Annotated in this window: 47 protein-coding genes and 3 pseudogenes (1 of these 50 running past the window's edge); 23 read left to right on the forward strand and 27 right to left on the reverse strand. The window is 57.8% G+C overall.

What is annotated here, in order from left to right:
- Window positions 1-210 precede the first annotated feature (210 nt).
- The 4 genes from O2S87_RS05135 (at window position 211) to O2S87_RS05150 (ending at window position 6,362) form a co-directional block, all read left to right on the forward strand.
- Window positions 211-1,935, forward strand: a complete 1,725-nt coding sequence (locus O2S87_RS05135) for an L-lactate permease (RefSeq protein WP_475407729.1) — start codon at window positions 211-213, stop codon at window positions 1,933-1,935.
- Window positions 1,936-2,230: 295 nt separating this feature from the next.
- Window positions 2,231-3,562 carry a methyl-accepting chemotaxis protein gene (locus O2S87_RS05140; RefSeq protein ID WP_475407730.1) on the forward strand — a complete coding sequence of 444 codons (1,332 nt, stop codon included), beginning with the start codon at window positions 2,231-2,233 and terminating at the stop codon, window positions 3,560-3,562.
- A gap of 65 nt (window positions 3,563-3,627) precedes the next feature.
- Window positions 3,628-4,143, forward strand: coding sequence for an LUD domain-containing protein (locus tag O2S87_RS05145; RefSeq protein ID WP_475407731.1), 516 nt, complete (start codon window positions 3,628-3,630; stop codon window positions 4,141-4,143).
- Window positions 4,140-6,362 carry an LUD domain-containing protein gene (locus O2S87_RS05150; RefSeq protein WP_475407732.1) on the forward strand — a complete coding sequence of 741 codons (2,223 nt, stop codon included), beginning with the start codon at window positions 4,140-4,142 and terminating at the stop codon, window positions 6,360-6,362. The genes O2S87_RS05145 and O2S87_RS05150 overlap by 4 nt, the downstream gene beginning before the upstream one ends.
- Window positions 6,363-6,386: 24 nt before the next feature.
- Here the strand turns inward: O2S87_RS05150 and O2S87_RS05155 are convergent, their stop codons facing one another.
- From O2S87_RS05155 to O2S87_RS05165, 3 genes are all read right to left on the reverse strand, one after another.
- On the reverse strand, window positions 6,387-6,860 hold the full coding sequence (locus O2S87_RS05155) for a hypothetical protein (protein WP_475407733.1): 474 nt from the start codon (window positions 6,858-6,860) through the stop codon (window positions 6,387-6,389).
- Entirely contained in the window at window positions 6,857-8,596 is a 1,740-nt protein-coding gene (locus tag O2S87_RS05160; protein WP_475407734.1) for an Nramp family divalent metal transporter, read from the reverse strand. Before O2S87_RS05160 ends, O2S87_RS05155 begins: the two co-directional genes overlap by 4 nt.
- Window positions 8,597-8,718: 122 nt before the next feature.
- Entirely contained in the window at window positions 8,719-9,294 is a 576-nt protein-coding gene (locus O2S87_RS05165) for an ArsR family transcriptional regulator (RefSeq protein ID WP_475407735.1), read from the reverse strand.
- A 113-nt stretch (window positions 9,295-9,407) separates the two neighbouring features.
- Here O2S87_RS05165 and O2S87_RS05170 point away from each other — a divergent pair, with 113 nt between their 5' ends.
- A complete protein-coding gene (locus O2S87_RS05170) occupies window positions 9,408-10,355 on the forward strand; it encodes a D-2-hydroxyacid dehydrogenase (protein WP_475407736.1) in 948 nt (315 codons plus the stop codon).
- A gap of 21 nt (window positions 10,356-10,376) precedes the next feature.
- Here the strand turns inward: O2S87_RS05170 and O2S87_RS05175 are convergent, their stop codons facing one another.
- Window positions 10,377-11,405 (reverse strand): type II glyceraldehyde-3-phosphate dehydrogenase, encoded by a 1,029-nt coding sequence (locus tag O2S87_RS05175; RefSeq protein WP_475407737.1) that lies wholly within the window; start codon window positions 11,403-11,405, stop codon window positions 10,377-10,379.
- The gene (locus O2S87_RS05180) at window positions 11,402-11,524 is read right to left on the reverse strand and encodes a hypothetical protein (RefSeq protein WP_475407738.1); all 123 of its coding nucleotides are present in this window, start codon (window positions 11,522-11,524) and stop codon (window positions 11,402-11,404) included. Before O2S87_RS05180 ends, O2S87_RS05175 begins: the two co-directional genes overlap by 4 nt.
- 135 nt (window positions 11,525-11,659) lie before the next feature.
- Here O2S87_RS05180 and ppsA point away from each other — a divergent pair, with 135 nt between their 5' ends.
- A complete protein-coding gene (ppsA, locus tag O2S87_RS05185; protein WP_475407739.1) occupies window positions 11,660-13,945 on the forward strand; it encodes a phosphoenolpyruvate synthase in 2,286 nt (761 codons plus the stop codon).
- Between the two features lie 681 nt (window positions 13,946-14,626).
- Here ppsA and O2S87_RS05190 read toward each other — a convergent pair.
- Window positions 14,627-15,718 carry a M24 family metallopeptidase gene (locus O2S87_RS05190; RefSeq protein WP_475407740.1) on the reverse strand — a complete coding sequence of 364 codons (1,092 nt, stop codon included), beginning with the start codon at window positions 15,716-15,718 and terminating at the stop codon, window positions 14,627-14,629.
- A 254-nt stretch (window positions 15,719-15,972) separates the two neighbouring features.
- Between O2S87_RS05190 and O2S87_RS05195 the strand changes: the two genes are divergently transcribed.
- Together O2S87_RS05195 and kdgK1 are read left to right on the forward strand one after the other, a co-directional pair.
- Complete coding sequence (locus O2S87_RS05195; RefSeq protein WP_475407741.1) at window positions 15,973-16,611, forward strand: bifunctional 4-hydroxy-2-oxoglutarate aldolase/2-dehydro-3-deoxy-phosphogluconate aldolase; 639 nt, start codon at window positions 15,973-15,975, stop codon at window positions 16,609-16,611.
- Window positions 16,608-17,564 carry a bifunctional 2-dehydro-3-deoxygluconokinase/2-dehydro-3-deoxygalactonokinase gene (gene kdgK1, locus O2S87_RS05200; protein WP_475407742.1) on the forward strand — a complete coding sequence of 319 codons (957 nt, stop codon included), beginning with the start codon at window positions 16,608-16,610 and terminating at the stop codon, window positions 17,562-17,564. Before O2S87_RS05195 ends, kdgK1 begins: the two co-directional genes overlap by 4 nt.
- Window positions 17,565-17,584: 20 nt before the next feature.
- Here the strand turns inward: kdgK1 and O2S87_RS05205 are convergent, their stop codons facing one another.
- The 8 genes from O2S87_RS05205 to O2S87_RS05240 form a co-directional block, all read right to left on the reverse strand.
- Window positions 17,585-18,382, reverse strand: coding sequence for an SDR family NAD(P)-dependent oxidoreductase (locus O2S87_RS05205; RefSeq protein WP_475407743.1), 798 nt, complete (start codon window positions 18,380-18,382; stop codon window positions 17,585-17,587).
- Complete coding sequence (locus O2S87_RS05210; protein ID WP_475407744.1) at window positions 18,375-19,433, reverse strand: cellulase family glycosylhydrolase; 1,059 nt, start codon at window positions 19,431-19,433, stop codon at window positions 18,375-18,377. Before O2S87_RS05210 ends, O2S87_RS05205 begins: the two co-directional genes overlap by 8 nt.
- A 117-nt stretch (window positions 19,434-19,550) precedes the next feature.
- Window positions 19,551-20,705: a galactonate dehydratase gene (dgoD, locus tag O2S87_RS05215; protein ID WP_475407745.1), complete on the reverse strand. Its 1,155-nt coding sequence runs from the start codon at window positions 20,703-20,705 to the stop codon at window positions 19,551-19,553.
- Between the two features lie 16 nt (window positions 20,706-20,721).
- Window positions 20,722-23,538, reverse strand: coding sequence for a glycoside hydrolase family 2 protein (locus O2S87_RS05220; protein ID WP_475407746.1), 2,817 nt, complete (start codon window positions 23,536-23,538; stop codon window positions 20,722-20,724).
- Between the two features lie 80 nt (window positions 23,539-23,618).
- Window positions 23,619-24,275 (reverse strand): hypothetical protein, encoded by a 657-nt coding sequence (locus O2S87_RS05225; RefSeq protein ID WP_475407747.1) that lies wholly within the window; start codon window positions 24,273-24,275, stop codon window positions 23,619-23,621.
- Window positions 24,275-25,123, reverse strand: coding sequence for a carbohydrate ABC transporter permease (locus O2S87_RS05230; RefSeq protein ID WP_475407748.1), 849 nt, complete (start codon window positions 25,121-25,123; stop codon window positions 24,275-24,277). The genes O2S87_RS05225 and O2S87_RS05230 overlap by 1 nt, the downstream gene beginning before the upstream one ends.
- Entirely contained in the window at window positions 25,123-26,040 is a 918-nt protein-coding gene (locus tag O2S87_RS05235; RefSeq protein ID WP_475407749.1) for a carbohydrate ABC transporter permease, read from the reverse strand. The genes O2S87_RS05230 and O2S87_RS05235 overlap by 1 nt, the downstream gene beginning before the upstream one ends.
- Window positions 26,041-26,059: 19 nt before the next feature.
- A complete protein-coding gene (locus O2S87_RS05240) occupies window positions 26,060-27,352 on the reverse strand; it encodes an ABC transporter substrate-binding protein (RefSeq protein ID WP_475407750.1) in 1,293 nt (430 codons plus the stop codon).
- 212 nt (window positions 27,353-27,564) lie between these two features.
- On the opposite strand from O2S87_RS05240, the gene O2S87_RS05245 reads away from it, so the two are divergent.
- Window positions 27,565-28,692, forward strand: a complete 1,128-nt coding sequence (locus O2S87_RS05245) for an ABC transporter ATP-binding protein (protein WP_475407751.1) — start codon at window positions 27,565-27,567, stop codon at window positions 28,690-28,692.
- A 21-nt stretch (window positions 28,693-28,713) separates the two neighbouring features.
- On the opposite strand, the gene O2S87_RS05250 is transcribed toward O2S87_RS05245, so the two are convergent.
- Both O2S87_RS05250 and O2S87_RS05255 read right to left on the reverse strand, forming a co-directional pair.
- Window positions 28,714-29,682, reverse strand: coding sequence for an IclR family transcriptional regulator domain-containing protein (locus O2S87_RS05250; RefSeq protein WP_475407752.1), 969 nt, complete (start codon window positions 29,680-29,682; stop codon window positions 28,714-28,716).
- Between the two features lie 182 nt (window positions 29,683-29,864).
- Window positions 29,865-30,941 carry a glycerol dehydrogenase gene (locus O2S87_RS05255; RefSeq protein WP_475407753.1) on the reverse strand — a complete coding sequence of 359 codons (1,077 nt, stop codon included), beginning with the start codon at window positions 30,939-30,941 and terminating at the stop codon, window positions 29,865-29,867.
- A gap of 212 nt (window positions 30,942-31,153) precedes the next feature.
- On the opposite strand from O2S87_RS05255, the gene rdfA reads away from it, so the two are divergent.
- From rdfA to O2S87_RS05270, 3 genes are all read left to right on the forward strand, one after another.
- Window positions 31,154-31,789 carry a rod-determining factor RdfA gene (rdfA, locus tag O2S87_RS05260; RefSeq protein WP_475407754.1) on the forward strand — a complete coding sequence of 212 codons (636 nt, stop codon included), beginning with the start codon at window positions 31,154-31,156 and terminating at the stop codon, window positions 31,787-31,789.
- Window positions 31,790-31,862: 73 nt separating this feature from the next.
- Window positions 31,863-33,689: an archaea-specific SMC-related protein gene (locus O2S87_RS05265; RefSeq protein WP_475407755.1), complete on the forward strand. Its 1,827-nt coding sequence runs from the start codon at window positions 31,863-31,865 to the stop codon at window positions 33,687-33,689.
- 504 nt (window positions 33,690-34,193) lie between these two features.
- On the forward strand, window positions 34,194-35,453 hold the full coding sequence (locus tag O2S87_RS05270; RefSeq protein ID WP_475407756.1) for an RNA-guided endonuclease InsQ/TnpB family protein: 1,260 nt from the start codon (window positions 34,194-34,196) through the stop codon (window positions 35,451-35,453).
- A 76-nt stretch (window positions 35,454-35,529) separates the two neighbouring features.
- Here O2S87_RS05270 and O2S87_RS05275 read toward each other — a convergent pair whose 3' ends face one another.
- From O2S87_RS05275 to O2S87_RS05285, 3 genes are all read right to left on the reverse strand, one after another.
- Window positions 35,530-36,294 (reverse strand): IclR family transcriptional regulator, encoded by a 765-nt coding sequence (locus tag O2S87_RS05275; protein WP_475407757.1) that lies wholly within the window; start codon window positions 36,292-36,294, stop codon window positions 35,530-35,532.
- 95 nt (window positions 36,295-36,389) lie between these two features.
- On the reverse strand, window positions 36,390-37,541 hold the full coding sequence (dgoD, locus tag O2S87_RS05280) for a galactonate dehydratase (protein WP_475407758.1): 1,152 nt from the start codon (window positions 37,539-37,541) through the stop codon (window positions 36,390-36,392).
- Between the two features lie 257 nt (window positions 37,542-37,798).
- Window positions 37,799-39,334 carry an FGGY family carbohydrate kinase gene (locus O2S87_RS05285; protein WP_475407759.1) on the reverse strand — a complete coding sequence of 512 codons (1,536 nt, stop codon included), beginning with the start codon at window positions 39,332-39,334 and terminating at the stop codon, window positions 37,799-37,801.
- A 132-nt stretch (window positions 39,335-39,466) separates the two neighbouring features.
- Between O2S87_RS05285 and O2S87_RS05290 the strand changes: the two genes are divergently transcribed.
- From O2S87_RS05290 to O2S87_RS05305, 4 genes are all read left to right on the forward strand, one after another.
- Window positions 39,467-40,810, forward strand: coding sequence for a class II aldolase/adducin family protein (locus tag O2S87_RS05290; protein ID WP_475407760.1), 1,344 nt, complete (start codon window positions 39,467-39,469; stop codon window positions 40,808-40,810).
- Window positions 40,811-40,903: 93 nt separating this feature from the next.
- Window positions 40,904-42,598: an anaerobic glycerol-3-phosphate dehydrogenase subunit GlpA gene (gene glpA, locus O2S87_RS05295; RefSeq protein ID WP_475407761.1), complete on the forward strand. Its 1,695-nt coding sequence runs from the start codon at window positions 40,904-40,906 to the stop codon at window positions 42,596-42,598.
- Window positions 42,588-43,943: a glycerol-3-phosphate dehydrogenase subunit GlpB gene (gene glpB / locus O2S87_RS05300; protein ID WP_475407762.1), complete on the forward strand. Its 1,356-nt coding sequence runs from the start codon at window positions 42,588-42,590 to the stop codon at window positions 43,941-43,943. Before glpA ends, glpB begins: the two co-directional genes overlap by 11 nt.
- Before the next feature lie 119 nt (window positions 43,944-44,062).
- Entirely contained in the window at window positions 44,063-44,509 is a 447-nt protein-coding gene (locus O2S87_RS05305) for a GlcG/HbpS family heme-binding protein (RefSeq protein WP_475407763.1), read from the forward strand.
- A gap of 111 nt (window positions 44,510-44,620) precedes the next feature.
- On the opposite strand, the gene O2S87_RS05310 is transcribed toward O2S87_RS05305, so the two are convergent.
- Window positions 44,621-44,839: a hypothetical protein gene (locus O2S87_RS05310; protein WP_475407764.1), complete on the reverse strand. Its 219-nt coding sequence runs from the start codon at window positions 44,837-44,839 to the stop codon at window positions 44,621-44,623.
- 173 nt (window positions 44,840-45,012) lie between these two features.
- Between O2S87_RS05310 and O2S87_RS05315 the strand changes: the two genes are divergently transcribed.
- A complete protein-coding gene (locus O2S87_RS05315) occupies window positions 45,013-45,726 on the forward strand; it encodes a ThuA domain-containing protein (protein WP_475407765.1) in 714 nt (237 codons plus the stop codon).
- A gap of 683 nt (window positions 45,727-46,409) precedes the next feature.
- Entirely contained in the window at window positions 46,410-47,540 is a 1,131-nt protein-coding gene (locus O2S87_RS05320) for a tyrosine-type recombinase/integrase (protein ID WP_475407766.1), read from the forward strand.
- Window positions 47,541-47,769: 229 nt separating this feature from the next.
- Here the strand turns inward: O2S87_RS05320 and O2S87_RS05325 are convergent, their stop codons facing one another.
- On the reverse strand, window positions 47,770-49,413 hold the full coding sequence (locus tag O2S87_RS05325) for a sensor histidine kinase (protein ID WP_475407767.1): 1,644 nt from the start codon (window positions 49,411-49,413) through the stop codon (window positions 47,770-47,772).
- Between the two features lie 301 nt (window positions 49,414-49,714).
- Here O2S87_RS05325 and O2S87_RS05330 point away from each other — a divergent pair, with 301 nt between their 5' ends.
- The 3 genes and pseudogenes from O2S87_RS05330 to O2S87_RS05340 form a co-directional block, all read left to right on the forward strand.
- Window positions 49,715-49,861, forward strand: a complete 147-nt coding sequence (locus tag O2S87_RS05330) for a DUF2080 family transposase-associated protein (protein WP_475407768.1) — start codon at window positions 49,715-49,717, stop codon at window positions 49,859-49,861.
- Between the two features lie 3 nt (window positions 49,862-49,864).
- A pseudogene (locus O2S87_RS05335) lies at window positions 49,865-50,536 on the forward strand (RNA-guided endonuclease InsQ/TnpB family protein); the annotation flags it as partial.
- A 225-nt stretch (window positions 50,537-50,761) separates the two neighbouring features.
- A pseudogene (locus O2S87_RS05340) lies at window positions 50,762-51,361 on the forward strand (RNA-guided endonuclease InsQ/TnpB family protein); the annotation flags it as partial.
- Window positions 51,362-51,376: 15 nt separating this feature from the next.
- On the opposite strand, the gene O2S87_RS05345 reads toward O2S87_RS05340, so the two are convergent.
- Window positions 51,377-51,652: a DUF8161 domain-containing protein gene (locus tag O2S87_RS05345; protein WP_475407786.1), complete on the reverse strand. Its 276-nt coding sequence runs from the start codon at window positions 51,650-51,652 to the stop codon at window positions 51,377-51,379.
- Between the two features lie 732 nt (window positions 51,653-52,384).
- Between O2S87_RS05345 and O2S87_RS05350 the strand changes: the two genes are divergently transcribed.
- Complete coding sequence (locus O2S87_RS05350) at window positions 52,385-53,260, forward strand: ParA family protein (protein WP_475407769.1); 876 nt, start codon at window positions 52,385-52,387, stop codon at window positions 53,258-53,260.
- Window positions 53,257-53,697, forward strand: coding sequence for a DUF7970 domain-containing protein (locus tag O2S87_RS05355; protein WP_475407770.1), 441 nt, complete (start codon window positions 53,257-53,259; stop codon window positions 53,695-53,697). The genes O2S87_RS05350 and O2S87_RS05355 overlap by 4 nt, the downstream gene beginning before the upstream one ends.
- 384 nt (window positions 53,698-54,081) lie before the next feature.
- On the opposite strand, the pseudogene O2S87_RS05360 reads toward O2S87_RS05355, so the two are convergent.
- The 5 genes and pseudogenes from O2S87_RS05360 to arsA all read right to left on the reverse strand — a co-directional run.
- A pseudogene (locus O2S87_RS05360) lies at window positions 54,082-55,396 on the reverse strand (transposase); the annotation flags it as partial.
- Between the two features lie 10 nt (window positions 55,397-55,406).
- Complete coding sequence (locus O2S87_RS05365; RefSeq protein WP_475407771.1) at window positions 55,407-56,651, reverse strand: RNA-guided endonuclease InsQ/TnpB family protein; 1,245 nt, start codon at window positions 56,649-56,651, stop codon at window positions 55,407-55,409.
- Between the two features lie 286 nt (window positions 56,652-56,937).
- A complete protein-coding gene (hcsS, locus tag O2S87_RS05370; RefSeq protein WP_475407772.1) occupies window positions 56,938-57,120 on the reverse strand; it encodes a halo-CC-star protein HcsS in 183 nt (60 codons plus the stop codon).
- Complete coding sequence (gene hcsL, locus O2S87_RS05375) at window positions 57,117-57,491, reverse strand: halo-CC-star protein HcsL (protein ID WP_475407773.1); 375 nt, start codon at window positions 57,489-57,491, stop codon at window positions 57,117-57,119. Before hcsL ends, hcsS begins: the two co-directional genes overlap by 4 nt.
- Window positions 57,488-57,671, reverse strand: partial view of an arsenical pump-driving ATPase gene (gene arsA / locus O2S87_RS05380; RefSeq protein WP_475407774.1) — the final stretch only. The gene runs 1,754 nt beyond the window's last position; the window shows 184 of its 1,938 coding nt (coding positions 1,755-1,938); its start codon lies off the right edge, out of view; it ends in the stop codon at window positions 57,488-57,490. Before arsA ends, hcsL begins: the two co-directional genes overlap by 4 nt.

Here is a 57,671-nt window from a genome sequence, read left to right on the forward strand (position 1 = left end):
AGCACACGTTACTCGTGAGTGAGTGTTGGAGCGTCGAATCTCAGCTGAAGTTTCGTCAAACCTGAGCAGATCCCGACAAGTTGCACCGACCTCGTCGATGTTTCTCCCCAGATCTCCTTGGCTCCAGTCTAAACCCCAGAAGTAGTGCTAGAGGACTTTGCGACGCGACCAATTGATTAACTCCATATCGAACGCAACGGGGGTTCCCTGATGGCGACAGCTACGCAGATCGTGCTGGGCGTAACGCCGCTGGCTGTCATCGCGTTTTTGATGATCGGCCGCTACTGGTCGGCGACACGCACGATGCCGATCGCATGGGCGGTCGCTGCTGTCGTTGGGTTCTTCGGTTGGCAGATGAGCCCGACCTGGATCGCTGCGGCGTCAATCAATGGAGCGATCACAGCAACAAACATCCTCTGGATCGTCTTCGGCGCGATACTGTTGTTGTACACGCTCAAACAGACGGGTGCGTTCGACGTTATCAATGCTGGATTTACATCGATCAGCGATGACCGGCGCGTACAGGTTGTCCTGCTCGTGTTCCTGATGGGGTCTTTCATCGAGGCCGCAGCTGGATTCGGGACGCCAGCGGCTATTGTCGGCCCACTGCTCGTCGGGCTAGGATTCCCACCACTCGCAGCCGTCGTGGTCGCACTAACAGGGAACCTGATGGCGATCACGTTCGGTGCAGTCGGGACACCACTCATCATTGGCCTACAAGACGTCTTCGAGTCGTCGGATTCGATCACATCGGTCGTTTCCGAACAGGGGATAACCGTTGAACAATGGATCGCCGAAATCGGCGTCTGGGCGGCCACACACCATGTCATCGTCGGCGTGTTGCTCCCCTTTATCGGCGTCGCGATGATGACGCGCTTTTTCGGCGAAGAACGTTCGATCAAACCGGCACTGGAGGTGCTGCCACTGACGGTGTTCGCGTGGCTATCCTTCTCTGTTCCCTACTGGTTGACGGCGTACTTCCTCGGACCGACCTTCCCCGGCCTGTTCGGCTCGATGGTCGGTATGGCAGCGACCGTCACCGTACTTCGTGCAGGCTACCTCGAACCTGACGAGACGTGGGACTTCGGTCCACAAGTCGAGTGGCCGGACCATTGGATCGGTGACATCCAGCCCGGACAATCGTCCAGCCGCGGGACGGCCGTGGCAACCGATGGTGGTGCAGTGACAACCGGTGCGAAGCGGATGTCGCTTCCACGTGCGTGGATGCCGTACGTCATCCTCGCTGGGCTACTTGTGCTGACACGCGTGGTCGACCCATTGACGACCTTCCTAACCACGACGCTCGTGTTCGAATGGGCAGACATCCTCGGCACCGGCTTGAGCAACGACTTCCAACTCTTGTATCTTCCCGGTGCGGTCTTCGTTTTCGTCCACCTACTGACGATCCCGCTCCACGGGATGAGTTCGACGGATATCAAAGACGCATGGATGGAGTCAGTTGAGAAAGTGATGCCAGCAGTGATCGCGCTTCTGTTCGCCGTTGCAACGGTTCAAATCATGATCCAATCCGGCGAGACCGCGAGCATCGACAGCATGCTCGTCGTGCTCTCGGATACGACTGCAACCACCGCTGGTAGCGTCTATCCGTTCTTCGCGGGGCTCGTCGGCGCGTTCGGCGCGTTCCTCGCCGGATCGAACACGGTCAGTGACATCCTCTTTGGCACGTTCCAATACAATCTTGCAAGCGACTTAGGCGTCTCGCGGACGATCGTCGTCGCCGCTCAGGCTGTTGGCGGGGCAATCGGGAACCTCATCGCGGTCCACAACGTCGTCGCGGCGCTGGCCGTCGTCGGCCTCGTCGGTGAGGAGGGTCGTGTTATCCGATTGGAACTGATCCCGCTTGCGTACTACGCCACAGTGACCGGCATCCTCACGCTGCTGTTCGTGTACGTGATTTCACCAGGGGTGTTCTGAGCAGTCGAGAGCAGAGATGTAGGCTCGCAGTTTCAGCTGCGACCGAACACTGCCTGATGAGCCACCTTCGATGGGCTCTGCTTCCAGGGACTCGTCGCCCTAGGTGCGTCTTCCGACCTAACTCGGGGACGGGACCGGCGGCGACACCCCACCACACTCCACTCACACTCCATTCACCGCACACCACAGAGGCACTCCGTACCGCACTGGTGGACCGAGAGGAGCCAGGATCGGATCGACATATCGGTGTTCGAAAACGTAGATGCGCGATTTAACTCCACACGAACGAGACACAATGACGTTTCGAAGCAAACTAGAGGCTGACGTACCGCCAGAAGACAAAAGCCGAGAACAGCTCCGAGCAGAACGCGACGGATGGCGAGAGCTGTTCATACAGTTGATCGAACAGTTCCCCGAACCGACGTTCGCCGTCGACGACGAGCGACGACTCGTCCATTTCAACCCCGCAGCCGAGGAAGCCTACGGGCGGTCACGAGGGGATGCACTCGGGACGCCCGGCTACGAGTTCTTCGAAACGGAGGGGAACTCCGAGATCCTCGCCGAAACGGTCGCCCGTATCGGCGAGACGATCCGTGAGTCGGATTTCCGAAAGGTGCCAACGCCGGACGGCCACCTGTGGAACCGGTCGATGGCGGTGCCGCTGTCCGATCTCGACGGCGAGACCATCGGAGCCGTCGAGACGACACCAATCGTCACCGACCTTGTCAGACAGCGAAACCGGATGTCTGAGGCCCAAGAGACGGTCTCGGACGACGTCGCGACCGCCGTCGAAACGCTCCGGAACAACGCCGCACGGATCACCGACAGTGCATCGGAGATCGCCGATCTCACAGCGGCCGAGCGCGACGAGATGAACCAGGTTACCGACGCGATAACGGATCTCTCGGCGGCGGTCGAGGAGATTGCAGCGACAGCCGACGAGACCGAAACGACGAGCCAGCGAGCCGCCGACCTGGTCGGCGAGGGCCAGGAGGCCGTCGGCGAGACGCGCGAGACGATGACGGTCGTCGACGAGACGGCGACCGCCGTCGAGGACGACGTGACGGATCTCCAGCGCCGGATCGACGAGATCGACGAGATCGTCGATGTGATCGATGACGTCGCCGAGCAGACGAACATCTTGGCGTTGAACGCTTCTATCGAGGCCGCGCGGGCTGACCAGGCCGGTGACGGGTTCGCGGTCGTCGCCAACGAGATCAAGAGCCTCGCCAACGAGTCACAGCAGCAGGCCACACGCATCGAGCGGACGATCACCGAGATCCAGGCGGACGCCGACCGGACCGTCGAGAGCATCGCCGAGATGACCGACGAGATCGCGACCGGAGCCGAGCGGACCGAGCAACTCGAAGCGACACTCTCGGAGATCGTCACAGCCGTCTCGGAAACAACAGCAGCCATCCAGGACGTCGCCGAGGCGACCGACCAGCAAGCCGCCGCGACCGATCAGGTCGCAGCGACCGTCGACAGCGCAGCAGAGCGCGCCGAGACCCTCGCCGTCACAGTCGACTCTATCGCCGAGACCACTGCCGACCAGCGCGATCTCGTCGACGAGATCGACACGACCGTCGCGGAACTGGAGGCGACGATGGTCGAACTCGACGACTAATCCGCAACGGTCGAGCCCGGCGGAGAGTCAGTAACATTTAGGCCGTATGTTCCTCAAATACATTTATGACACAAGATAGCATAGCATCGACAACCGAACAGTTCGTCGATCGCCTCGAGGATTTCGGCGTCTCGTGGTCCATTACGGGCCCCGACGTGGTCGAAACGGAGATCGAAGCGGTCGCTTCGACGCCAGCAGTCGGCGTCGATCCGGGGATCGAGGACGTCTCGCTCCCGGAAACAGTCGACCGAGATGTCTCGCCCGCGACAGTCGAGGCGGCCGCGACCGGGATCACCGGGGCGGTCCTCGGTGTGGCCGACTACGGTAGCATCGTGATCCCGACGACCCAGTCGGGCGTCGAACCGGTCAGCCTGTTCGCCGACCAGCACGTCGCTGTGATCCGGGAGGCCGACATCGTTCCGGGAATGGGTGAGGCGCTGACCGAGCTCGGAGATTCGTTCCGCGACGACGACTGGAGCGGGATCATCGCGACCGGTCCCAGTGCAACCGCCGACATGGGTGCACTGGTGAAAGGCGCACACGGACCGAAGACCGTCCACGTAATCATCGTACAACAATGACGACGAACTCCTCTCCGACCTCGACCAAGGCAGCGCACATCAAACACATCCTCGAAACGGAGGGTGACGCAGTCGCCGCAAACACACAGGGATTCAATCAGGGACGCTACGATTCGGTCGCCAAACTCGAGGACTACGAGCAGCTCAAATCCGAGGCCCGCGCCATCAAGGAGGACGCTATCGAGCGACTCCCCGAACTCATCAAGGACCTCCGGGAAGCAATCGAGGCCAACGGCGGCACGCTGTATCTCGCGGACGATGCTGGCGACGCCAACGACTACGTCCGCGAGGTAGTCGACGAGGTCGGCGGCGAGCGCGTCGTCAAGAGCAAGTCGATGACCAGCGAGGAGATCGAACTCAACGATGCGCTGGCGGGCGACGACGTCGACGTCGTCGAGACCGATCTCGGCGAGTGGGTGCTGCAGGTCGCCGACGAGGCCCCCTCACACATCGTCGCGCCAGCGATCCACAAATCCCGTGAGGGCATCGCGGAGCTGTTCAACGAACAGTTCGATCCCGACGAGCCACTCGAAACCGCGGAGGATCTCACCATGTTCGCCCGCAAAAAGCTGGCCGAGAAGATCACGGCGGCCGACGTCGGCGTCACGGGGGCGAACTTCGTTACCGCCGATTCGGGGACGATGGCGCTCGTCACCAGCGAGGGTAACGCCCGCAAGACGGTCACCGCAACTGATACGCATATCGCCGTCGCGGGCGTCGAGAAGGTCGTGCCGACCGTCGAGGATCTCCACCCGTTCATCGAACTGATCGGGCGCTCGGGGACCGGCCAAGACATCACCTCCTACGTCTCGCTGCTCACGCCGCCGGTCGACTCGCCGACGCTCGATTTCACCGAAGACGAACTCGGCTCGGCCGACGACCGGGAGTTCCACCTCGTACTCATCGACAACGGGCGGATGGCCATGCGTGACGACGAGGAGTTGCGCGAGACGCTGTACTGCATCCGCTGTTCGGCGTGTTCGAACTCCTGTGCCAACTTCCAGCAGGTCGGCGGCCACGCCTTCGGCGGCGAGACCTACTCCGGCGGGATCGCGACCGGTTGGGAAGCCGGAATCGAGGGTCTCGACACCGCAGGGGAGTTCAACGATCTCTGTACCGGCTGCTCGCGGTGTGTGAACGCCTGTCCGGTCGGGATCGACATTCCGTGGATCAACACGGTCGTTCGCGATCGGATCAACCGCGGCACCGACGCCGAACTCGACTGGCTCGTCGACGGCCTCACGCCGGACGAAGAGCCCGCCGGCCTCGATCCGGGCAAGCGGCTGTTCGGCAACTTCTCGACGCTCGCGCGGCTCGGCAGCGCGACCGCGCCCGTCTCGAACTGGCTGGCGAACAACCGTCTCTCCCGACAGCTGATGGAACGTGTCGCGGGCATCGACCACCGGCGCAAACTGCCCTCGTTCCGGCGTGAGACGCTCCGAGACTGGATGACCGACCGGCCGCCGGTCGCTGACCCTGACCGCGAGGTTGTCCTCTTCCCGGACATCTATACCAACCACGTGCAAGTCGATCGAGGGAAGGCCGCCGTGCGCGCCCTCGAAGCCCTCGACGTCCGTGTACAGTTGGCGGATGTGAGTGCCAGCGGGCGAGCACCGCTCTCACAGGGGATGGTCTCGACGGCTCGAAAACATGCGGAGGCGGTGGCCGCCGACCTCGGACCCCACGTTGCGGCTGGCCGTGACGTGGTCGTGATCGAACCCAGCGACCATGCACTGTTCCAGCGGGAATACGAGAAACTGCTCGATACTGAAGCCTACGAACAACTTGCCGAACACAGTTACGAGCTCTTCGAGTACGTGTACGGCTGTCTAGCCAACGGCGGGGATGATACAGCCCTCGAAGCAGGCGACGGCGAGCGCGTCGCCTACCACAGCCACTGTCAGCAGCGGACCCTCGGTATCGACCAATACACTGAGACAGTCCTCGAAGATCTCGACTACGACGTAGTGACTTCCAGCGTCGAGTGCTGTGGGATGGCCGGTAGTTTCGGCTACAAAGCGGATTATTACGACGTGAGCATGGCTGTCGGCGAGGAACTCGCCTCAGAGTTCACGATGCCGGAGACCGAAGACCGGACTGTCGTCGCCAGCGGGACCTCTTGTCTCGACCAACTCGACGATCTCTTGAAACGACCGCCGAAACACCCGATCGAACTGATCGCACCGCAGGCGTGGACGGATCGGGTCAGAAGAGACTGATCGGATCAGAAGCGACCGATCGGATCAAAAGGGACTAACTCGACCCAGCAGTCCGTTGCACTCGAATGCCATACCATCGCGTCGTTCGACAGTCACGGCATAGTCGGATACCACCGACTGAACTGCTTCGATGAACAGATCGAGATCGAGTGCGCTGTGAACGCGGACGACCCGTGGAGGAGTGTTTTTCGATCGGATCGAAACCGCCTCCCGCCCGAACCAGCCGCCGTCATACACTCGGATTGTATCGAGCGCTTCGTAGGACAGTTCAGTTACTTCTTCGGCAGCCGTCAGTGCGGCGGCCAGCCCCTCGTTTTCGATCCGATCGACGAACGCACGGGCCCGCTGAGACGGAGACCGTATCGCGAGATCCATCGGCGTCAGGTAGTCATAGATCACGATCAGCAGATGGTCCGACCGGAACAACACGTCTGCCAGCCGGAGCGGAGCCGCTCCCCACATCGTCGCGTGGAGGTGCACCTGTACCGCGTCGGTCATGAGAACCAACCCCGCGCCCGCTCGGCGTCGTCGACAGTCCCGGTCGACGCCATCTTGGCCTTTGCCACCCGATACATTACTGCGATCTGGATCGTTCCGTAACCGAGCCACATGAGACCGCCGCCGATGCCACTCCCGATGACTGTCGCCTGCGTCTCGAAGACGACTAAGCCGTGTCGCGTCGAGAGGTAGGAACCGGTCAACAAGACACTGAAATAGCCGAAGAACGCAGCTGCGAACCACATTGAGACGATGCGTCCCCAACCCGGCATCGTGTGTTCGGGGAGATTAACTGTGTTGACCCATTGGACGACGAGGATGTAGGGCCACATCATCAGCCCCGACATCGACGCGCCAACGACCAGCAATCCGAAGGGATTTTCGACCGAGAGCGGGGAAAACAGGATGGCGATCCCCCAGCCACAAAACACTGTCAGGAGCGTCCAGAACAACCGCGGGAGACTCCAGCCCGCGTCCCGCCCGTACAGTTCGTAGATGATATCGGAGCTGTTCCGAACAAACGACTCGACGATGGCGTATTCGGTCGTGAACAGCGCCAAAAACAGCACGATGTAGATCACCGCACCCGCCAACGGCCCTACCACGGGAATGACGTCGACTAACCAGATATCGACGGCCGTGCCGGTCGACCCCGCGGCATATGTGAAGACGACCAGTGTGAGGATCGTCGTGACGAACACGAGCCCGAGGAAGAAGGTAAGCAGGTGCTCCAACTGGGTGACACGCCACCAGGCCCGCCAGCGTTCGAGATTGACCCGGTTTGGGACGAACGAAAAGCCGTTTCTGTGGACTGTCTCGGGATCATCACCCGCGAAGGGGTTTTTGATCCGCCCCTGGTAGCGCCCCATGCCGTACCCCTTTTCGCGGATCCAGAGGCTCTGTGAGAGGTTCAGATAGCCGCCAGCACCGGCATAGGCCAGTGCTCCGAGGAGGATCGCGACAGTCTCGACCTGAAGTTGCTCTCCGGGAAGCACGAGATTATTCGGTACTGATAGGATCGTCTCGACCGATCCAACGAGGGCGAACAGCAGGAGGGCGAAGAAGATCGACGCCGTCACGAGCAGGAGCTGGAGCTTCTCGACAATGTTGTACATCAGCGGTGCCAACTGGTAGGTGAGCCAGATGAGCACCATTAGGACGACCCCGAGAAGCCGCCAGCCGACTATTTCGGCACCGAAGACACTGTAGGTCTCCAACGAAAGGCCTGCGGCACCGATTTTGGCGGCACTGGCCGCCCACCCCGGCCAGCCGAGCGAGGCGAACCCGCCGAGCAACAGCGCCAGTGGGATCGCCGGATGGAGCCGCTCCATCGCGCGGAAGATGCTTTCGCCCGTCGCAAGCGTCCACCGCTGGATCTCGGTGTTAACGATGAAATGAATGAAAGCCGCGAGTAAAAATAGGGCAAACAACGCCCAGCCAAAGCGGGCAACGAGCGTCGGCCAGAACAGCGTCTCACCGCTCCCGAGTGACGCCCCGAGCATGATCGCACTCGGCCCGACGACGTACTTCAGTTTCGGCACCTTCGGCAGATCAAGTTCTTTGAAAGCCCCGTCATCTCCCGTTTCGGGGTGTGACGCCTGTTGTGGTATGGTATCGAGATTGTCGTAGGCCACCGGGGTGTATGTCGACGTCGGGTAGGTCGCGTTCGCCGGTTCGTCGTAGACATCGGCATCCGACACCACCTCCTCGTCGGGTGTTGACTCCGAGCTATCCATTGAAGACACGCTCCGATCGGTTCCCCAGAGTCGTCGACGGAGTGAGACACCAACCGCACATCGTTCGCTCTGTCGAGAGGCGGTACCCAGCTTCCTTGTTTCGTGATGTTGTCCTCATGGCTCTATCCTTTGACGAAGTGCCAGACGTGGTCTCGCTCCAACTCGACATCGACGTTCGGGAGGTCAGCAAGAGCAGGTTCGATCATTTCCCACCACTGGTCGGCCGTTTTGTATCCGGCCGAATTCTCGGGGAACACCTCGGTGAAAAACTCCGTTTTGGTCGCCTCCGGGTTCTCACTGACGTAATCGTAGGCCGCCCGGAGCGCCTCTCGGCGCTCTCGAAGGAGTTCGCCTGAGCCGGGAAGTTCGGCGTCGGCGATCTCCACGTCGACCGCGGGATCCCGCTGTGCAATTAGCTCTGGTTGCGGGTCGGCCGTCGTCTGTAGCATCGGAACCCACCAGACGCGACTTCGAGCACCGACTTTCCGGGTTTCGAGCCGTCCTTGCTCTACCAGTTCGCCGAGTTTGTTGTGTGCTGTTCGGCGGGAACAATCGACCGCATCCATCACGTCACTGGCTGTCAGTGGTCTTGCGCTGTCCGTTCGGTTCTCGAATACACCGAATACATCATCCAGGGTGAACTGTTCCCGCTTTGTGGACGTAGGCTGCGTCCCTGAACCATTCGGTGGATCGTCCATACGCAACACTGGTACACACCTGTGTAATAGTTTTTTATTTACCGTATTTCATGATACGTCACTAATCAGAAACTGCGATATATTTTTGTGTGATTACAGAGTTTCTACCAGTTGTGACATCGATAGACATTGCCGTTCTCAACCAAACGATACATGGGATGTCGACAGAAGAGTATCGGAACGTTCTCGCCGAGCGACTACCCACCCAAACTGTCAAACTCGTCGCCTCTCCGTCGGAGTTTGACGAACTCCTGCCCCAAGCGCGAGTCATTACTGGCTTCGGGATCGACGCTGCGACTGTCGGGAAGGCGAAGAATCTCGATCTGTTCGCTTGTACCTTCGCGGGAACCGATCATCTCCCACTTGATGCCTTCGCAGAAAACGATGTGCACGTGACCAACGCATCTGGAGTACATGGACCGAACGCATCCGAACAGGTGCTCGCTTACGTTCTGTCGTTCGCGCGTGGTCTCGACATTGGCTGGCAACAGTCACAGGCCGGTACGTGGAGTCACTATCACACCGACGAACTGTACGGCTCGACAGTCACCGTCGTGGGGATGGGAGCCATCGGTGGGGCTATCATCGATCGATTCGATCCGTTCGGCGTCGAAACCATCGGTGTTCGTAACTCCCCATCGAAGGGCGGCAACGCCGACGAAGTCGTCGGTATCGAGGAGGTTCCTGAGATCCTCCCGCGAACGGATTATCTGATACTGGCGTGTCCGCTAACGGAACAGACTGCACAACTCGTCGACGAGACTGCCCTGTCGCGCATGCCACCGGACAGCGTTCTCGTCAACATCGCGCGCGGCGAAGTCGTCGACACCGACGCACTCCTCGCAGCACTCCAGACCAATGAACTTCGGGGGGCAGCACTCGACGTGACCGATCCGGAGCCGCTACCGGACGGTCACCCGCTCTGGAGCCACGATAACTGTCTGATTACGCCACACAACGCTGGCTATACGCCACGCTACTGGGATCGGATGGCCGATATTATCGCCGACAACATCGACCGTCTCGACACTGACGAACAACTCCGGAACCTGGCGAACTAGATGGGCTGGGCGGCTGGCCGATCAGGCGAGCCGACTCTCCAGTCCCACACCGAGTGCGTCGTTAGTTAGCTGCCGACTCGTCTCTGCATCGGTTGTGGAAGCGAGTGCACGGATCGCATCAACGTTTTCGGGCACAACGTCGGCCTGCTGGTGGACGGCCTGAAGAAGCGACAGCTGCCCTCGGTCAACGGAGATTGACTCCGTCCAGACGCAGTTCTCCCAGACGTCACCGCGGTGGCGACCTCGGTCCTGTGCGGACTCACGGAGGGCTGCACAGCTGTCGTGCCCATGAGCACTCGCGACAAGTTCGATGCGACTCTCGTTGTCGAGACAGTTCGTGACCGCCTCAGCCGTCGGCGTATCGTCGAGGCGCACTGTCAGGCTGTGAAGGTGCATCAGTGTCGCTGGCACGGTCACACCCTTGGTCACTACGTCGACGGAGGGCAACACAGTCTTGAGATCGGGAGCGTGGTGGGAGGGGACGGTCACCGGGTCGGGGACGATATCGTTTATCGGCCCGCGATCCGATTGCGTCGGATCGCCGCCCCGGCGGATCAGCGTACAGTCGACCGACTGGACACCGAAGCGGTCGTCGAGTGGTGAGAGAAGCCGAGCTAGTCCCGTCGTGTTACAGGAGACGACTCTCGTCGACGTCTTGCCGACTGTCTCGTCGTAGTTGCTCCGGGCACAGAAACTCGTGGGTGCGATAGTCGCGTCTTCTCCACCTTGGAATATGACCGGTGTGTCTGCTTGCTCGTATCTCGGCGCGTTCTCCACACCGACACCGGCGGGTGTCGCGTCGACTACGATGTCGCTTTCAGCGATAAGTGTCTCGACGGTGCCCGCGACAGGCAAGTCGTGGGCAGTGAAAGTAGCTTCCGTCTTGGCGTCGGGCGCATATAGCTCAAAACCACGGCCGATCGCGGTAACGGCATTGTGATCCGGTGTCCGTTTGCTTACACCGGCGATACACATATCCGGCTGGTTGTCGACCGCATCTGCGACACGTTTCCCGATCGTTCCGTAGCCATTGATTCCGACCTCAATCATCTGTTCACTCTATCCCGTCGTGTTTCGTACAGGAGTTTCCAGAGTTCCGTCTCGATGTCGTCGGAATCGTTCATCTGAAGCTGGCTGTACAGCTGGTCCGATACCTCGATTGTAGGCATCACCGACTGCTACCACGGTTGGAAATAAAACGCTGTGCAGACTCGAAACCGAGTTAATTTCTCGGCTAATCACACTAGCAGTTATACTCTCTGGTATACGAATATTTATAAATTGATGTGAAATGTATCCACCTGATGTTTGTAGCATGGCTGAGCGCGGTCAGCGCCAGTGACGTAGACATCGTAGGTGGCAAAGCGGCGTCCTTGGGCGAGTTGTCGTCACACAACCTGCCGATCCCCCCTGGATTCGCAGTTACCGCCGACGCGTATCGGGGGTTCATCGAGAGCACAGAAATCGCCGACGAGTTGTTCGAAGCGGTCGATATCGATATCGAGGACTCCCGGGCACTTGCCGAAGCCGAACGGCGCGCTCGGCAGCTCATTCTCGAAGCAGCGTGGCCCGACGAGACCCGTTCGCAGATCCTCAACGCGTTCGAGGACCTCGGTTCGGACTCGATTGTCGCCGTCCGTTCGTCAGCCACTGCGGAGGACCTCCCGGATGCCTCGTTTGCTGGCCAACAGGAGACGTTTCTCAACGTCTCACAGTCCGACCTGCTAGACCGAATCAAGCGTTGTTGGGCCTCGCTGTTCACCCAGCGGGCGATCGCGTATCGTGAGAAACAGGGGTTCGCCCACAGCGAGGTGGATATGGCCGTGGTCGTCCAGCGGATGGTCGACGCTGACAAGTCGGGCGTGCTGTTCACCAGCCACCCGTCGACGGGTGAAGAGGAAATGACCGTCGAGGCCGCGTGGGGACTCGGCGAAGCCGTCGTCTCGGGAGTCGTCTCGCCCGACCACTATACATATGACCGGCAGGACGACACCGTCGAATCGGTGACCGTCTCAACCAAAAAGACGATGCACGTCAAGGACCCCAAAACCGGCGAGACACTGGAGAAAGGAGTTCCAGCAGAGAAACAGGACGAGCGCGTCCTCTCGGACGAGGAGCTCGACATGTTGAGCGACATAGGAGAGCTTGTCGAGGACCACTACGGCCAACCACAGGACGTGGAGTGGGCGATCAGTGACGGTGAGATCTACCTGCTTCAGTCCCGTCCGATAACGACTATTTCCGATGAAACGGAGACGGGAGACGAACGGGATGAGACCACCGATGACGGGGCGTCAGTGCTGGTCGACGGACTAGGTGCGAGCCCGGGGACGGTCTCGGGGACGGCTCGGATCGTCGGCTCGCTCGACCAGCTTGACAAAGTAAATCAGGGCGACGTGATCGTCACCCCGGTGACCACACCCGACATGATGCCTGCGATGCAGCGGGCGAGCGCAATTGTTACCAATGAGGGCGGGCTGACGAGTCACGCAGCCATCGTCTCGCGCGAACTGGGTGTCACCGCAGTCACCGGCTGTGAAACCGCGACGGACACTCTCACCGACGACCAGTACATAACCGTCGACGGCGACCGCGGGGTCATAACTGACGGAAACCAGCAGACGAGTACCGAGCCCGCTCGTGATTTCGAGTCGACAGGCTCCAGCACCGAACCGAGCGCCCCCAGCGCCCAGCCGAAGCCCATGACGGCAACGGAGATCAAAACCAACATGTCGATACCTGAGGCTGCGGAGCGCGCGGCCGATACTGGTGCGGACGGTGTCGGACTTCTCCGGATGGAACACATGGTAATCTCAACGGAGAAAACCCCCGCACAGTACGTCGCCGATCACGGTGCTGACGCGTTCGTCAACTCACTGGTCGACGATATGCGGACCGTAGCCGATGCCTTTTATCCGCGGCCCGTTCGCATCCGGACGCTTGATGCACCGACTGACGAGTTCCGCCAGCTCGAAGGCGGTGAGGGTGAACCTAACGAGCACAACCCGATGCTCGGCTATCGCGGGCTCAGACGCTCACTGGACAATCCTGAACTCTTCAAATTACAGTTGCAGGCCTTCGAGAAACTGTACGGAATGGACTACGACAACGTGGAACTCATGTTCCCGCTGGTAAACGACGCGTCCGATGTCAGCCTCGCTCGCGGCCTCATGGAAGCCGTCGGGATCGACCCCGAAAAGCGAAACTGGGGAGTCATGATTGAGACGCCAGCCAGCGCGCTGTGTGCCGCCGAAATCTGTGCGGCTGGTGTGGATTTTGTCTCCTTCGGCACCAACGACCTCACACAGTACACACTGGCCGTCGACCGCAACAACAGGACTGTCGCCGATCGATACGACGCGTTGCATCCCGCCGTGTTGCGACTGATTCGAGAGACGATCGGAATCTGCCGGGAGCACGATGTTGCGACGAGTATCTGTGGTCAGGCAGCCTCAGATCCGAAAATGATCCAGAAGTTGATCAACGCTGGGATCTCGTCGATCAGTGTCAACGTTGACGCCGTACACGATGCCCAACAGAAGGCTGCACGCGTCGAACAGCAACTCATCCTCGAATCCGTACGCGAGTGAGACCACACTTCCGTCGCGCGTGAGCAGTACTGTTATCTTATTTCTACGACCGTTTTTAGCATTTCACGGCCCAATAGAGGAACCACAATATTGGGAAAATTTCCATTATAATATATAACGAGCTATTTTGAGAATCTGAAATTACAAATATTTGCGCGTATTTTTGATTTTTTCGGTATTTTAATATTTTATATGATATAAATATTTAGTCGAGTCATCAACGTAATGTGCATAAATTTGCCCCAGCTATTTGGACCATAATGATTATTGCGACTATCATATTATAAATATTTGATTAAACGAAAGAAACGAATACGACGTATATTAATACTATACTGGCAAAAATCTCTATTACGGTAAAAAAGTGCAGAAAGTTATTTTGTTTAATATATCCAAGACTACATACTACAGTGCGGTGTTTAGCACTAAAAGCAAAGTTTGAATCCCTACAACGGAACCCGACTCCAAAATGTCCTACCACGGTGAGTAGTGGGCGTACACTGCGATACGTGCTTCCGAGATGGACTCGCCAATCTCAGTAATTTGACCACACTCACGAAGACCAACGGTAGTCGTGACAAGGAAACCAGCTGTAGACTGACTGTCGACGTCGAATCAATGGTTAAGAACCGTGACCAGATGCAAACATCCCACCACCGTCTTTCGATGGCCCGAAGCCAGCTAGCTCCAGAGCAGATCTGTCACGGTCAACTCCACATCGAAATTGACAGCCTCAACAGTTCTTGTTGGTAGGTCGCCTGTTTCAGTGAGAACGTCGATTCGGTTTTCAGTTACCAGTACAGTCTCTTCGTTTTTGACTCCAACTGCAGTGGGATTCCACGCATAGGTCATCGGCAATGAGATCGGTTCTCTTCCACCGGGCGTCCCGATCCATTCTCGACCGCGTGTCCCGAGTGCACCACCTTGGTGATGGTTCGTCCACTCGGAGGGATACTCTAATTCTTCGTATGCCTCTCTGATCGCGCTGAATACTTCCCCCGATTGCCCACCCGTGCGACCGGCCTTCTGTGTGGCCGCGTACGCGGTTGCAGCAACCCGACACATATCTCCGTACTGTTTCTCAAGCCTGTCTGGAGGATTCTCGAGGGCGACAGTACGGGTAACCGCAACGTTGAGACCGTTACGAACACCGACGACTGTAAGAATGGCGTATGCACCGACTGCTACCGGTTGGGGCGTAAAGTGCCGATACTGCTGGAGGCGCTTCTGTCCACCAACCAGCACTACGGTCGACTCGATACCCCGTGCGTGGAGTTCGCCATGGAGTAACCCTGCCAGAGACTGTTCAGTATCGGTCGGTGTTGCACGTCGGGCGACTGATTCCACGACGCTGGCAGTCTCCCGACTCAGCGTTCGGTACTGTTCGATGTCACCCTCGGTCAAAGGTTGTGTAATCGCCGTTCTGTCGACAGGCTCGAATTCGGGCCACGAAAAATCGGCTGCTGCTGGACGCGTTGCCTGATCAGCGACGGCCGGTTCGATTCCAGTTTCGTACCAAGGACGGTCTTTGAGCGTCACATCGTCTTCGAGTTCTTCATCGAGCAGCCGTTGGGCCTCGATATTCGTCGTGACAACAGTTGTCTCCGTGCCATCGTACCCGACAGCGGCAATTCCCGTTTCTCCTGCTCGTTCGACGAGATTAGAGCCACCTGTAAGCCACGCAAAAAGATGTGGCGTTGCCAGCCATATCGACTCTAAATTGTTTGTTTCTAAGTAAGCGTCTAATCGATTGAGTTTGGACTGGTTCGGCATTGATTGTCTCCGTATCTACTGTATTGATTTTATCAGTATAAAATACCCAGATGTTGAAACCCTGCTGACTTTAGATCGCATCGCATTTTGTTGTTTTGCGCCAACTTTGGAACGTCTAATTTAACTGAAATTAGGCGCTAAGTCCCCTTCCTCAAGGAGCAACGCAGGGAGCGAGTAGGGTGGGGTAGTTCACTCCAATTGATTGTGGCATCACTGAAGTTATGTATGTTCACACAGTGGATATCCGTAGAGGTATGAGAGAAGTTGCCGCGCGCAAGCGTATATTAGAGAGGGGTATCGTCGCGATTATTCGTGGAATCGACGCCGACGTGTGTACGGAGGTCGTCGACGCGATCGCTGCAGGGGGTGTCGATGCGATCGAAATCACGGCCAATACACCTGGCGCAGTCGAGATGATTCGGCGGGCTTCGAACGAATTCGAGGACGTCGCTATTGGTGCGGGAACGGTTCTCGACCCCGAGACCGCTCGGGCCGTCCAACTGGCTGGCGCGGAGTTCGTCGTCACGCCGACAGTCAACACCGACGTGATCGAAACGTGCAATCGCTACGGAACACCTATCGCAACGGGTGTGATGACCCCGACAGAAGCGCTCACCGCAACACAGGCGGGCGCAGACTTCTGTAAGCTGTTTCCCGCATCTACCACGGGTCCCGGTCATGTGAGTGCCATCAATGGACCACTCCCACAGGTTCCCATTATCCCGACGGGTGGGGTCTCGCTGGACAACGCGGCGTCGTTCTTTGAGGCCGGTGCTGTCGCTCTCGGCGTTGGCAGTGCCATCGTCGACACCAAAGCGATCGACGCCGGGGAGTTCGGTGTCCTGACGGAGGCCGCAAGCGAGTTCGTCGCACTCGCTGAGGAGTACCGATGACGCTCGATCTCGTCACCTTCGGCGAGACGATGCTTCGGTTGAGTCCGCCGTCCGGGGACCGACTGGAGACGGCGACAGCCCTCGAATTCCGAACCGCCGGAGCCGAGAGCAACGTTGCCATCGCAGCCTCTCGACTCGGTACATCGTCGGTGTGGCTCTCGAAGCTTCCCGACTCTCCCTTGGGTCGCCGGGTCACAAACGAGGTCCGACAGCATGGCGTCGAGCCTCGGATCGAGTGGGACGACGAGGCCCGACAGGGGGCCTACTACATCGAACACGGGTCGACCCCGCGGCCGACGACCGTCATTTACGACCGCACCGACGCGGCGATTACGACCGCCCGTCCGACCGACCGCTACCGGGAGGCGATCCGAGACGCCGAGGTCTTCTACACGAGCGGGATCACACCCGCACTCTCCGAGATTCTCGACGAGACGACAATGGATCTATTGGCGACTGCACAGCAGGCGGGGACGACGACAGCCTTCGATCTCAACTACCGCTCGAAGCTCTGGTCGCCGACCGAAGCGCGCGAGACCTACGAATCACTGTTCGGGGACGTCGACATCCTCATCGCAGCCGAACGCGATGTTCACACCGTCCTCGATCGACAGGGACCAGCCAAGGAACTCGCCACTGGATTGGCCGCCGATTTCGACTTCGAGACGGTCATTATCACCCGCGGCGAGGAGGGCGCACTCGCGGTCCACGACGGAACAACCTACGAGCAGCCAGCCTTCGAAACCGACACTGTCGACGCTATCGGCACCGGTGACGCCTTCGTCGGCGGCTATCTCGCTCGACAGATCGCTGGCGACAGCATCGCCGAATCGCTCTCGTATGCCGCAGCGACGGCTGCACTCAAACGGACTATCGAGGGTGACCTCGCGGTCGTGACGCCCGCTGAGGTCGAAGGAGTGTTGGAGAACGAGGGACGCGGTATCTCTCGATAACGGCCGGTCGCATTTCCCGTTCAGTGGTTTTGTTTGTATTCGAGGAAGCTGTGGTCCTGCATGACTGCAGTCCGACCGCCGTCGACGAGCAGGCTCGTCCCGGTAATAAAGGCGGCCTCGTCGCTCGTCAGGAACGACACGGTTGCTGCGACGTCCTCTGGGGTGCCAATACGGCCCAACGGGTGCATCGCTTCGACGCGCTCGCGGTCGTCGTCGCTCAGCTCAGCCCGGGTGCGTTCGATCTCGATCCAGCCCGGATTGATCGTGTTCACCCGAATGCCCAGCGGCCCGAGTTCGAGCGCGAGCGCGCGGGTCATTCCGTTGATGCCCGCTTTCACTGCGTTGTAGGGGAACAGCCCGGGCATCGTCAGGAACGCGTGGTTCGAAGACATGTTGATGATCGAACTCCCCTCGGGCATGTGGTCGACGGCGTGTTTGACACAGAGCCAAAACGATCGGAAGTCGGTTTCGACGACGAACTCCCAGTCCTCGAGGGTCGCTTCGGTTGCAGTTGTCTCGGTCTGAACCCCAGCGTTGTTGACGAGAATATCGATGCGGCCGTACCGGTCGGCGGTCTCCCCGACGAGCGCTTCGATCGCCGCCGGATCACGCATATCGGCCGCGATGAAGGTCGCCTCGCCGCCGTCGGCACGGATCGTCTCAACGACTTGCTTGCCGTCACCCTCTGACCGGCCGTTGACCACGACCGTTGCGCCCTCCGCCGCGAGCCGCTTCGCAACACCCGCACCGATGCCCTTGGTCGACCCGGTGACGATGGCTACCTCGTCGGCATGACGCGTCGACGCGACCTCAGTCATCACCGGCCTCGGGGAGTGCCGTCGGGTTGCCCCGCCCGGTGTACTCGGTTAGCTGCTCGATCTCTTCGGCGCGGTACGGGGTACCATCATCGTGGAGGAGATCGTGGAACCACGTATCGGTGTCCTCATCCTCGATAGCCTCCGCGATTGAGGTCTGTGCGGTGCTCCACGGGAGGTTGGTTTGGATCTTCCCATTGACGAACCCCCACGTGTAACAGCCGATATTGCGGTCCCTGTAGAGCGGAAGATGTGTTCGGACGTGATTATCCCGCGTCCGTGCCAGCCACTCCGTACAGAGCAACGGTCGATCGTAGGCTTCGAGCTCTTCGAGTCGCTCCTCGGTGAATTCCAGTTCGCTGTAGTCGTGGAATGAGATCACGTCGGCGTGTTCGCTGCCGATTCGGTTCTGTTCGGTCCGGTTGGGGTCCCAGTTGACGCCCGCGGTGACCGGCTGTGTCGGGTTGGCCTCCCGGACCCAGTCGAACGATTCCCGAAGCAGCGGCAGCGTCTGTTGGCCCATCTCGCTGTTTCCGGGTTCGTTGTAGACATCCCAGATGATGACCCGGTCGTCCTCGCGGAACTCGCTCACGATATCCCGGACGTAGTCTGCGAGTTGTGGCCATGCCGAACGGTCGACCGCGCGCTCGTGGCCGGGACTCGGGGTCCACTGGCTGTTGTGGGTATTGGGCAGTGGGTCCTTCTGCGGGCCAATATATGGCTCGTCGCCCGAAAATGCGACATCGTCAAAGAAGACGAACATCGTCGTGAATCCGTGACGGTCGGCAATCGAGAGGAACTCGTCCATCCGGCGTTTGAGCCCTTCGGGGTCGTCCTCCCAGACAACGTACTGGAGGAACACCCGGAGTGTGTTCATCCCGGCGGCGTTCGCCCACCCGAGTTCGCGGTCGATGGTCTCGGGGTCGAAGGAGTCGGCCAACCACATCTCGGTTGGGTTGACCGCCGTACTCGGCAGGTAGTTACACCCGACGAGCCACTCCTGTTTATCGTACCAGTCCCATGCTTCGTCTTTGCTCCAACGTTCGGTTGTCATATGTCGTGTTGTGTGTTGTTGTCGTTTGTCGTTGCGATCGGTTTGCTGTGCGTCGAGTGCTGTACGTCGTGATCGGTCATTCGTATGCGCTGCTGTGAGACACCAAGCTGCCCGACCTCACCACTCGGCGACGCTGCCGTCGTCATGTCGCCAGACGGGGTTGTGCCAGTCGACCTCCTGTTGTGCGCGTTCGTGGACGTATTCGACGTCAATCTCGACACCGAGTCCTGGCCCATCAGGCAGGTCGACGAATCCCTCGTCGTAGTCGAAGACCGACGGGTCGGCTAGGTAGTCCAGCACGTCGTTACCCTCGTTGTAGTGGATATCGAGACTCTGCTCTTGGATCATCGCGTTTGGCGCGACGGCGTCGACCTGCAGACACGACGCAAGCGCAATCGGCCCGAGCGGACAGTGGGGTGCCATCGCTACGTCGTAGGCTTCGGCCATCGCCGCGATCTTCTGGACCTCCGTAATGCCCCCGGCGTGTGAGAGGTCCGGCTGAATGATGTCGACCGACCCGTTCTCGAAGACCTGCTTGAAGTCCCACCGCGAGTACATCCGTTCGCCCGTGGCGATGGGGGTTGAGGTCTGGGCCGCGATCTGCGGGAGCGCGTCGTTGTGGCCGGGCAACACCGGCTCCTCGATGAAAAACGGCTCGTGGGGTTCTAGGGCCTTTGCAAGTCGTTTGGCCATCGGCTTGGTGACTCGACCGTGGAAGTCGACCCCGATGTCGACTTCGGGGCCGACCCGGTCGCGGACCTCACTGAGCCGGTCGACCGCATCAGCGACGGCTTGTGGGTTGTCGACGCGGCGAAGCTCCGCCGTCGCGTTCATTTTTAGCGCAGTGAACCCGGCGTCGACTTTTTCCGCTGCTGCTTCGCCAACATCGGCAGGGCGGTCGCCGCCGACCCACTGGTAGACCCGGACACGGTCCCGTACCGGCCCGCCCAGTAGTTCGTAGACCGGAGCCCCGAACTGCTTGCCCTTGATATCCCACAGCGCTTGGTCGATCCCGGCGATAGCCGACATCAGCACCGGCCCACCACGGTAGAAGCCGCCCCGGTACATCGCCTGCCAGTGGTCCTCTATTCGGGATGGGTCCTCGCCGAGCAGATACGTGTCGAGAAGTTCTTCGACCGCCCCGCGGACGGTGTGTGATCGCCCCTCCACGACCGGTTCACCCCAGCCGACAGTTCCGTCGGCCGTCTCCAGTCGGAGGAACAGCCACCGCGGCGGTACTTCGAACAGTTCGTAATCAATAATTGTTGTCATATATGGGTTCGAGAGATCAGTTGGTGCTCCGGTCAGCGATGAGTCGTTCGAGTAGCACTGTTCCGACGGGGTGTTCGCCATGGGCTTGCCCGAGTGGGAACGTCGTCACACACACCTGCCCGCCGCCGACCGACCGTGTGACCAGCGGGCTGCCCCAGTTGGCGATCCAACCCTGGACGTACTCGACGTGGATCTCGTCGCGTTCGGTGTCGAGGTCTTCGACCAGCGCATTCGGATAGATGCCGTCGAAGGCCCAGTCCAGCCGTTTGCTCCCGGTCAGATCCGAAATGAGTGGACTGTCGTGGGTGTAGAGCGCCGAACACAGGTTCCAGTCTTCGCCGCGTGGCAGTTTCCGGTACTCGAAGAGGTCGTCGGCGGGTGTGTCCTCGTAGAGTCGCGGCATCAACAGGACAGTGCCGCCTGCTTCCGCGTAGCCCCGGATCGCGTCATCGAACGTTGAGGCGACCGCAAGGTCGACCTCTTCTGACAGTTCGCGAGTCACGTCGTGCCGAGAGCCGATGAGGCGGTCGGCGACGTAGTTCTCCTGGACGAACACAGTCACGTCGTGGTTCGGCGTCCGTGCCGGTTCGACAACCGTTACGGACTCCTCGTTGCTCGCCGTCGTTCGTCCACTTTCGTCCGCCGATTCGCGTTCGTCTATCGATTCACCCGTCGAATCGCTCCTGAACGTGGTTTCGAGCGTGTAGGTCCCGGTTTCGGCTGACGGTGGGGTCAGCGCCTCGATCTCACGTGGTCGTGACTTCGCGTGGGCGTCGACCGCTACCTCGAATCTCCCCTCGTCGACCGTTTTGCCGGTCGCATCAGCAACGAGTGCCCAGTCGACGGTCCCACGGTGGACCTCGCGGCCGTCGTTGACCACCGTCACCGAGGCTGAGACCTGGTGGCCGCCCCAGACGGTATGACTGTCGAGTTCGGCGACGACGAGCAGGTCGTTGTTGATAGCTGCGAACTCCTCGTGGAACGTCTTCTGTTCGCGCCGGTAGTCGAGGATGCCGTTGAACTCCCATTCGATGTCGCTGAATTCGGTGATGATGTATCCCGAGATGCCGTCGTGGACCCGCATCTGCTCGATGACATCCTTGATCGAGTAGTACTCCCGCCACTGCCAGACCTCGGCGAGCTCCGAGAGCCCGTCGAAGGTATCCGACAGCATCGTCTCCTCGAAGCGTTTTTCGAACCCGGCGGGCGACCGAAGGTTCGATTCGAGATGGACCTGCCGTTCGTTCACCGATTCGTCGGACGCTGTCAGGAACGGATGGTTGTACCAGTCTGGTTCGCCGCCGTAGAAATCCTCGAGGGCTTCGGTATCCGACAGCCCCCACATCCCGAATTCGGAGACGACGATGGGCGTCGACTCGGGATCGGTGTGGGTTGCGGCGTAGTTCCGCTCAGGATGTGCCACCATTGCATCGAGATCCTCGCCCCAGGCCGCCGACCGGTCCGGGCTGGCGAAGTACCGATGGTAGTCGTTGATGTCGGTTGCGACGTGAGCCCACCCGGAGTTGTCGCAGACGAGCCGGGTCGGGTCCCATTTCGTTGCCGTCTCGTAGAACTCCGCGAGGTAGGACTGCTTTTCTTCGTCGTCCCAAACGAACGGCTCGCCCTCGGCGTGGCCGATCCCCCACTCCTCGTTGTAGAGGCTCCAGATAACGACGCTCGGCCGGTTGAAGTCCCGGTCGATGAGCTCGCGGAGCTGTTGGCGGACCTCGTGTTTCGACCGATCGGTGTACCGGGCGGGGTTGGCGGGCTCCTCCCAGACGAGGATGCCCATCCTGTCGGCGAGTTCGAGGAATTCGGGGTGGGCCGGTTTGATGTGCTTGCGGAGCAGGTTGAATCCGAGTTCCTTGGCCGTGCGGATCTCCTGCTCGAAGAGATCTTCGTCGAACGGCCGATACAACGTCTTGGGGTAGTAACCTTGATCGAGCGCACCGCGGATGTAGAGCGGCTCGCCGTTTAGGTAGAGCTCCCCGTCGACGTGTTCGATCTCCCGCATCCCGAAGTAGTCGGTGTAGCTGTCGACCGTCTCGCCGTCCGTCGAGAGTTCCACCTCGACATCGTAGAGTGCGGGCCGGTCTGGCGTCCAGTAGACGGCATCCGGTATCGACACCGACACCGCAGCCGGAGTATCCGGATCGATCTGGCAACTTGTTGTAACGACCTCGGTGCCGTCACGCTCTATCCGAACCGTTGCGGTCAGTTCGGCCGGGCTGTGATCGTCGGTTGCGGTCGTGAATTCCACGTGGGCAACGTCGTCGTCGAGATCCGGGGTTACCTTCAGATCAGAGACGCGGATCAGGGGCCGGATTTCGAGGGTGACGGCCTGCCAGATGCCGCTGACACGTGTGTACCACGGCTCGCCCTGCTTGCCATGGGGGATTTCGCTGATGTCCTCGGGGTCCTCGACGCGAACAGTGACGACGTTTTCTCCCGCTTCGAGCGCCTTGGTCACGTCGACTTCGAACGGGAGATAGCCGCCGCGATGGTCGCCGCATTCGATACCGTTGAGGTAGATTGTCGCGTGATAGTCGACCGCGCCGAACCGGAGGAACACCCGTTTTCCCTCGGGCACCGACTCGAGGTCGACTGACCGTCGGTACCAGGCGACCCCAGTGTACTCCCTGAGCTCGTCGATTTCTTGCCACGCCGAGGGCACCGAAACCGAGAATCGATCCCCGTCGTCAGGCCATTCTGTGGCGTCGTACCACTCCTCGTCGGTGCCGACATCCTCGGCGTCCCGCCGAAGCTGCCAGCTTCCGGTTAATGACCGACTACAGCGGCCTGCTACAGTTTTTTTCGAATTGTTGAGTTTCATATGGTATTAGTTTACTTCGATTGGATTCTGATGCATTATGTTTTGAATGTTGGTATTTTGTGTACTGTCTCAATGCTACCTCAGGCAGGTGAGTTCGATACCGGCGTTGACGCGTCGGTCGCAATCGCTGCGTCGAGGTCGTCAACCAGATACTCGACATGGTAGGAGAACGCCACTGCTGGAAACAGCAGGACGAACCCGATGGTCAACAGCGCCGTCACCACGAAAACGACGGCGGTGACGAGCGCAAGCGACAGCGCCGCTGTCGGATCGGTGGCCGTCCACACGTACGCCCGCTTGAGTGCTGCTGTAGGCGATTCGCCGTCCGCCATGGCCACGAACGTCGGGATCAGGGCGACCACGAGGTAGCCCGCAACGTAGAGGCCGACGACAGCGAGGACCGATTCGAATCCCGTGGGTGCTGCTCCCCCGCGAAGCGAAAGGCCTGCAGGAATGGCGAACACCATCGGCAGGAAGCTCAGCAACGCGGCGTGGATCCCGTTCGTGCGAAGCGCTCTAGTGACGTAGCCACGGTCGAGTCGACCGGTCTCCCGAAGCGACCGGATGGCAGCATACGCGCCGAGCGTTGCCGGACCGATCGTGACCACCGGAAGCGAGGCGATGAACCACGCCATACTCACCGCAACCAGCGTCGCGCTGTGCTGGTAAAGGAACCGAAGGGTTCGCTTGTGAGTGGGCGCAGCCTCGGCCCCGCTTACCGAATCCTGTGTCGACATTATCCTGTCGTCCCCTGCATCTGGACTGCGTTCACGAGGTGCTCCTGCAGAATGAGGAATACGACGAATAGCGGTGCAGCAGCGAGAAGCGTCGCTGCCATTTCAGCACCGGGTTGGAACACTTGTGTCGGTTGTGTCGTCACGATACCTACCGGGAGCGTGAACGACGACTCACCCTGCAACACGATGAGTGGCCAGAGGAACTGGTTCCATGTGTAGACAAAGGTGTACAGTGATAGCGCTGCGATCGCCGGCTTCATCAACGGAAGCACGATTCGCAGGTAAATCTGGAACGTGCTAAATCCGTCGAGTTTTGCTGCCTCTATCACAGAGTCGGGGAGGTCTTTGAAGAACTGTGCGAACAGAAACACTCCAATCGGGATGGCACTAAACGGTAGAATGACCGCTAAGGGGTTGTTGAGCAACCCGAAATCCGAGATGATAGTGTACAGCGGCACCATGTTCGCGTAGATCGGCACCATGAAGCTCGCAATGATCACTGTAAACACGATACGTTTACCCGGCCAGTCAAGTTTGGTGAGCGAAAACGCGATCATCGAGTCTATAATCACGACAATTATCGTTGTAACCGCGGCGATAACGAGTGTGTTAATGAACCATTGGAAAATGGGTGCTCCTTCTATAACGGCTCGGTACCAACCCAAAGTGACCTCTGGTGGAATCCAGTAGGGCTCTTGGGAGAACGCGAACTGTTCTGTCTTCAGTGACGTCGAAACCATGTACAGGTACGGAACGATGAACAGGAACGCCGCTCCGTACAGCGCCACATACAGGCCGATGGTCTTGGGCTTGGGAATGTTAATCCGTGTTTTGAGACGTGTCGACATTAGTCGTCACCTCCGACGAACTTGTAGTTGATAAGCGAGACGGCCACGAGCACGACGAACAGGAAGTAACCGATAGCGGCCGCGTAGCCGAACTCCTGTTGGCGGAAGGCGACCCTGTATAGATACATAACGAGTGTCTGTGTTGAGTTACCTGGCCCGCCATTTGTCATGATGAACACCTGGCCGAACACTTGGAACGAGGCAATGAGCTGGACAGTTGTCACAAACATGATCGCCGATCGCATCTGTGGGAGCGTGATGTCCTTGAATGCACGCCAAGTACTCGCCCCGTCAATGCGTGCAGCCTCATATAGTCGCTCGGGAACGCCTTGCCTGGCGGCTAATAGGATCACGAAGTTGAATCCGACTGTCCACCAGATCGTCGCGAGTGCCACCGCTGGCATGGCAAGCGTGTAGTCGTTCAGCACCGCTGGTGGGTTGCTTATAATGAACTCGAGGTAATAGTTGATCGATCCGTATTCCGGGGCATACAGCTCTTTCCATATTAGGGACACGACCGAGACGGTCAACACGTACGGGCTGAAAAACACCGTCCGGAGGAATCGCTTGCCCTTGATATCTTGACTGACTCCGAGTGCGAGTACAAGGCCGAGAATGACGAGTGTCGGAACCGTCAATATAACGAATAGCACCGTTGCACGGACAGCCGCCCAGAACGTCGGATCTTGGATCATCTTGACGTAGTTCTCCACCAAGATGAACTCCGACTGCGACGGGTTGAACGCGTTCCAGTCGAAGAAACTCATATAGAGTCCCTTCAACAGCGGATACAGTAGGAATACGCCAAAGACCAGCAGGTACGGAAGTGCGAACAGAACGCCGTCTCGTGTTTCCGAATCGACGGCGTCTACTCCGGGCAGTCGACTCAGGATCGAACCAGTATCTTTGGTTGCCATTGAGTACTCCTTTTGATCGTCATCCCTGTAGGTTGTCCGTGACGTCGGAGGCGGCCTGCTGGATACCTTCTTCAGGATCAAGTTCACCCGAATAGATCTCCGAAATCGCGTTGTTCACCGGCCGTGAGTAGTCCTCGTTGTCCTCGGTACTCGGCTCATACGAAAGTTCGTCGTTCTGTGCCATCTCCGAGAACGTCGAGAGCGTCTTCTCCCAAACGTCTGAACTCCGGAGATCGTCCGAATCAAGCACGTCTTGGGCCGCCGGTAGGTGACCCGCTTCGGTCCCCCATTCCAGGCTGTTCTGGGTGAGCCATTCGGCGGCTTCGATCGCGGCTTCTTGATTGGAACTACTGCTGGGCACGCCGAGGGAGTGACTGTTAGCCCATGTCTGTGGGGTCGACTGATCGGGGGCGACGAACGGCTTGGCCATTCCCCAGTCGAAGTCTTGGCCTTGGAGCGCAGCGTAGTACCATGTCCCACTAATAGTCATTGCAAGATCTCCTGACCGAAACGCTTTATCTCCCCGTTCCTCTGACGAGTCAGCTCGGTCCCATTCCCACTCGTTGGCGATGTCGTGGTAGAACTGAGCAAGGGCCACCCCATTCTCATCATCAAAGACGGCTTCCGTATTGTCTTCATTGAGGAACTCGCCGCCAAGTCCGCGCTGCCACGCGACGAACTGTCGGACGAAATATAAGAGATACGGCTCAGGATTGAATGCCCGCTTGTCTGTCTCAGCGGTAATCGTGTCAGCAGCCTCCGTCAGCTCCTCGAAAGTTGTCGGCGGACTTTCGGGGTCAAGCCCAGCCTCCTCGAAGATATCCTTGTTGTAGTACAGCCCGTTCGGATGCGTGTCCAGCGGAAGTGCAAGCCGGTCGCCGTCGAATTCCGTTTGCTGCCAGATGGAGTCGACGTACGCATCCGAAGTTCCATCACTAAGCATTTCGCCGAGCGGCGTGAGCGCATCGGTGAACCGCTGAATCTGAGGTGTATGGAACACTGCGAGATCAGGAGCGTCATTCCCTGTCATCGAGGTGAATAATTTGTCGTAATACTCGTTGAACGGCTGTCGCTCCCGTTCGATCTGAATACTGTCGTGTTCCTCGTTGAATTTGTCGACGAGGGTTTCCATCGCGTCACCGTCCCCACCGGCGAACAGCGTCCAGTACTGGAGCGTGGTCGTCCCACCTGAGCCACCACTGCCGTTACTACCACCCATACAACCTGCAAGGCCAGCGATTCCGGCCGCACCTGCTACTTTGATAAACTTGCGCCTATTCGACGGTGTCACTGCTTGCGGCTTGCGAACCATCAACGATACCAATAGGGAGTAAATATATAATTGTTTTTATTGTAGATTGTATTGATTCCATAATGACGTCACACGCTCACTATACGCGAGGGGCTATCTAGCTGTGACATTCAGATTGTCATCCATCGTGTAAACAAACGCCGATAGATGAAATTATCACGAAAGATGCAAAACTATATATATGACTTAGTTAAACTTTGTCACGGTAGCATATGAGTAGAGTAAGCTTCAGCGAGATAAAGAAAATGTACGGCGATGTACTCGCCGTCGAAAAAGTGAATCTGGAGATCGAGGACGGTGAGTTCGTCTCGTTACTCGGGCCGTCGGGATCCGGCAAGTCAACCGTCCTAAGAATGATCGCCGGACTCGAAGACATCTCCAGTGGCGAGATCAGTATCGGTGATCGAGTGATCAACGATATTCACCCGCGGGACCGGGGGATTGCAATGGTGTTCCAGAACTACGCCCTGTACCCGCATATGACCGTTCGGGATAACTTGTCGTACGGACTCAAGCTGACATCCGATCTTTCCGATGACGAGATCAAAGAGCGCGTGGAAGACGCCGCCGAGATGCTCGGAATTGAGGATCACCTCGAAAAGAAGCCTGCGGGTCTCTCGGGCGGTCAGCAACAGCGCGTCGCCACGGGGCGGGCAATCGTTCGGGAACCCGAAGTGTTCCTGATGGACGAGCCGCTATCGAACCTGGATGCAAAGCTGAAGATGCATATGCGGACCGAACTGCAGCGGATCCACGACGAACTCGAAACGACAACCGTCTACGTCACCCACGATCAAGAAGAGGCGATGACGATGTCAGACCGGATCGTCATCCTCGCCGAGGGGCACATCCAGCAGGTCGGAACGCCCGACGAAATCTACAATCACCCCGCCAACCTCTTCGTCGCGGACTTCATCGGTAGTCCGGCGATGAACTTCTTCGATGTTGAGCTCGATGGAGCTGTTCTTGATGGAGAGGGCTTCGAGTATCCGCTTTCGAAGTCGAGCGCCGATTCCGTCCGGGACTCGACGACGACATCCGAGCTGACTCTCGGTGTGCGGCCGGAGGATCTCAGTATCGTCGACTCCCCTACAGAGCAGAGTATCCAAGCCACAGTCGACGTCGTCGAGCCGGTCGGCAGTGACAACTACATTTATGCGAAGGTCGCTGGACAGGAGGTCACAATCCGTGTCCCGGCCGACGTGAAGCCGACAGTTGGTGATACAGTCTCGATCCAACTCGATGAGGACGACATCCACCTTTTCGATACGAGAACGGAACAGAACGTGTTCGCAGATAGTGAACGGATGGCGTCCCGTGCAGTCGAATCGGTTTCGTAGTTCCACCGTTCACTAGATCGGTTAGTCGACGTAAATAGAGTTGAGTTCGATAACGTTCGCCGCACCCTTGACCAGCTCGGGTATCTCCGTCTCCAGTCGGTCTCCTTGCATCCTGCTTTTCGGGGCGGCTATACTAACCGCACCGTGGAGCGGACTATTCTCGCTCGTCACTGAGGCGGCCACACATCGCATCCCCGGTTTGGCCTCCTCCATATCCAGCGCGTAGCCGCGGTCTCTGGTCTCTTCGAGCGCCTCGAACAGCGTCTCCCGGTCGGTGATCGTCCGGTCGGTAAACCGGGGCAGTCCGTGGCGCTCGATGATACGCTCGACGCGGTCGTCGGGAAGCTCGGCGAGGATTGCCTTTCCGAGACCGCTGCAATGCATCGGTTCGCGGAGGCCGATCTCGTGTGTCGTCTGGATCGCCTCGTCGCCGTGGGCCTTGTACAGCAGGACGTTCTGTCCGTGCTCGACCACACTGAACAATGCTAGCTCGCCGCTTTCGGCAGCCAGTTTGTCGACCTCCTCGGCGACGATGTCGAAGATGCCGGTGTTGTATTTGACTCGTTCGCCGATATCGAGGAACTTGAGTCCGTTTCGATACGTACCGTCCTGCTCAACGACGTAGGCAATCTCCTCCAATCGCTCGAGATATGTTTCGGTTGCGGAGGTGGTCTGATCGGTCTCTGTGGCGACTTCTTCGGGGGTCGCACTCTCCATCTCGTTCAGTGCCTCGATAATCTCGAAGACAGGGTCGACACTCTGGAGGTTCTGTGTCGTCGGCCGATAGATCCCGTCGACGTTCTGTACCCGGTCGCGTTCGACCAATGTCGCCAGATGTCGGTGAACGGCGCTTTTCGAGACGCCGATTCTGTCGGCGAGTTCGGTGACACCGGCTTGTCCATGGGTGTCGAGGTAGTCGAGAATCTCGAAGGTGGTCTCGACGGCTTGCACTGTTCGGGCCGCCTTCGTGTTCCCGTCGTCTGAAGCCATATCTGTACGTTATCATTGATAATGAAATATCTTTCCCCATGGGGAACAATATCCTTTATTGTTCTCTGTTGGTGAACAGTTGGTTTCTTGTTTCCTCTTTGGTTCATAGCTGAGGGGGGTTGTTTCGAAGACGGGCATTCCACCGAGTTAGTGTGTGACAACCATGGGCAGTGGGTCGCTGACTAGGAGTCCTCAAGAACGCGGAGAGCGTCGGCGATCTGCTCCGGAGAGACGTCGACCGCCATGTTGGTTATCGGTCCCGCAGGGTCGGTTGCCTTGCGACCGACCGCTTGCAGTTCCGCATCGGAAGGATCGCTCACACCGAGATCCGTAAGCCCGGTCGGCAGTCCGATCGAGTCTGCGAACCCCCTGACATCGTCGACTGTCTCGTCGGTCGCGCCTTCGAGTAGCAACTGCGCGAGGAGCCCGACGACCACTTTCTCACCGTGTGTCGCCGACGCAGTCTCGGGGAGCGCCGTCAGCCCGTCGTGAATCGCGTGTGCGGCTGCCAGCCCGCCGTTCTCGAAGCCGAGGCCACTCAGCAGGATGGCCGCCTCGGTGACGGCTTCGACGCTCTCGGTCACCGATCCCGATTCGACAGCCCGGACAGCGCCCTCGGCGTGATCGCGGAGCAACTGGTGACACGTTCGTGCAAGTGCACGGCCCGCGTAGGTCGGCCGATCATCGAACACGGTCGTTCCGCCGCTTTCCCATGCTGTTTTCGCCTCGTACCATGTCGCAAGCGCATCGCCGATCCCGGAGACGAACCAGCGAGTTGGTGCGGCTGCAATGACGGCCGTATCAACGAGGACGAACGCCGGATGGCGGTGGTGCTGTTCTGCAGTGGCGAACGTTCCATCGTTCCCGTAGATGATCGACAGACTGCTAGTCGGTGAATCGTTCGAGGCAATCGTCGGCACCGAACCGACGGGTAACTCACGCCGAGCGGCAACCGATTTCGCCGTGTCGAGGGCTTTTCCACCGCCGATACCGACGATGACGTCCGCCCCGACATCTGTCGCAGCCTCGGTCAACCGGTCGACCTCGTTGGTGCAACACTCGCCGTCAAACTGCGCGCGGTCGACCGTCCCTGTTGTGGCTTCGAAGCTCTCTTCAACCGTCTCGGCGGTCAGCTCCCAGACCGTCTCATCGGCAATCACGAACGCCGACGAACCATGTTGAACCGTCTCATCACCCAATCGAGCCAACGCGCCCGCCGATTGGATGTACCGTCCGGGGCCAGAAAAGGTCCGTGTCATATCGGCGAATCGTGGTCCCACCCTATCAGTGTATGGTATCCGTTCAGTGTGAGTGGGTCGAGACAGTCACGCCGAGGATACCGATGCAGTTCGCCGGTCGACAACACAGCCCAATTTAGGACACCACTATATTCGTCCCATTTGTGTGGCTTAACCCAGTCTCTCGCCGGGACCACAACGTTTAGAAAACCGAACTGTAACTAGTGAGTACGATGGTTTCAGCCCACTGTTGTAAGGTTGACCGGGTTCGTGCAGCTCAGGGCATTCTGCCCCCAAGCCGTGTGGACGGTGATCTTGACGGCTATCTCGTCGACAGATGGATTGGCGAGGGCGAGGCCGAACCGGCCGGTGTTCGCACACTCACCGAATGGTTCAACAAACAGGTTCTCAAAACGATCTATCGTACCCACGGACGATCCGATTCGAGTGTCCGGATCGATTCAGACTACGAGGCGCTTCGGGGAAACGGGGTACCCGACCACGAACGGGCGGAACTCCTCTCGGAACTCGCCGACGACGGGATCGACGGTGAGGCCACGACGAAGCAGTTCATCGGGAAGAGCACGATGTCACGCCACCTCAAGAAGTGTCTCGATGCGACCAAGGAGGCCCCCGAGTCGCAGACCGAGTGGGAGATCGACCGGGTACGGATTGCAACCAATACCTACCGTTCGCATCTCGAATCGGCACTCCGGTCGCTCGGAAACAAAGACCGGATTAGCGGCGTTGACGAGGCAGGGCTGCAGATCCAGTCCTACCTCTCCTGTCCGGAATGCCCGAGTCGTGTTACTGTCGAACAGGCATACGAGCAGGGGTATGTGTGTGCCGACCATCGTGATGACTCATGATGACACGTCATAATACGGAAAGGGAATCAACTGAACGACTGATTTAAGTCATCACTCTCTAATATTGACGTATATGTGGCAACTCGAGGTTTCGAACATCGCCGGGATCCGTCATGGCAAGCCGACAGTCAAGCCCGGAATCAACGCGGTTCAGGCGAGCAATTGGCAGGGTAAAACGTCGCTGGTAACGGCTCTCAGAACAGTTCTCGGTGGCGCAGTTACGGCTTCGACACTTACTGATGGCGCAGACGAGGGCCACGTTCGGCTCCAGACACCGGAGCAAGCCTACGAACGGCGTCTCCGGCGGAGTGGCGAGAGTGTGAGTGCGGATGGCCAGCCGTATCTCACGACGGAGCAGCAACAGGCCGCTGCCGAACTATTTGCCTTTTTGGACGAACACAATCGGATTCGAACCGCCGTTCGTGAAGGCGATGATCTCACACCGTATCTCATCGAACCGCTGGAGCGCGAGGACATCGAAGGCCAGATCCAGCGTCTCAAATCCGAACGGGAGACGGTTGCCTCCGAGCTCGACACTGCACAGCAGGCGGCCGATCAACTACCAGCGAAGACGGAGACGGTCAAGCGACTGGAACGGGAGCTTGCGGAGCTACAGGCAGACATCGAGGATCTAGAGGGCGATGCGACCGAGAGCGGTGAACAAGAGGAGCTTCGTGAGGAACTAACAGCGGCTCGCCGCGAGCGGGAACAGGTCAGCCAGCGGGTCAACCGGCTCGAACGGAAAATCGAGTCCCTGGTGTCCCAGATCGAGGACAAAGAGAGCGAACTGGAATCCCTGACAGTCTCTACGACACCGAACCTCTCGGAGATGCTGGAAGACAAACGGACCGCACTCTGCGAGGTCGACCAGGAGATCGAGACGTTGGAGTCGCTGTACAACGCCACGAAAACTGTACTTGATGGGGGACATCTCGATCTCGTTGCGGATGTCGACCGCCGGATCGAGGGCGATCACCTTTCCTGCTGGGTGTGTGGCAGTGACACTACACGCGAGGCTGTCGAAGCGCGAATGGACGGGCTAAGCGATGTGATCTCCGATCGCCGCGACCAGCGCTCGGCGCTCCAGTCGACGGTGTCCGACCTCGAAGAGCAACAACGCAACACTGATCAGAAGCGTCGACGGAAACACTCACTCGAAAACAAGCTCAACACGCTCGAATCGAATCTGGCCGACTCTCAAGAGGAACTCACGGCTGCCGAATCCGAGCTAGCCGAGCACACCGATCGTATCGAGACGCTCGAAAGCGAGGTCCGAGAAACGGACGATAGACGAAAGTCACTCGAACAGGAGATCGCCCGGACGGAAGCGAAACTGGAGAGCCAGCGTGCGGACATCACGGAACTCGAATCGCGCGCACAGCAGCGCGACTCCCTACAAGAGCGCTACAAATCGCTCTCCGCGGAAATCGAGGAGTTGCGTTCGCGCCGCGAACGGGTGATCAGGACGGCACGGACGGCGTTCGACGAGGCGCTCGAAGACGTCGTCGAGAAGTTCAATCCGAGCTTCGAGCAGGCGCGTCTCAAAAACCACGTCGACCCGAACTCGGGGCGAACGGAACAACTGGAACTGATCATCGCCCGCGACGGCCGTGAGATCTCCGTCGACGCACTCTCCGAGGGGGAGGTCGAACTGATAGGACTCATCGCGGCCCTCGCTGGCCACGAGGCGTTCGACATCGCTGATCAGGTGCCGTGTATCCTGCTCGATGATCTCGGCGGACTGGCCAGCGAACACATCCACACACTTGTCGCGTATCTCGAAGCCCGCACGGAGTATCTCGTCACAACAGCCTATCCCGAGGCTGGCGAGTTCGACGGACACGTGCTCTCACCGGCCGACTGGGATGTCGTTTCGGATCGCGTCGACCAAACCGCCTGACTGCGAAGGCCACAAACACACGGCCCTCACCGGCTCCGACGAAGCAGTCTACCTATCTATTCGTTCGGGTAGTCGTCGACTGGATCTGTTTGGGACGGCACTTTATGCGTCCCAAAAGTCTGGCGAACCAGCAGTCTCACTCCTCTGAGGTCTGTGCTCGTCCGAGACGCAACTCGGAAACGCGCCTGTGAGGGGTTCCTCCGTTCACTAATGCCGAATGATATAGCACTATTAATCATGTGTTTATTAGAGAGGTATAAAAACAATCGCTCCGGTGACCACGCTATGGGCCGGAATCATTCGGTAATACCGAACACGATTTGACAGTGCTTTCGCTGTCCTCTGTCCCGTTTCAGCATGATACAAGGTGGAGCCTCCGGCCTCAAGGAGTCAACGTAGTGAGCGAGTAGGCCGGAGAGGAAACCGACATAGCATGACACAACCACTATACGACGGCTACCCGACTCCCAAACGTATAAGAAGCGCCAGTGTATAATCTGAAACATGGAAGTTCGACGCACCGTACCCGTCAAACTTGACGTTCCTGACGAGCGGCGCGAAGACTTCCACGAATCTGCCCAACAGTTTCTCTACTGTGCAAACCGTGCCGCAGAGTTCTGTTGGGATAACACCGACTACAAACAGTGCGTCACGGCCAATAGTACCGCACGGGACGCACTGTATGACGATCTCCGCGCAGAAATCGACCTCACCGCAAACCTTGTTCAAGAAGCGATCCGTCGAGCTGTGCACGCCGTCAGAGGCTGTGTCGAACGGTGGAAACAAGGCAAACGTGTGAGCCAACCGGAATTTACCTCATGGAGTATGGTCTATGATAAGCGGAGCGCAACGTTCTATCGAAATAAAGTCTCACTCTCAACCGTCAACGGACGTGTTGAGTGCGACTTTGAACTCCCTTCGGACAGCCCAACCCCCTACGAACAGTACGTGTTGTCCGATGACTTTGAGTTCCGTGCAAGCACACTGCAATACGACAACACAACCGACGAGTTCTACTTTCATATCACCACACGGAAGTACGACACGGAAAACGACAGTGACAAACACATAGAGGTTTCGGAAGATGCCGGGAACCAGACAGTCCTCGGTATCGACCTCGGTGTGAACAGTCTTGCCGTATCGTCTACCGGACGATTCTGGAACGGCGACGACTACGACCACTGGTGTCGTGAGTTTGAAAAACGACGTGGGGAGATGCAACGACGCGGAACGCAGGCCGCTCACAACGCTCTGCTTCGCCTCGGTAAGCGTGAAGTAGCATGGCGAAAACAGTATCTCCACATCGTCGCTAACGAGATCGTCACAGAAGCCGTTGAATATGAGTGCGACGTGATCGTGTTCGAGGATCTGACCGATATTCGTGAGCGACTGCCACAGGCGAAATGGCATCACATCTGGGCCTTTCGTCGGCTGATTGAGTATGTTGAATATAAGGGACCAGAACAGAGAGTGTCGGTCGAACAAATTGAACCGAACCACACGTCACAACGTTGTTCACAGACAGACTGTGGGTTCACACATGAGGATAACCGCGACGGAGAACAGTTCTGTTGCCTGAAATGCGGGTATGAGGTGAACGCAGATTACAACGCCGCAAAGAATGTCGGGATACGGTACGCTCGAAAAGAGCATCACAGACTCCGTTCGTCGCCCACGTCGACGGGCGGAGACGCACCAGTAGACGTGCGTTTGAATGGTGGGATGTTGACCGGCGACAGTTACCAGCCAATTGCTGGCGACTGATCGCCGGGAGTCCACATCAAAGCCCTACCCTCAAGGACTGAGGCGCGTATGCGCCGAAGGAGTAGGGTAGGGTAGTTTACGACTTACGGAGCGTGTTCTGAATGCGGTTGGCAGAACTGATGACGAGCCCGGGGAGGTCCTGCTGGAACCGTTTGCCAGAGAGGCTCTCTGTATCAGTGGCCAGATAGATCGCCCCTTCGACACCACCGTCGGAACCCGTGACGGCTGCTGCAATGGCTCGTTTGTCTGGATGCCATTCCTCGCGGTCGACCGCGAGGCCGCGTGCGGTGACAGTCCGTAGCTCGGCGTCGAGTTCCGACCGGTTCGACTGCTCCTGTTTGGCTTCGCCGTCGACCGCGTGGTCGGCGAGCAGCTCGTCACGGCGGGCCGTCGGAAGCGCCGCGAGGATCGCCTTTCCGGGGGCAGTGCTGCGGAGCGGCAACCGGTCGCCCGCCTCGATTCGCAGCGCGTCGGTGTCCGAACCGAGGCGATGGTGGAGGCAGACAACGCTGTCGCCTTCGAGCACGGCGATCCCGGCCGAACAGCTCGCAGCGGTCGACAGCTGGACGACCTCGCTGACCCCTATCTTATAAATGGGGTACTGCGAACGAGCGTACGATCCGATTCGGAGGAACCGGAGACTGACGCGGTACTCATAGTTGTCTTTGACGACGAAGCCGAGGCCGGTCAGCGTCTCCAGATGGTTGTGAACCGAGCTTTTCGATCGCCCGAGGGCCTCGGCGACCGCGGTGAGTCCCGCCCCATCGAGCTCGATGATCGTTTCGAGGATCTGCACACTCGTCTGTGTCGCCGTCACGGGGAGATCTGAGCTATCTGCCATACCGACACGTCACGACAACTGCACATAAAGATGTTCACCATTACCGAATCAGGCACTGAGACGGAGATAGAGGCAGAGGCGGAATCTGCGGGGAGTCACCATTCAGCAACGCTGCCGTCATCGTGGTACCAGATCGGGTTCTGCCAGTCGATGTATGACTGCGTCTGGTCCCGAACGACGGCCTCGTCGACCTCGATCCCGAGCCCGGGGCCATCGGGCGCGGTGACGTAGCCGTCGACAAACTCGAAGACCGCCGGGTCGGCCAGATACGCCAGCAGGTCGTTTTCCTCGGGCTGGTCGACGTCGAGGCTCTGGGCCTGCACGATGCTGTTCGGTGTCGCCATATCGAGGTGGAGGCAGGACGCTAGCGAGATCGGGCCGAGCGGACAGTGCAGCGACACCAGAATGTCGGCGCTCTCGGCGCTGCTGGCGATCTTTCGGACCTCCGAGATCCCGCCCGCGTGCGAGGGCGAGGGCTGGATGATGTCTACTACGCCCTCGTCGATCAGCGGCGCGAAATCCCACCGCGAGTAGAGCCGCTGGCCGATCGCCAGCGGGACTTTGGTGCTCGTGGCGATGTCAGCGAGGGCATCGGCGTGCTCCGGGAGGACAGGCTCCTCGTAAAACATCGGATCGTAGGGGTCGAGTTCGGTCGCCACCCAGTCGGCCATCGCCTTCGTTACGCGGCCGCGGAAGTCGACGCCGATGTCGACTTCGGTGCCGACACGCTCCCGAACCGCCGCGAGCCGCTTGCGGGCGTGGTCGACGGCCGCTGGCGAGTCGATCCGGCGGAACTGCGAGACCGCCGAGAGTTTTAGGGTTCGGTAGCCAGCGTCGACCGCCTCCTCGGCGGCATCGGCGATCTCTCCGGGCGTGTCCCCGCCGATCCACTGGTAGACCCGAATCCGGTCGCGGGCTCGGCCACCAAGTAGTTCGTAGACCGGTGCGTCGTATCGCTTACCCTTGATGTCCCACAGTGCCTGATCGATGCCGCCTATCGCGCTCATCAAAATGGGGCCGCCGCGGAAGTGTCGACCGCGGTACATCGCCTGCCAGTGGCGCTCGATCTCCATGGGGTCTTTTCCGATGAGATAGTTGTCGAGGATTTCCTCGACGGCCGCCTGCGTCGTCTTCGTGTGGCCCTCGACGATGGGTTCGCCCCAGCCACAGACTCCCTCGTCGGTTTCGAGTTTGAGAAAGAGCCACCGCGGCGGCACGGCGAACAGTTCGTAGTCGGTGATTTCCATACGCCGACAACGAAGCTATCGAGGAAATAGGTTGTGCCGACTGAGGGTCGACGCCTGTCGCCGTCGGTTGCCCGCCGACGGCGGCTTTCGGCCCGGTGGCGTCAGTGATTGGTCAGCGTATCGATCGGCTCTATCGATTAGCTCTATCGATCGGTTCTATCGGTTGATTCTGTTGGTTAGTGTAACGCACGGCGTTATCAGCATGTGATCCTTCGTTGGTGATGTGTAGGGTGCCTCGTTGTTGCCCGTCGACGGGATCACTGTGCGGCCGGTGTTGTGGTTTGCGTCTCTTCGAGACGCTTCAGCGCCTCGATGCGGTCGTCCCAGACATCGAACATCGCCTCGTAGGCATCGTGGTAGAACTCGTACCACTCGTCGTACTTGGGAACGTTTGCCGCGTTGGGTTCGAACTGATCGGTGTGGCGAACGGTGCGGTCGACGGCCGATTCGAGGTCGTCGTACTCGCCGAGGGCGACCCCCGTCAGTAGGGCGACGCCCTTCGCGCCGAGTTCGTCACCCTCCGGCAGGACGATTGGGGCGTCGAGACAGTCGGCGAACATTTGGCACCAGAACGCTGACCGCGAGCCGCCGCCGCTGATCATCACGCGGTCCGACTCCACGTCGATGTGCTCGAACGAATCGCGCATGGCGAGGGCGACCCCCTCGTAGATCGCCCGCATCATGTGTTTCTGGGTGTGTTCGGGCGAGAGCCCAATGAACTGCGCACGGGCGCTCGTCTTGAGGAAGGGATGCCGTTCACCCGAGGAGCTGAGATACGGGTGATACAGCAGTCCCTCAGAGCCGACCGGGACGGATTTGACCTCGGCTTCCACGTCGGCGAATTCCCGTCCGGAGGCGATGTGTTTGTACGACCAGTCGATGTTCGGGGTGCCAGCCATCGACGCCATCGACCGGAGGTAGAAGCCCTCGTCGACCGCGAGCGTAAAGCCCCGGCCCTGGAGCTCGTCGGGAGCCTCTGTCAGGACGGTCTGGTTCAGCGAGGTCGTCCCCACGATCGAGGAACTCTCGCCGGGACGGACTGCGCCGCTGCCGATCGCACACGCCGGGATGTCGAAGACGCCCGAGATGACCGGCGTCCCCTCGGGCAGGCCGGTTTCGACCGATGCGTCGGCGGTCACCTCGCCAATGATCTCGGTTGGCGAGGCGAGGCGGGGCAGCAGGTCCGCGACGCCGTCGTAGTCGACGAGTTCGAGCACCTCTTCGGAGTACTCTCGGGACTCAATGTCCAGGAACGGCAGCGTCGCGTCGCTGTAGTCCATCGTCCGCTCGTCGGTGAGGTTGTACTTGAGCCAGTCCTTGCAGTAGAATACCGTGTCGGCCTCCTCTAGGGTGTCGGGCTCGTTTTCGGCTAGCCACTGCATGATCGGCAGGGTGACTCCGGGAAAGATGTCGGTTCCCGTCGCCTCCCGTATCACATCGGCTTTTCCGTTCTCGACCCACTCGTCGACGATCTCGGAGGCACGGCCGTCCGACCAGAGAATCGCGTCCCGAACGGGGTCACCCTCTTCGTCGATTAGCCAGCAGCCGTCTCCTTGGCCCGTGATGCCGATACCAAGGATTTCGGTGTTGTCGTCCAGATCTTCGACGACTTCACTAATGACAGTGGCCGTTTTCTTCCAGTTGGTGGTCATGTTCTGCTCTTGCCACCCTGACTGTGGGTTCTCAACTGGGTTTTCGATTGATGCGATCTCGATTTCGTCGCCATCGAGATCGAACACTGCGGCTTTGAGGTTCGTGGTGCCTGCGTCGACACCTATGAGTACACGGCTCATGCGCAGTTAGCAATGATCAACCCTGATATATAATTGGATAGGGTTAGTGTCGAGTGGGTTTCACCAACTCTCTGAACTGTTGGCAACTACATACATTAATAATCCCCCTCGGCAAACGGGTAGGTACGGACCATGACAGACCCATCTGCCCAGCAGGTAGTCAGTGAGCTTGGTCGACGGATGCTCGCCGACGGCCTCACCAAAGGAACTGGTGGCAACATCAGCGTCAAAACCGACGACGGGAACGTGGCGATCAGCCCCTCGGGGATGGCCTACGATGAGATCGAGCCCGACGATGTCCCCATCGTCGACATCGACGGCACCCATCTCTCGGGCGACCGGAAACCCTCAAGCGAGTTCCGGATGCACACCGACGTGCTTCGGGAACGCGATGACGTGGGCGCAGTCGTCCATAACCACTCGCCGTTCGCCAGCACCTTCGCCAGCATTGGCGAGGCCGTCGGCCCGTCGCACTACCTCATCGCCTTCATCGGCGACGAGATTCCGGTCGCCCCATACGAGACCTACGGGACGGCCGAACTCGCCGAAGTGGCCCTCGAAACTCTCGGCGACGAATACAACGCCTGCCTGCTCGAAAACCATGGAGTGCTGGCCACCGGCGCGACCGCGGAGGCGGCCTATGAGGTCGCACTCATGGTCGAGTACTGCGCCCGCATCCACTACTATGCGCTCGCTATCGGCGAGCCGAGCCTCCTTCCGGACGAGGAGATCGATACCTTGCTCGACCGGTTTGCGAACTACGGTCAGACGCAATCCGCGGACGACGTGGGAGCCGAGCCCGCTGCGGCGGCCGAGCTTTCGGCCGACCGACTCGCCGACCTCCAGCCGAACCGCGAGGCCGTCAGCGAGTTCGGCCGGAAGATGCTCCACCAAGGGCTGACCGAGGGCACCGGCGGCAACATCAGCTCCCAGCACGGCGATCTGGTGGCGATCAGCCCCTCGGGCATGCCGTACGACGAGATCGAATCCGAGGACGTGTCGGTCGTCGACCTCGATGGTGAGCACGTCGCTGGCAAACGCAAACCCTCCAGCGAGTTCCGGATGCACACCGACATCCTTCGCGAGCGTGACGATGTGGGCGCGGTCGTCCACAACCACTCGCCGTACGCCAGCGCCTTCGCCAGCCTCAACGAACCCGTTGAGGCCTCCCACTACCTGATCGCCTTCGCGGGCGACCAGATCCCGGTCGCCCCGTACGAGACCTACGGGACGGCCGAACTCGCGGAGGTCGCCCTCGAGACCCTTGGAGAGGAGTACAACGCCTGCCTGCTCGAAAACCACGGCGTCCTCGCGCTCGGCGACTCCGTGGCCGAGGCCTTCGAGGTCGCGCTGATGGTCGAATACTGTGCCCGGATTCACTATCAGGCCCGCAACATCGGCGAGCCGAAACTCCTTCCGGACGCGGAGATCGACACGCTGCTCGAACGGTTCGCGGACTACGGTCAGGACCACTGACCGTGCGGTCGACTCGTGACCGCAGCGCGTCACCAACCCACCAAAACGAGAGCACCTAACGACTATCATGCTACAAACCCACTTCGAAATCATATGACACACTCAGTCGTCGTTATCGGCGGCGGCGCGACCGGAACCGGGACTGCCCGCGACCTCGCGATGCGAGGCTTCGACGTGACGCTCGTCGAACGCGGGAATCTCACCGAAGGCACGACCGGTCGTACCCACGGCCACCTCCACAGCGGGGGTCGCTACGCCGTCTCCGATCAGGAAAGCGCGGTCGACTGTATGGTCGAAAACCGAATCCTCCACCGGATCGCGGGCCACTGCATCGAAGACACTGGCGGCCTGTTCGTCCAACTGGAGGGCGACTCCGACGAGTACTTCCAACAAAAGCTGGCGGGCTGTGCGGAGTGCGACATCCCGACGGAAGTCATCTCCGGCGCGGAAGCCCGCAGGCAGGAGCCACATCTCACCAAGCGCGTCAAGCGCGCGATCCGGGTTCCCGACGGAGCCATCGACCCCTTCCGGCTCTGTGTGGCCAACGCCGCCGACGCAGTTGACCATGGCGCGCGCGTCGAAACCCACGCCGAGGTGGTCGACCTCGTCGTCGACGAAGGACGTGTCACTGGCGTCGAGATCGAACGCCAAGGACCCAACTACCTCGGCAACGGCCGCGAGGGCCAGCGCGAGACTATCGCGGCCGACTACGTCGTCAGCGCGACCGGCGCGTGGGCGAGCCAGCTCGCCGCGATGGCCGATATCGACCTCGAAATGGCGATCTCGAAGGGGGCGATGGTGGTCACCAACGTCCGGCAGATCGACACGGTGATCAACCGCTGTCTGCCTAAGGGCGACGGCGATACGATCATCCCCCATGAGACGACCGTCCTCTTGGGCGCGAACGATGACCCGGTCGACGACCCCGACGACTATCCGGAAGAACAATGGGAGATAGATATGATGATCGACCTCGCGGCGGAGATGGTGCCGATCACCGCCGAGGCGCGGATGATCCGGGCTTACTGGGGCGTCCGGCCGCTGTACGATCCCGACCCCGGGTCGACCAAGGAGTCGGGCGACGTTACCCGGAACTACTTCGTCCTTGATCACGCCGATCGCGACGGCATCGAGGGGTTTGCCTCAATCGTCGGCGGCAAACTGACGACCTACCGAGAGATGGCCGAATCCGCGACCGACCACGTCTGCGACGTACTGGGTGTCGCCGCCCCATGTCACACCCACGAGGAACCCCTGCCGGGAAGCAGCGACACCGCGATACTCGACGACCATATGGACAGCTTCGGTCTTCGATCGCCGATTGCCCGCCGAAGCAAACAGCGACTCGGCGACCGCGCCGCCGAGGTACTCGACATCGAGGGGCCGAACCCGACCGTCTGTGAGTGTGAGGCCGTCACCCGCGCGGAGATTCAGGACGCCGTCGACGGCGTGGGCGCGGACCCCAACGGCATTCGGCTTCGGACCCGCGCGTCGATGGGCAACTGTCAGGGCGGGCTGTGTTCACACCGAATTAGCGCCGAAATATACCCAAAACACGACGCCGTCACCGCCCGTGACGCGCTCGACCAACTGTATCAGGAACGCTGGAAGGGCCAGCGCCACACCCTATGGGGTCGACAGCTCTCGCAGGCCATGCTCAATCACCTCCTTCACGCAACGACAATGAACCACGATGCCGATCCCGCGACCGGTGGGCCGAGCGTCGACTACGACGCTTTCGACAGGGGCCGCACGGACGCGATAGCCGAGGAGGTCCATGGCGATTGAAAGCGAGGTCTTGGTGGTCGGCGGGGGTCTCGCCGGAATCATGAGCGCGATTGCGGCCGCCCGCGAGGGGGCTGACGTGCGACTTGTCTGCCACAAACGCACCTCGCTCAGGCAAGCCTCGGGGCTCATTGACGGCCTCGGCTACGTCCCCACGCGCACTGACCCCTATGCGGCCGACGAGATCACCCAGCGACGTAAGGATTTCCGGACTGTCCGCGCCGAGCGCGGCGCGTACACCGGCCCGCTGGTCACTCCGTTCGAAGGGGTCGACGACCTTCCCGAGAACCATCCGTACTCGATTCTCGGCCCCGAGGCGCTTCGGGAGGGACTCGCCCTGTTCGACGAGATCACCGGGGACATGTATCTCGGAAGTCACACCGAGCGCAACGCGCTCGTGCCGACGTTCGGCGGGACGATCAAACCGACTGCCCGCTATCCGAGCGCGGTCGAAGCCGGGCTGGCCAGCGACAGCCGACCCATGGCCGTCGTCGGCTTCCGGTCGCTGGTCGACTTCGACGCCCGGATGGTCGCCGACACGCTCGAACTGGCCGACGTTCCCTTCGCGGTGACCGGCGCGGAGGTCGCGTTCGCCGAAGCGTTCCCCGACGATGCCAAGATCACCCGGTTCGCTAAGGCACTCGATCACGACGAACCCATCGACGGCATTCCCGCGCGACGGGCCCTCGTCGAAGCCGTTGAACCCCACGTCGGTGACGCCGAGCGCGTCGGCTTTCCCGCCCTGTTGGGCGACGACCACACCGCCGAAGTCCGGGCTGATCTCGGCGACCGACTGGGCGTCGACGTCTTTGAGATTCCGATGGGCCCGCCCAGCCTGCTCGGACTCCGGCTCGAAGACCGGCTCTACGACGCGCTGGACGCGGAGGGTGTTCGCTTCCAGACCGGTACCCCGGTCGTCGGCTACGAATCCCGGGCGGACGACCCCTGCCGGATCGAGTCGGTCGTGGTCGATCATAAGGGCCGAGAGGTCCCCTATCACGCCGATCGGTACGTCCTCGCCACCGGCGGCTTCGTCGGCAAGGGGCTGAACTCGGACCGCCAGCGCGTCAAGGAGCCGGTCTTCGGCTGTTACGTTCCACACCCCGAGGACCGCTACGACTGGTTCGTCGACGACGCCTTCGGCGACCACCCGTACGCGCGCTTCGGCGTCCGACCCAACGAATCGATGCAGCCGCTCGATGTCGAGGGGAATCCCGAGTTTGACAACCTCTACGCGGCCGGATCGGTCGTCGGCGGCGCGGACATCGCTCGCGAGAAATCCGCCAGCGGCGTCTCGTTGGCAACCGCCGTCGTCGCTGGACGGATGGCTGCTGATCCACTACAGTAGCAGCTGACAACCGGGCCGGTAAGCGGTCGAATGCTAGACGACGCTATCGATCACTTTTATGTCGCAAGTACTCAATAAACACGAACACTTATATTCTATTGAAATAAATCCGTATTTGCATGGTAGAATCTATCCCGCTGGCGACAGCGACGCAACTCATCGAAGCAGCCGAGCAGAAAGCAGACAAAATCGACAACCCGATGGTAATCGCTGTAGCCAACAGCGAGGGTAACCTCATCGCCCAACACCGAATGGACGGCGCGTGGCTCGCATCGGTCAACATCTCGAAAAACAAGGCCTACACGTCGGCCGCGCTGGATATGCCGACCCATGACCTCGCCGAGCCCTCCGAGCCCGGCAACTCGCTGTACGGCCTCGACACCCGCGATAAAGGTCGAATGGTCGTCTTTGGCGGCGGCTACCCGCTCGAAGCAGACGGCGAAATTGTCGGTGCGATCGGCGTCTCCGGTGGCGCGGTCTCCCAAGACCGAGAAGTCGCCGAGGCCGGCGTCGACAAATGGACCGAACTCGTCGAAGACGGTGCTGTCGACGTTCGGCAAGACTAGCCTCGGTATATACCCTCTTGCACCTATTTATTTTCGCAGAGTAACGTACGGACAAGACAGGCGTCTATCGCGTACAGTAATAAAAATAAAAATCGTGCCGCTGTTCCCGAATCAGAAGTCTTGGTGTTCGTTGGTAGGCCACATGTAGGTCATACCCGAACTCTCGGAGTCCCACGGTGTCTCGGTCGGGGTTTGGGTGGTCTTTTGATTCTGAACCTCGCTTACGATGGCCTCGACTACCGCCTCGTCAACGTCGTTCTGTTTGGCGACAGCTTGCGTCCAGTCATCAATCGATGCTGCTTCGTGGAGTTTGGGTAGGTTGACGAGCATTCTCACTTCTAATCTTGAGCCCGATATAAATAAATATTTTGCACACACATAATGGTGAAAATTAATTCCATGAACGATCATCTACAACATCGAAAATACAGTGTGGCTACTAGAATGTCAAACGACTTTTATGCAGGCGGTAGGTTTAGGAAACAGGCTGAGAGTGTAGGTGTATGGTTTCAGTTACCGTTTGGAACGAGTTTATAGAAGAACGAACGAACGACGAGGTCGAGTCGGTGTACCCTGAAGGGATTCACGAGATTCTTGCATCAGGACTCCGTGAACGAGGTCACGAAGTCCGAACGGCGACACTTGACGATCCGGACCACGGACTGACCGAGGATTTACTTGACGAAACTGACGTCCTCGTGTGGTGGGAGCACCGCGCCCATGACGACGTCAACGACGAGATCGTCGACCGTGTATGTGATCGGATCTACGATGGGATGGGGTTCGTTCCGCTTCACTCGGCACATTTTTCGAAGATTTTCAAGCGATTGATGGGGACACCTTGTTCTTTGACATATCGTGAGTCAAGAGAGCGTGAACGAATGTGGGTTGTCGATCCAAGCCATCCGATAACAGCCGGCCTCGACAATTCGTTCGTGATCCCTGAAACTGAGATGTACGGCGAGCCGTTCGCCGTCCCAGAACCTGACCAATTAGTGTTTGTCTCCTGGTTCGAGGGTGGAGAGGTGTTTCGTTCTGGTTGCTGTTACCAACGCGGTACCGGTCGAATCTTCTATTTCCGACCAGGTCATGAGACGTATCCCGTCTACCACGAACCAGTAGTGCTTGACGTTATTGACAACGCTGTCCGTTGGGCGGTCCCGAAAACTGACCGGGCGGTCTCGGAAGACAATGTGGAAGTCGACTCTCTTGAGTGAATCACCTCGGAGCTTAACTGCGAGGCGATCTGTGGTGATTCCAACACTTCTTTTCGGGTTAACGGTTCAAATTAGTATTTCTCTAGACCCGACTCGTAGGCCGATACTATAGAGTCGACCAACTGCCTGTGTTGCTTCTGCCGGCAGTGTGATGAATTGTTCACTGCTGATTGTAGGTGGAAGAGGGTCAAGCCGATATACCGAATACGTCCCCTTCGGTGTCGTCGTGGGAACGATTTTACCAGGAGCCCTCTCGCCGAAATCCTCTCGATCCATTAGTGGTATCCGTACAAACGCTCCAGTGCTTATTGGTATTTTCAGCCCTAAATCCAAATAACGGGGCGATAGCTTGCACTAATACAACTACTCACGATCTCTGGAAGCAGAACTGGTGCTGGTTCTCATTTCCGTATTTTATGTCTAAGAGGATATTTTACAGTTAGAACTATTGTAAGGATCTCGTGAACACGAACCCCCGTATTCGTAACTCAACCCGTCAGATTCTATATAGCGTTATGTGATATATTTCTATTGACTCAGACCACTCAGATGCTGTATTCATAGGATAGAACAACTGTAATCCCAATCTAATTTTTCCAGAATTAGATTTTAGGCCACTATACATTAGTCCAGTAATGTACAGTAGATTTACCAGGGGCGCCGCTGTACGGTAACCACGAAAGATGGACACCACTCAGCAGGACGCTACTCCGGGGTTTCAGCCGCTCAAAGAGGAGATCCAGGATTTCCTGGAGTCGGGCTCGAAGTCGGGCAACTACAAATCCAACCTGGAGTACGTTCTCGGGAAGTTCTGCGAACAGATCTCCCAAAGATCCACGACACTGGCGGACGTCGACAAAGAAGTCATGGCCGAGTACGCTACCTACCTTCGGCGGCGCGTCGACGCACACCAAACCCCTGGTGTCGAGGGCGGTATCACCGCGTCGACCGCGTGGGCGTACTACGATAACGTCTCGGCATTCTTCGACTACTGCCTCAAGTGGGACAAGATCGAAGAGAACCCAGCCCAAAAGCAGGTCGCCAAAGACGAGCTCCCCGAACGCCCGTCGACAGTCAGTGGCTCCCAACAGTTCTGGTCTCCCGATGAACGCCGACAACTCCTCGATTACGTCGACCGGCGGGCGTCGACGGCGATCGACGAGCGCGGCACCGGGGCCGTGGTAGAACTCCGAGACAAAGCCCTCGCATACGTTCTCGCGTTTACGGGCGTCCGTGGCGGCGAGATTCTGAAAGACTCTCGTGACGATCGGCGAGTCGGGCTTCGGTGGGCCGACGTCGACATCGAAGACAACCAACTCACGATATTGGGCAAGAACCAGCATCGCGAGCCCGCCCAACTGCCGGGCCAAACTCACCACCCACTCGAACAACTCAAACAGGTAGTCGACCCAGCCAGCGAGGCGTGGCCCGTCTTCATCTCCCTGCACGCCCCGTCTCTGTACTCTGCTCTCCCTGATGGCTTCGAGCGTCCAGCAGACGATGAGCGGAGCCTGCTGGATCACTGCCGGACCCTTGAGATTACACCGCCAGCACTGTCTACAAACGGCGCTCGAAGCGTGTTGAAACGACTGTGCTCCGAGGGCGAGATCGAAGTAGGCGGCGACAAGGACTACCTGACGCTACACGGTGCACGGCGCGGTGTTGGTGAGAAACTGTACCGCGAGCGTGGGGCCGCGGCCGCCCAACGGACGCTCCGGCACGCTGATCCAAAGACAACCTCGGAGATGTATTCACATATCGAGACGAGCGAGAATGCTGAGAACGTCACCGAGGTATTCGGCGACGAGCGGTAAGTTGACTTCACACCAATCATTGTACCAATTCCGTAGCTGGGTGAGATTTGCCAATTTGAACTCGGTGAGATAGTATCTTCGTGACGAGATGGTCGACATGGACGGTAAAATCTCGAACCAGCGTTTCAGGCCGTCTCACAAACACTGCTCGACAGGAACCTTTTCGTACTTATTAGATGTTGAGGTAGTTCACTAGAACTCTAAGGCCTACTAATTAGAAATATCCATTTCAAAACTCGATTCCCGTTATATCAAATCGAGCACCTCCGTACTCACTCTCAGATACAGATATTGACCAATCATGAGAATCAACAATATTTGATACAATTGACAATCCTAGACCTGTTCCTTGTTTGGAGTATGTCTTTCCTTTTTTAAATATGTCTTCCCGATTTTCTTTTGGTATTCCAGGCCCGTCATCAGCTACAAAAAAGCCAGTAGAAGTGGATCCAACGTAGACATTAATGTCACTACCACCATGTTCTACACAATTTCGAAAAAGATTTTCAAATAGCTGTAATAATTGATTAGAATCTGCAGAGAGGTTTTGATCTGAATCAACTGCCAGAGTCGCAAATTGAGTATCTACATTACTCCAGGCAGTCTTCGCAGTAATTTTGAGTGAAACCCGTTCATAATTCGGTTCACGCCCGCTGCGCGCACTTTCAAGTATCGAATCTATAATCTCACCTATTCGTTCAAGTGCGTCTTCGGCGACTCTAATGTGCTTTGTTGGTTCTTCGGTCGTTCTTGCGAGGAGTAGATTTCCATTAGCGACAGTAAGTGGATTTCGGAGATCATGGCTAAGTTCGTTAGCGAATTCTTGTAGTTGCTGATTTTGTTCTTTCAACTGTTGTCTTTCATTTTCAATTTTTGTTATATCACGAAGTACTGTAATTTGTCCTTTAGCACCATATCCATATTCTAATGAAGACTGAATTTGTACAAATACACGATTTATATCGTCAACAGATAGCACAACATAATTTTGATTATCGCCCGTATTGACCTTCTCCAGACCGGGGTTTTGTTGTCTGACTTCTTGCTTTGTCATTCCAACATCTATATCAAGAATGTCTTGTGCTGCTTCGTTTGCTACCAATACACTATCATTAGAACCATAGACATAAACTGCATTTTTTACTTTGGTTATAATTTGCTGCTCAGAAGGCGGTGTTATCCGAATAAATTGGTATTTTTTGACTGATACAGCAAACAATAAACCTGATATAGCCCATCCAATCGGAGTTGGATCGAAATATGAGGGAACCAAATCAAGAAATTTGACCATTCCGAGGACGGCTCCGATTCCTATAAACAGAAGAATAATAATCGATTGGAAATTCTCCATTTTATTTGAACTATGTAGGAAATTACCAAGTACCATACCAAATGCCATTATAATAAGAGGATATCCTAGTCCAACGGTTACTAAGGGCCTAATAGATCCAGGATTAGCCGGAATAAGGATCTCTGTAGCCTGGTATGGGTTTTCTACCGTATATATGATTTCAAAAGAATTTGTCCATGATAGCAAAAATATGATTAGAGGAGGTAGAAATAACGTATAAACCGGCTTGGGTATCGATTCTTTATATACATATTCGTAGCAAAAAATAAATGTTAAAATTGCAGATGTTGATACTGCAAGCACATAGAAGTGAGTTGCAATAAGGCGTACTTGTGAAGAATTAGTCAGGGTCATAATAGAAAAAGAGAATGACCAAACCATCGTAGCTAACATCGTAAACTGAAACCAGATCACAGCTGGCTTATGCCTTTCATCCCGAAGCCAGTAAGCGATACTTCCAGGAATAAATCCAGAGACCAGCACAAAAACACCTACATTAGTAGGCGTGAGAATTCCTGACATGTTTATAAACACTCTCGCTTTCTAATTCGTTTTCACGCGTATATTTCTTGTGACATCCTGTTCGCATAGTATTTAACTGGAATTAGGTGCTAAGTCCCCTTCCTCAAGGAGCAACGCAGAGAGCGAAGCGACCGAGTAGCGTTAACGAGAGCTTTGCTCTCGTTCGCACATCAGAAATATACGATTTCTGAGGACGCAGTAGGGAGGGGATACAGCACCGCACGGTTCTCAAACATGTTTACTCCCTCGGCCCACAGGCCCACCGCTACTTTTATGTCTATCCAAAGTCTATACATTGGTGATGGATAGGTTTGAAATTGAAGGCGAGGAGGTCCTCGACGGGACTGCAAAACCGTCGGGGAATAGCGCCCACGTCATCGTCCCGAAACGCTGGCGCGGGGCCGACGTGAAAGTCGTCCGCATCTCCGAACCCGACCCAGACGAATAGGCTATGCACTATAACTACAAGTATCAACTCAACCCGCCGGAAGCCGTCGCTGAGACGCTTCTGTCCCACGTCGATACTTGTAGGCAACTGTACAATCACGTCCTCTACCTGCTCAACGAGACAGACGACATTCCTGCTCGCTACGAGGTTCAGGGACGACTCCCCGACCTCAAATCGTGGTGGGACGACCTCGGGAACGTTCACTCGAAAGTTCTCCAGATGGTCGTCAAGCGAGTCTACGACAACCTCTCCACGCTCAAAGCGCAGAAGGAGAACGGACGCGCTGTGGGGATGCTCAAGTGGAAACCCCCTCGAGAGTATCGGTCGCTCACCTACAACCAGTCCGGCTTCAAACTCAAGAATACGAGTGGTCGGCCTACGTTATGGTTGAGCAAAATCGGTGAGATTCCGATACACCTTCACCGAGACATCCCCGAGAACGCGACCATCAAACAGGTCACGGTCAAACAAGAACCCACGGGCGAATGGCACGCCACGTTCGGCATCGACGTGGACGAAGCCACGCCTGAAAAATCAGAGATGCCCGAGAAAGTCGTTGGTATCGACGTAGGGATTCTCAAGTACGCCCACGATACCGATGGGTGCGCCATCGAAAGTCCCGACTTCAGCAACGAGCGCGGTAGTTGGATAGCAGTTCCTTCATTCAAAAACGACCGTCTATGACGCTCTATCGTCGAATTTTGTGTCTGATATCATATATAACTAGATTCTATTTTTATATCACTATATTGAGCGTGTATTTATACCGGCTAAATTTACGATTGGTCAATAGAAACTCGCCTTAGAAAATATTAGTCGACGTACGTCCATCATTCCAAAATGACAATTTTGAGCTACCCCTACGCTGTCTTGCGATTAGAAACCTGCTATCCAACTACCGAGCGCGAACGGTTGGAACATGCCCAACGCGATCTCTCGCGGAAGAAACACGGGTCTGCGAATTGGGAGAAACAACGGCAGGTCGTGGCCGAACGCCACGCCGACCTGAAGCGAAAGCGACAAGACTTCCTCCATAAGTTGTCGAACCACTACGCCACCGAGTACGACTTGGTGGCGGTCGAGGACTTAGACGCGAAAGGACTGGTCGAACTTCCGGGCAACTCTCGGAACCGGGCGGGAGCGGCTTGGGGGATGTTCCTGCGAATGCTCCAACACAAGTGCAAGCGCGAAGGGACACACTTCGTCGCAGTTGACGCGAAAGATACGACAAAGGAATGCGCGGCCTGTGGTGTCAAGACAGACAAGCCACTGTGGGTGCGCGAACACTCCTGTCCGTCGTGTGGGTTCGAGGCGGATAGAGACGCGAACGCGGCGTGGAACATCCTTTCTCGCGGTCTTGAAGATGTAGGAGTGGGATACTCCGAAAAAACGCCTGTGGAGACCGCGCTCCCTGTGGATACGTCCGTATCTGCAAAGCGCGTCGTGGAAACAGGAAGCCCCACCCTCACCGAGCGAACGGCGAAAGCCGTGAGCGAGTAGGGTGGGGTAGTTCACCTAAGCGAATACCACCAGACTGCGCCCCCATATCGACTGGTGTATTTCAACTATCTCCCCACAGAGATCACACTCAATTCGGTGGCCCATTTGTCGATTCTCAACGTCGAGATCCTTCACCTCAATGTAAAGCTCATCGAGCGCACAGGGCGTCAACCGAACGAGAACCTTCTTGGGGTCGTCTCGATCTCGTTTTTCGGGCGTGTACGTCAGCACCCAACCTAGTCCCTCCTCGCCGTCGCTGCCACCCCCTAACGAGGTTTTCTCGTCGTCAATTGCCCGTTTTTTATAGGTTCAAAATCATCTTTTGGTATGGTTCGGGCGTGACAAAAGCCGCCTGAATCAACCGGATAGGCGGCCAAACCGCCCGATTCAAAAACTCGAAACCTATGCACGAGAGCGATATGCAATCCGACCGACGAGCAACGGCTACGAACAACCAACCGCGGACTGACGGCGGGAAACCACACAACCCCGTCGACCACGCCCTTGCTCAACGACCACCAACTACCTATGAGCAGGCCAAAGTAGCCGCCCTCGACGATCCCACGCGCCAAGAACCTATGGAGGATCAAGGAGAAAGCCTCGCGCTTTATCGCGGGGAAGATGTCAACCGTGATTTGGTGAGATCCACCAAACGAAGACGGTGAGACAGTAGTCGACGATAGCTCTGAGTTAAGACTTGGTCAGAATGGTCGGTGTTAAATTACATTGGATGATATTCATTCGATTTGTTCACCGTTGTTGTTCATTGTAGGTGTGCACTACATGTGTTCATTATCTGTATAGGGATGGAAAGTTCAGCTACAGAGGTCAAGAATGAAGTCCATGGACCACATTCTTTGTGTTCACGGATTAGCATCATGTGTTACTAATGTTCATTAGCTTTGTTCATGACCAACATTCATTGATTGTGTTCATGAACAACATTCATGAATAGTGATCATTTGTATGTGTACTGAATGTGTCTGACGAAGGTTCAAGATGAATGATGTTCATGAAGTGAATATGTTAGCGTACTCAACGTACAGCGAGGCCGGTGGTGTTGGGAAAACGTCGACAGCCGCCAACTTAGCTGTCGCTCACGCCCGAGCGGGGCTCAAACCGCTTGTTGTCCCGCTTGATCCGCAAGACGGTGACCTTTCACGGCTCTTTGGTGTCGACGACCAACGAACTGAACCAGTCGACAATATCGTTCGGCACATGATCCGTCGACCAAAAGGCCCGTTTGAGGAACTCGTTCGGACTGTCGAGGGTGTCGATATTGTCCCAGAACACAACATGCTCTCGGATATGACCGAGTATCTCCAGCGTGAAAAGGACCAAGCCGAAGCCATGGGGGAGGCCTTCGGGATGCACGCCCAACTCTTACGGGTACTCCGTGAGGCCGGCGTACCGGATTCATATGACGTACTAATCTGTGATCCACCGGCAACTGAGGGGCCACACCTCTACAATGCGATTCATGCGACGCGTTCGCTCGTAATTCCTGTCGAGCCAAGCGCGAAGGGACGGGCTGCTGTTGAAGGATTAGAATCTCTCGTAGCTGGGCTCGAAACCCAGCTTGACGTGGAAGTCGGGGTAATCGCCGCGGTCCCAATCGGGTTCAAAAATACACGAGACCAACAGGCGATACTCGACGAGATTGAGTATACGATCCCCGAGATCATCGGAGAGAGAGCCTCTCTGATGGAAGGATGTTGGATGCAGCAGTGTTCAGCGTTTACGTACGTTCGAGATCATCGCGAGCGTCGGCGAGACTACGAGATTGAGACATTAGCTCAGTTCGATCGTCTCGCCCGCCATCTCGAAGCCAGCGTGGGAATCGAAGCTCCAAATCCACCTGAACCAGGGGACGTAGACCACGAGGTGCTGACGGCATGACGGGTATGAAAGAAGGTGCTGGCGAGGACCCATTTGCAGAGGATAACGATACTGACTCAAATGCGTCTGATTCGCCTGTTGAGCGTCAAACCACACACTCAGAATCGGTTGGCACTCTTTCGACTTCGGCCGAGTCAGAACTAAATGATGCGCCGAAGACGGCTGACTCCGAGCGTCGGTCGACGCAACCTCAACTACAAATCCCATACAAATTCCGCCGAGACAGTGTACAGGATGGGCGAGACCGCGTTCCGCTTTTCCTCCAACCAGAAACAAAAACCAACGAACGCGAGGCCCTCCGCGAGCTCGAAGAACAATTCGGTGATAGTGTATCACTGACCGATCTCCGAGAAGCACTCGTCCAAGTAGGTCTTGACCACCTTGATGAGACTGCTGACTGTCTTGAAGAATGGGGATACGGGATGACGTTCGAATAGGCTGTATAGGATTCTTTGTTGGATTCCGTGCCTATTTCTGCGGCTTTATCGAGGATCAAGGAGAAAGCCTCGCGCTTTAGCACGGAGAGGATGTCAACTAACTGCGAAAGTCTGGTAAACGCACGATGAATCAACTCTTAGAATGTGTAATAGTGATAAACCATATGCTGCGATAGATATCTTCCGCCACCGACAAATCACAGTTTCGGAGGATAGGCTACAACTGGGGCAGTTCTCGTCATTTTCACCGTTCACTGCCAATGATGTAGCCGACTGCCGAACTTTCGTAGCCCTTACTTCGACATACTCCAGAAATTAATCGGTCTGTGCTTTCAAATGACAGTGTTGCCACTCAAGAAACGCGATCCGAGTTGGTGCAGTGAGCTAATCTGACGGGATCAGTGCTGAGCAAACTAACTCGACACACTCACCAGCTGTGAGAACCGGCGTATAGTCCATCTCACCTCGACACCGGCTTTCAACAGGAAATCGGTGAGTCGCCAGATATTGTACAACAGTACGGCGAACACGAAGTAGAACAGCCGAACGCGATAGTCCTTCGAAGATGTCTTCGCTAAGAAATCACCTTTGATGGATTTGTACTTGTTTTCGATCTGCCACCGGTGACTGTACCGGAAACAGAGTGCTTCGGCTTCATCTGGTCCGACCCTGAGATTAGTTGCAAACACTGCCGTTTCTTTGCCTTTCGTCGACGGTACATACAGGAACCGCATCGGATGCGAACCCGTCTTGACGTGGACGGAGGCCGACTCAACACAACTTCTTGATTGTCTTCCTCCAAGTGATCGAGCACGTCCTGTTCAGAACTGGTGATCCGTTTCGGGATGAGGTAGTTCACACCTAGATTTGAGAGTGTCTGGAATACTCGCATAGAATCGAACTCCCGGTCGCAGAGCACTGTCTCGATGGAAACGTGCTTCTTAGCTTGTCGTACCAGTCGGCGGACGATGCGATGGACCTGATTAGATGGATTATCATCCCAAGCAGAACACTCTCGAACAGGTTCAACGGCCAATACAAGTGGAATATTTAGCCCAACAATCGACAAGGTAGCGAATTTGAACGCACGCTCCTCTTGGCTGAGACCACTAACCATCGGCATTCCGTCGACATCGCCATAATATGGGGTGGTTGTGATATCGATAGCAGCTGTGACTGGTCGACGGAATGATGATTCGGATTCGATGACCGAGAGCAGCCGGTCGGTCGCAACATCGAATCCAGCAATCAGCTCCTCTGGCTCGAATTGTTTGACGGCCCTGAGATGCGTATCTCCGTGTGGACTGCCGTCCGCCCCATGTCGGTACTGGAAACGGGTTGCACCCTGTGGTGTCCCGCAGCCAACCATTCCCATGAAGGTCTGTAACTCAAAGAACTGCGTATCCTCGTACGTAGCATTCGCGGCACGACCGGAATCAAACGCGTCGAAGCCATGGTCACGAGCAAGCCGGGTCATCCGGTAGATTTGTTCGTCAGTGAATTCTCGACCAGCTGCCTCGTCGTCCTCGGTGGGGCGACTTTCTTCGTCGACAACCTCAGATTTTGGCCGAACACCAAGAGCCGAGAAATCGCGGTCGTGGACCTCTTTGACGACGAAGTGAGTGATCTGAACGAACTCGCGGACGCCGTCGTCGAAGCGCTCGCGCCACGCCCGAGACAGCACGGATTCATCGGGGACGCAATGTGAACTACCCCGCCCTGCTCGGCCTGACGGCCTCGCTGAGGACGGGGCTTCCTGTTTCCAAGACGCGCTTTGCAGGAACCGAATCGGTCCCCGTAGGGAGCGCAGTCTCCACAGGCGTTGATTCGGAGTATCCCATTCCTACATCTTGTAGACCGCGAGAAAGAATGTTCCAAGCCGCGTTCGCGTCCCTGTCCGCTTCAAACCCGCAGGCAGGACAAGAATGTTCACGGACCCACAACGGCTTGTCCGTCGAGACGCCGCATGACGCGCACTCTTTGGTCGTCCCTCTCGGGTTGACCGCGACGAAGTGCGTCCCCGCTCGCTCGCACTTGTATTCGAGCAACGAAAGGAACGTTCTCCACGCGGCAGACGCCGTATTGCGGCTGTTCGACGGTGACTCCATCATCCTCTTTACGTTCAGGTCTTCGACCGCCACGAGGTCAAACTCCCGAGCGTAGTACGCCGAGAGTTTATGTAGGAAGTCACGGCGCTTGCGTCGGAGGTCCGCGTGACACTTTGCGACTCGACGCCGTTGCTTCTCGTAGTTGTTCGACCCGTGTTCCTTCCGCGAGAGCTTCCGTTGCTCGCGTTCCAAGCGTTCACGCTCGGCAGAGAGGTCAAGCGACCCGACCGCTGTTCCGTCCGTGTCGTGAGCGTACTTGTGAATCCCTACGTCGATACCGACGCACCTCTCGGGATTCTCAAGTGGCTCAGGAGGTTCACGGTCCAGTTCGACGCCGAACGTGGCGAACCACTCGCCCGTCGGTTCCTTTTTCACCGTGACCTGCTTGAGCGTGGCGTCGTCGGGGATGGCGCGGTGGAGCCGAATCGGTATATCCGCGAGTTTCGAGAGTGACAGGACAGTCTGACCGCCCTTCTTGTCGAGCTTGAAGCCAGACTGACTGTACGTGAAACTGCGGAACTCTCGTGGCGGCTTCCACGTGAGTTGACCGACGCTGTAGCCATTCTTCTTGAGCGCCGAGAGTCCTTTGAGGTTGTCGAACAGGCGTTCCACGACGGTTTGGAGAACCTTCGAGTACACGTCTGAGAGACCGTCCCACCACTTTTTGAGGTCGGGTAGCTCCGACCGTAGTGTGGTCATCGACGGGAGTTCACCATGTTCGTCTTGGTACTCGCTAAGGCGGTAGAGTGCGTGATTGTACAGTTGCCGACAAATATCGCGGTGGCGGTCCAACTCCTCACGGTGGGCGTTGGACGGGTTGAGATGATACTTGTAGCCATAGTACATCCGTTACTCTCGTTCCTCGATTAGTTCGTCCAGTTGTTCACGGATGAACGACGAGAGGTTGAGGTGTTGATTCTCAATCCACTCGTCTTGGTCCTCCCGAATGGTGATCGTCTTCCGTTTCACCGTAATGCACACTATGCACATTTCACACATAATAGCGTCGATGAAACGTTGGCCTATGAGCCAAATGTCGAAACATGTTTGAGAACTGTGCGGTGCTGTATCCCCTCCCTACTCGCTCCCTACGGTCGCTCGTTGAGGAAGGGGGCTTAGCACCTAGGTTCAGCTAACAGCAGTCGTCAGTATCGCAAGCATCGCCGTAGTCGACGCCGATCTCCTCAGAGATCGCATCGTTGCAGCGCAGCAGCAGTGAATTGAATTCGAACTGGCTTGATTCCTGTTGGGCGTTTCGAAGCTCCTCGCCGAGTTCCTCGGCGGTCGCCAATACCTCTTGGTCAGCGGTGCTCAACAGCACCCACCTCCCGAAGACCGGGCGAACTCGATACCGATCGGTTCGCTAATTACGTCGTTGGTCTCCTGGAGCAACTCGACTAGGGCTGACTGGGCGTCCCTGTGCTGCTGAATCGCCTCGTTTTCCGAGAGTTCTGTCTGGATCTCTTGAAGCTCAGCCATAAGTTCTTGATCGAAGTCCTGTTGCATCTGTCGCTGCTTCTGTCGGTACTCATCGAGCAGCTCCCTCGCTTCGGGGTCGCTTTCGAGCTGCTTGTTGGCCTCAATGAACTGCTGATAGGTCTCGCTGTCCGCAATGGCATCGATGAAGGTTTGAAGTTTCTCTTCGACGGCGTCCGCTGCGTTCTGGACGGATTCGGAGTCGCTCATTGTTGTGGCACCTCTGTGACCTGCTCGTCGAGTGCATCCAGTCCGGTCACCTCGTCGCCGAACGCGCTGAGTTCATTGAGACCGATGGGCTCGTCCTGTCGTAGCGGCGCGAGCATCATCGGCGTCTCGAAGCGGTCCTTGATCTCGCCGAGATACTGCTGTTGTTGGGCCCTACGGTTG

This window comes from Halohasta sp. A2 (assembly GCF_056175805.1).

Bases quoted from the DNA above. Each gene is read 5' to 3' on its own strand.
- O2S87_RS05155 (WP_475407733.1), bottom strand. From the start codon at position 6,860: ATGACCGACGCGGTACAGGTGCACCTCCACGCGACGATGTGGGGAGCG.
- glpA (WP_475407761.1), top strand. From the start codon at position 40,904: ATGACACACTCAGTCGTCGTTATCGGCGGCGGCGCGACCGGAACCGGG.
- O2S87_RS05310 (WP_475407764.1), bottom strand. From the start codon at position 44,839: ATGCTCGTCAACCTACCCAAACTCCACGAAGCAGCATCGATTGATGAC.
- O2S87_RS05220 (WP_475407746.1), bottom strand. From the start codon at position 23,538: ATGAAACTCAACAATTCGAAAAAAACTGTAGCAGGCCGCTGTAGTCGG.
- O2S87_RS05285 (WP_475407759.1), bottom strand. From the start codon at position 39,334: ATGAGCCGTGTACTCATAGGTGTCGACGCAGGCACCACGAACCTCAAA.
- O2S87_RS05270 (WP_475407756.1), top strand. From the start codon at position 34,194: ATGGAAGTTCGACGCACCGTACCCGTCAAACTTGACGTTCCTGACGAG.
- O2S87_RS05160 (WP_475407734.1), bottom strand. From the start codon at position 8,596: ATGGATAGCTCGGAGTCAACACCCGACGAGGAGGTGGTGTCGGATGCC.
- rdfA (WP_475407754.1), top strand. From the start codon at position 31,154: ATGGTTTCAGCCCACTGTTGTAAGGTTGACCGGGTTCGTGCAGCTCAG.
- O2S87_RS05235 (WP_475407749.1), bottom strand. From the start codon at position 26,040: ATGGCAACCAAAGATACTGGTTCGATCCTGAGTCGACTGCCCGGAGTA.
- O2S87_RS05175 (WP_475407737.1), bottom strand. From the start codon at position 11,405: ATGATTGAGGTCGGAATCAATGGCTACGGAACGATCGGGAAACGTGTC.
- O2S87_RS05355 (WP_475407770.1), top strand. From the start codon at position 53,257: ATGACGGGTATGAAAGAAGGTGCTGGCGAGGACCCATTTGCAGAGGAT.
- O2S87_RS05230 (WP_475407748.1), bottom strand. From the start codon at position 25,123: ATGTCGACACGTCTCAAAACACGGATTAACATTCCCAAGCCCAAGACC.
- O2S87_RS05250 (WP_475407752.1), bottom strand. From the start codon at position 29,682: ATGGCTTCAGACGACGGGAACACGAAGGCGGCCCGAACAGTGCAAGCC.
- dgoD (WP_475407745.1), bottom strand. From the start codon at position 20,705: ATGACAACAATTATTGATTACGAACTGTTCGAAGTACCGCCGCGGTGG.
- dgoD (WP_475407758.1), bottom strand. From the start codon at position 37,541: ATGGAAATCACCGACTACGAACTGTTCGCCGTGCCGCCGCGGTGGCTC.
- O2S87_RS05150 (WP_475407732.1), top strand. From the start codon at position 4,140: ATGACGACGAACTCCTCTCCGACCTCGACCAAGGCAGCGCACATCAAA.
- O2S87_RS05210 (WP_475407744.1), bottom strand. From the start codon at position 19,433: ATGACAACCGAACGTTGGAGCAAAGACGAAGCATGGGACTGGTACGAT.
- O2S87_RS05265 (WP_475407755.1), top strand. From the start codon at position 31,863: ATGTGGCAACTCGAGGTTTCGAACATCGCCGGGATCCGTCATGGCAAG.
- O2S87_RS05330 (WP_475407768.1), top strand. From the start codon at position 49,715: ATGGATAGGTTTGAAATTGAAGGCGAGGAGGTCCTCGACGGGACTGCA.
- ppsA (WP_475407739.1), top strand. From the start codon at position 11,660: ATGTTTGTAGCATGGCTGAGCGCGGTCAGCGCCAGTGACGTAGACATC.
- O2S87_RS05305 (WP_475407763.1), top strand. From the start codon at position 44,063: ATGGTAGAATCTATCCCGCTGGCGACAGCGACGCAACTCATCGAAGCA.
- hcsL (WP_475407773.1), bottom strand. From the start codon at position 57,491: ATGAGCGACTCCGAATCCGTCCAGAACGCAGCGGACGCCGTCGAAGAG.
- O2S87_RS05365 (WP_475407771.1), bottom strand. From the start codon at position 56,651: ATGTACTATGGCTACAAGTATCATCTCAACCCGTCCAACGCCCACCGT.
- O2S87_RS05350 (WP_475407769.1), top strand. From the start codon at position 52,385: ATGTTAGCGTACTCAACGTACAGCGAGGCCGGTGGTGTTGGGAAAACG.
- O2S87_RS05195 (WP_475407741.1), top strand. From the start codon at position 15,973: ATGAGAGAAGTTGCCGCGCGCAAGCGTATATTAGAGAGGGGTATCGTC.
- glpB (WP_475407762.1), top strand. From the start codon at position 42,588: ATGGCGATTGAAAGCGAGGTCTTGGTGGTCGGCGGGGGTCTCGCCGGA.
- O2S87_RS05315 (WP_475407765.1), top strand. From the start codon at position 45,013: ATGGTTTCAGTTACCGTTTGGAACGAGTTTATAGAAGAACGAACGAAC.
- O2S87_RS05145 (WP_475407731.1), top strand. From the start codon at position 3,628: ATGACACAAGATAGCATAGCATCGACAACCGAACAGTTCGTCGATCGC.
- O2S87_RS05240 (WP_475407750.1), bottom strand. From the start codon at position 27,352: ATGGTTCGCAAGCCGCAAGCAGTGACACCGTCGAATAGGCGCAAGTTT.
- O2S87_RS05225 (WP_475407747.1), bottom strand. From the start codon at position 24,275: ATGTCGACACAGGATTCGGTAAGCGGGGCCGAGGCTGCGCCCACTCAC.
- O2S87_RS05290 (WP_475407760.1), top strand. From the start codon at position 39,467: ATGACAGACCCATCTGCCCAGCAGGTAGTCAGTGAGCTTGGTCGACGG.
- O2S87_RS05180 (WP_475407738.1), bottom strand. From the start codon at position 11,524: ATGCCTACAATCGAGGTATCGGACCAGCTGTACAGCCAGCTTCAGATG.
- kdgK1 (WP_475407742.1), top strand. From the start codon at position 16,608: ATGACGCTCGATCTCGTCACCTTCGGCGAGACGATGCTTCGGTTGAGT.
- O2S87_RS05325 (WP_475407767.1), bottom strand. From the start codon at position 49,413: ATGTCAGGAATTCTCACGCCTACTAATGTAGGTGTTTTTGTGCTGGTC.
- O2S87_RS05245 (WP_475407751.1), top strand. From the start codon at position 27,565: ATGAGTAGAGTAAGCTTCAGCGAGATAAAGAAAATGTACGGCGATGTA.
- O2S87_RS05275 (WP_475407757.1), bottom strand. From the start codon at position 36,294: ATGGCAGATAGCTCAGATCTCCCCGTGACGGCGACACAGACGAGTGTG.
- O2S87_RS05165 (WP_475407735.1), bottom strand. From the start codon at position 9,294: ATGGACGATCCACCGAATGGTTCAGGGACGCAGCCTACGTCCACAAAG.
- O2S87_RS05140 (WP_475407730.1), top strand. From the start codon at position 2,231: ATGACGTTTCGAAGCAAACTAGAGGCTGACGTACCGCCAGAAGACAAA.
- O2S87_RS05255 (WP_475407753.1), bottom strand. From the start codon at position 30,941: ATGACACGGACCTTTTCTGGCCCCGGACGGTACATCCAATCGGCGGGC.
- O2S87_RS05205 (WP_475407743.1), bottom strand. From the start codon at position 18,382: ATGACTGAGGTCGCGTCGACGCGTCATGCCGACGAGGTAGCCATCGTC.
- O2S87_RS05190 (WP_475407740.1), bottom strand. From the start codon at position 15,718: ATGCCGAACCAGTCCAAACTCAATCGATTAGACGCTTACTTAGAAACA.
- O2S87_RS05320 (WP_475407766.1), top strand. From the start codon at position 46,410: ATGGACACCACTCAGCAGGACGCTACTCCGGGGTTTCAGCCGCTCAAA.
- O2S87_RS05135 (WP_475407729.1), top strand. From the start codon at position 211: ATGGCGACAGCTACGCAGATCGTGCTGGGCGTAACGCCGCTGGCTGTC.